This is a genomic window from Streptomyces sp. NPDC043952, assembly GCF_056435325.1.
Genome location: NZ_JBWKES010000037.1, coordinates 8,737 through 65,329, shown reverse-complemented (window position 1 = coordinate 65,329; position 56,593 = coordinate 8,737). Strand labels below are relative to the sequence as shown.

The 56,593-nt window shown below is 73.5% G+C and carries 35 protein-coding genes and 2 pseudogenes; 15 read left to right on the top strand and 22 right to left on the bottom strand.

What is annotated here, in order from left to right; all coding sequences use genetic code 11:
• Positions 1–221: 221 nt before the first annotated feature.
• Genes AC069R_RS28950 through AC069R_RS28940 form a run of 3 tightly spaced genes read left to right on the top strand, consistent with a single transcriptional unit; the run spans position 222 to position 3,355 of the window.
• Positions 222–1,202, top strand: coding sequence for an ABC transporter permease (locus AC069R_RS28950; RefSeq protein WP_478769721.1), 981 nt, complete (start codon positions 222–224; stop codon positions 1,200–1,202).
• 52 nt (positions 1,203–1,254) lie between these two features.
• Positions 1,255–2,286: an ABC transporter ATP-binding protein gene (locus tag AC069R_RS28945; protein ID WP_478769720.1), complete on the top strand. Its 1,032-nt coding sequence runs from the start codon at positions 1,255–1,257 to the stop codon at positions 2,284–2,286.
• Positions 2,287–2,311: 25 nt separating this feature from the next.
• Positions 2,312–3,355 carry an ABC transporter ATP-binding protein gene (locus tag AC069R_RS28940; protein WP_478769719.1) on the top strand — a complete coding sequence of 348 codons (1,044 nt, stop codon included), beginning with the start codon at positions 2,312–2,314 and terminating at the stop codon, positions 3,353–3,355.
• Between the two features lie 136 nt (positions 3,356–3,491).
• On the opposite strand, the gene AC069R_RS28935 is transcribed toward AC069R_RS28940, so the two are convergent.
• The 7 genes from AC069R_RS28935 to AC069R_RS28905 all read right to left on the bottom strand — a co-directional run bounded on the left by AC069R_RS28935 (position 3,492) and on the right by AC069R_RS28905 (position 14,477).
• Positions 3,492–4,649 (bottom strand): ABC transporter ATP-binding protein, encoded by a 1,158-nt coding sequence (locus tag AC069R_RS28935; protein WP_478769718.1) that lies wholly within the window; start codon positions 4,647–4,649, stop codon positions 3,492–3,494.
• A gap of 12 nt (positions 4,650–4,661) precedes the next feature.
• Complete coding sequence (locus AC069R_RS28930) at positions 4,662–5,684, bottom strand: ABC transporter ATP-binding protein (RefSeq protein ID WP_478769717.1); 1,023 nt, start codon at positions 5,682–5,684, stop codon at positions 4,662–4,664.
• Between the two features lie 13 nt (positions 5,685–5,697).
• Positions 5,698–6,678: an ABC transporter permease gene (locus tag AC069R_RS28925; protein ID WP_478769716.1), complete on the bottom strand. Its 981-nt coding sequence runs from the start codon at positions 6,676–6,678 to the stop codon at positions 5,698–5,700.
• A gap of 85 nt (positions 6,679–6,763) precedes the next feature.
• Positions 6,764–8,575, bottom strand: a complete 1,812-nt coding sequence (locus AC069R_RS28920; RefSeq protein WP_478769715.1) for an ABC transporter substrate-binding protein — start codon at positions 8,573–8,575, stop codon at positions 6,764–6,766.
• A gap of 151 nt (positions 8,576–8,726) precedes the next feature.
• Positions 8,727–9,758, bottom strand: coding sequence for an ABC transporter permease (locus AC069R_RS28915; RefSeq protein ID WP_478769714.1), 1,032 nt, complete (start codon positions 9,756–9,758; stop codon positions 8,727–8,729).
• A 546-nt stretch (positions 9,759–10,304) separates the two neighbouring features.
• Complete coding sequence (gene typA / locus AC069R_RS28910; protein WP_397984221.1) at positions 10,305–12,212, bottom strand: translational GTPase TypA; 1,908 nt, start codon at positions 12,210–12,212, stop codon at positions 10,305–10,307.
• A gap of 141 nt (positions 12,213–12,353) precedes the next feature.
• Positions 12,354–14,477, bottom strand: coding sequence for an ABC transporter family substrate-binding protein (locus tag AC069R_RS28905; RefSeq protein ID WP_478769713.1), 2,124 nt, complete (start codon positions 14,475–14,477; stop codon positions 12,354–12,356).
• A gap of 284 nt (positions 14,478–14,761) precedes the next feature.
• Here AC069R_RS28905 and AC069R_RS28900 point away from each other — a divergent pair, with 284 nt between their 5' ends.
• The 3 genes and pseudogenes from AC069R_RS28900 to AC069R_RS28890 form a co-directional block, all read left to right on the top strand.
• Positions 14,762–15,049 carry a hypothetical protein gene (locus AC069R_RS28900; protein WP_478769712.1) on the top strand — a complete coding sequence of 96 codons (288 nt, stop codon included), beginning with the start codon at positions 14,762–14,764 and terminating at the stop codon, positions 15,047–15,049.
• 36 nt (positions 15,050–15,085) lie between these two features.
• Entirely contained in the window at positions 15,086–15,916 is an 831-nt protein-coding gene (locus AC069R_RS28895; protein ID WP_478769711.1) for a hypothetical protein, read from the top strand.
• Positions 15,916–16,396: pseudogene (locus AC069R_RS28890) on the top strand (FAD-dependent oxidoreductase); the annotation flags it as partial. The gene AC069R_RS28895 and the pseudogene AC069R_RS28890, both read left to right, overlap by 1 nt.
• A gap of 355 nt (positions 16,397–16,751) precedes the next feature.
• On the opposite strand, the pseudogene AC069R_RS28885 reads toward AC069R_RS28890, so the two are convergent.
• Both AC069R_RS28885 and AC069R_RS28880 read right to left on the bottom strand, forming a co-directional pair.
• Positions 16,752–18,198, bottom strand: a pseudogene (locus tag AC069R_RS28885) (glycosyltransferase family 39 protein).
• On the bottom strand, positions 18,199–18,393 hold the full coding sequence (locus AC069R_RS28880; protein WP_478769710.1) for a hypothetical protein: 195 nt from the start codon (positions 18,391–18,393) through the stop codon (positions 18,199–18,201).
• A gap of 490 nt (positions 18,394–18,883) precedes the next feature.
• On the opposite strand from AC069R_RS28880, the gene AC069R_RS28875 reads away from it, so the two are divergent.
• The gene (locus AC069R_RS28875) at positions 18,884–20,701 is read left to right on the top strand and encodes a hypothetical protein (protein ID WP_478769709.1); all 1,818 of its coding nucleotides are present in this window, start codon (positions 18,884–18,886) and stop codon (positions 20,699–20,701) included.
• A gap of 57 nt (positions 20,702–20,758) precedes the next feature.
• Here AC069R_RS28875 and AC069R_RS28870 read toward each other — a convergent pair whose 3' ends face one another.
• From AC069R_RS28870 to AC069R_RS28850, 5 genes are all read right to left on the bottom strand, one after another.
• The gene (locus AC069R_RS28870; RefSeq protein ID WP_478769708.1) at positions 20,759–23,347 is read right to left on the bottom strand and encodes a SpoIIE family protein phosphatase; all 2,589 of its coding nucleotides are present in this window, start codon (positions 23,345–23,347) and stop codon (positions 20,759–20,761) included.
• A gap of 318 nt (positions 23,348–23,665) precedes the next feature.
• Positions 23,666–24,073: an ATP-binding protein gene (locus AC069R_RS28865; RefSeq protein WP_478769707.1), complete on the bottom strand. Its 408-nt coding sequence runs from the start codon at positions 24,071–24,073 to the stop codon at positions 23,666–23,668.
• Positions 24,074–24,394: 321 nt separating this feature from the next.
• Positions 24,395–24,805 (bottom strand): (deoxy)nucleoside triphosphate pyrophosphohydrolase, encoded by a 411-nt coding sequence (locus tag AC069R_RS28860; RefSeq protein WP_478769722.1) that lies wholly within the window; start codon positions 24,803–24,805, stop codon positions 24,395–24,397.
• 53 nt (positions 24,806–24,858) lie between these two features.
• On the bottom strand, positions 24,859–25,059 hold the full coding sequence (locus AC069R_RS28855) for an SPOR domain-containing protein (protein WP_478769706.1): 201 nt from the start codon (positions 25,057–25,059) through the stop codon (positions 24,859–24,861).
• A 405-nt stretch (positions 25,060–25,464) separates the two neighbouring features.
• Positions 25,465–26,217, bottom strand: a complete 753-nt coding sequence (locus AC069R_RS28850; protein ID WP_478769705.1) for a GntR family transcriptional regulator — start codon at positions 26,215–26,217, stop codon at positions 25,465–25,467.
• 259 nt (positions 26,218–26,476) lie between these two features.
• On the opposite strand from AC069R_RS28850, the gene AC069R_RS28845 reads away from it, so the two are divergent.
• From AC069R_RS28845 to AC069R_RS28830, 4 genes are all read left to right on the top strand, one after another.
• A complete protein-coding gene (locus AC069R_RS28845) occupies positions 26,477–27,709 on the top strand; it encodes a serpin family protein (protein WP_478769704.1) in 1,233 nt (410 codons plus the stop codon).
• Between the two features lie 140 nt (positions 27,710–27,849).
• Positions 27,850–28,104, top strand: a complete 255-nt coding sequence (locus AC069R_RS28840) for a hypothetical protein (protein ID WP_478769703.1) — start codon at positions 27,850–27,852, stop codon at positions 28,102–28,104.
• 10 nt (positions 28,105–28,114) lie between these two features.
• Entirely contained in the window at positions 28,115–28,600 is a 486-nt protein-coding gene (locus tag AC069R_RS28835; RefSeq protein WP_478769702.1) for a hypothetical protein, read from the top strand.
• Positions 28,601–28,725: 125 nt separating this feature from the next.
• On the top strand, positions 28,726–29,463 hold the full coding sequence (locus AC069R_RS28830) for a thioesterase II family protein (protein ID WP_478769701.1): 738 nt from the start codon (positions 28,726–28,728) through the stop codon (positions 29,461–29,463).
• Positions 29,464–29,537: 74 nt separating this feature from the next.
• On the opposite strand, the gene AC069R_RS28825 is transcribed toward AC069R_RS28830, so the two are convergent.
• The 7 genes from AC069R_RS28825 to AC069R_RS28795 are packed head-to-tail and all read right to left on the bottom strand — an operon-like array spanning position 29,538 to position 49,858.
• Positions 29,538–31,595, bottom strand: coding sequence for a beta-ketoacyl synthase N-terminal-like domain-containing protein (locus AC069R_RS28825; protein WP_478769700.1), 2,058 nt, complete (start codon positions 31,593–31,595; stop codon positions 29,538–29,540).
• Positions 31,592–34,843, bottom strand: a complete 3,252-nt coding sequence (locus AC069R_RS28820; protein ID WP_478769699.1) for a non-ribosomal peptide synthetase — start codon at positions 34,841–34,843, stop codon at positions 31,592–31,594. Before AC069R_RS28820 ends, AC069R_RS28825 begins: the two co-directional genes overlap by 4 nt.
• Positions 34,840–38,799 (bottom strand): non-ribosomal peptide synthetase, encoded by a 3,960-nt coding sequence (locus AC069R_RS28815; RefSeq protein WP_478769698.1) that lies wholly within the window; start codon positions 38,797–38,799, stop codon positions 34,840–34,842. Before AC069R_RS28815 ends, AC069R_RS28820 begins: the two co-directional genes overlap by 4 nt.
• Positions 38,796–43,859, bottom strand: coding sequence for an amino acid adenylation domain-containing protein (locus tag AC069R_RS28810; protein WP_478769697.1), 5,064 nt, complete (start codon positions 43,857–43,859; stop codon positions 38,796–38,798). The genes AC069R_RS28815 and AC069R_RS28810 overlap by 4 nt, the downstream gene beginning before the upstream one ends.
• Positions 43,856–44,911 (bottom strand): MupA/Atu3671 family FMN-dependent luciferase-like monooxygenase, encoded by a 1,056-nt coding sequence (locus tag AC069R_RS28805; protein WP_478769696.1) that lies wholly within the window; start codon positions 44,909–44,911, stop codon positions 43,856–43,858. The genes AC069R_RS28810 and AC069R_RS28805 overlap by 4 nt, the downstream gene beginning before the upstream one ends.
• Positions 44,896–48,486, bottom strand: coding sequence for an amino acid adenylation domain-containing protein (locus AC069R_RS28800; RefSeq protein WP_478769695.1), 3,591 nt, complete (start codon positions 48,484–48,486; stop codon positions 44,896–44,898). The genes AC069R_RS28805 and AC069R_RS28800 overlap by 16 nt, the downstream gene beginning before the upstream one ends.
• Positions 48,479–49,858 (bottom strand): MFS transporter, encoded by a 1,380-nt coding sequence (locus AC069R_RS28795; RefSeq protein ID WP_478769694.1) that lies wholly within the window; start codon positions 49,856–49,858, stop codon positions 48,479–48,481. The genes AC069R_RS28800 and AC069R_RS28795 overlap by 8 nt, the downstream gene beginning before the upstream one ends.
• Before the next feature lie 210 nt (positions 49,859–50,068).
• Between AC069R_RS28795 and AC069R_RS28790 the strand changes: the two genes are divergently transcribed.
• Both AC069R_RS28790 and AC069R_RS28785 read left to right on the top strand, forming a co-directional pair.
• A complete protein-coding gene (locus tag AC069R_RS28790) occupies positions 50,069–50,425 on the top strand; it encodes a hypothetical protein (RefSeq protein ID WP_478769693.1) in 357 nt (118 codons plus the stop codon).
• A 165-nt stretch (positions 50,426–50,590) separates the two neighbouring features.
• Positions 50,591–50,791: a hypothetical protein gene (locus AC069R_RS28785; RefSeq protein ID WP_478769692.1), complete on the top strand. Its 201-nt coding sequence runs from the start codon at positions 50,591–50,593 to the stop codon at positions 50,789–50,791.
• A 129-nt stretch (positions 50,792–50,920) separates the two neighbouring features.
• On the opposite strand, the gene AC069R_RS28780 is transcribed toward AC069R_RS28785, so the two are convergent.
• Complete coding sequence (locus tag AC069R_RS28780; RefSeq protein ID WP_478769691.1) at positions 50,921–53,878, bottom strand: AfsR/SARP family transcriptional regulator; 2,958 nt, start codon at positions 53,876–53,878, stop codon at positions 50,921–50,923.
• Positions 53,879–54,131: 253 nt separating this feature from the next.
• Between AC069R_RS28780 and AC069R_RS28775 the strand changes: the two genes are divergently transcribed.
• A complete protein-coding gene (locus AC069R_RS28775) occupies positions 54,132–55,475 on the top strand; it encodes a helix-turn-helix domain-containing protein (protein ID WP_478769690.1) in 1,344 nt (447 codons plus the stop codon).
• Positions 55,476–55,572: 97 nt separating this feature from the next.
• A complete protein-coding gene (locus AC069R_RS28770) occupies positions 55,573–56,499 on the top strand; it encodes an ornithine carbamoyltransferase (RefSeq protein WP_478769689.1) in 927 nt (308 codons plus the stop codon).
• Positions 56,500–56,593: the final 94 nt, after the last annotated feature.

Genomic DNA, 56,593 nt, shown 5'->3' with positions numbered 1-56,593 from the left:
TAGGTGAAGCGCTTGTACCTCCACGGCTCAGGCTTATGCAATTTGGGGGGGAACCTGACTTTTGACGGCTGCGTTCTCCCCCGGTGGTACTCAGATTCCGGCCCCCCCCGGGGGGGGGGGGGCGCCCCCCCCCCCCCCCACCCTCGGCTCGTCCACCGGGCCTCCGGTCACCCCGGCCCGGCCCGCTCCGTACGACGGCCCTCCCAGGAAAGCCAACCCCCATGCTTCGCTTCCTCGTCCGCCGAGTCCTCGGCGCCCTGGTCACCTTGCTGATCATCAGCGCGATCACGTTCATGCTCTTCTACGCGGTGCCGCGCGACCCGGCCCGGATCGCCTGCGGCAAGGTCTGCACGCCGGAGACGCTCACCGTCATCCGGCACAACATGGGGATCGACCAGCCGCTGCCGGTCCAGTACTGGCACTGGCTGACCGGCATCTTCGCGGGCCGCAACTACCCCGGCTTCGGCAACTGCGACGCCCCGTGCCTGGGCTACTCGTTCGTCAACCGCGAGCCCGTCTGGTCGACGATCTGGGACCGGTTCCCGACCACGGCCTCCCTGGCCCTCGGCTCCGCGGTCGTCTTCCTGATCTTCGGTATCGGCACGGGCATGCTGGCCGCGGTGAAGCAGGGCAAGTCCGTGGACAAGATCGCCAGCTCCTCCTCGCTGGTCGCCTCGTCGATGCAGATCTACTTCGTCGGCCCGCTGGCCCTGTACCTCCTCGTCTACCAGACGCACCTGCTCGACCAGCCCGCGTACACCCCCTTCACCAGCGACCCGGCCGGCTGGTTCACCGGACTCCTCGTGCCGTGGCTGGTACTGGCGCTCATCTGGACCGCCAACTACACCCGTATGACCCGCTCGCAGCTGGTCGAGACGCTGAGCGAGGACTACGTCCGCACCGCCCGCGCCAAGGGCCTGTCCGCGCGCAACGTCTTCTTCCGCTTCGCCTGGCGCGGCGCCATGGGACCGATCGTCACCATCTTCGGCATCGACCTGGGCGTTCTGCTCGGTGGCGCGATGATCACCGAGAAGACCTTCAGCCTCCAGGGCCTGGGCATGCTGGCGGTGAAGTCGGTGACCACCAACGACCTCCCCATGCTGCTCGGCGTCATGATCATCACCGCCGCGTTCGTGATCTTCGCGAACATCGTCGTGGACGCCGTCTACGCCATGATCGACCCGCGGATCCGGCTCGCCTGACCCCGCCTCGCCCCCACCTGCTACCCCGCATCACCCCTCCTGGAGCGTCCCCGTGACGAGCACCGATTCGCAGCCCTTTCTGTCCATCAAGGACTTGAAGGTGCACTTCTCGACCGAGGACGGCATCGTCAAGGCCGTCGATGGTCTCTCCTTCGACCTCGAACGCGGCAAGACGCTGGGCATCGTCGGTGAGTCCGGGTCGGGCAAGTCGGTCACCAACCTGACCATCCTGGGCCTGCACAACCCCGACAGCACCACGGTCGAGGGCTCCATCGAGCTCGACGGCGAGGAACTGAACGGGGCTTCCGAGAAGACCCTGGAACGACTCCGCGGCAACAAGATGGCGATGATCTTCCAGGACGCCCTGGCCTCGCTGTCGCCGTACCACACCATCGGCACGCAGATCGGCGAGGTGTACCGCAAGCACACCGGCGCCTCCAAGCAGGAGGCCCGCGCACGGGCGATCGAGATGCTGAAGCGCGTCGGCATCCCGCAGCCGGACCAGCGGGTGGACAACTACCCGCACGAGTTCTCCGGCGGTATGCGCCAGCGCGCGATGATCGCCATGGCCCTGGTGTGCGACCCGAAGCTGCTGATCGCCGACGAGCCGACCACCGCGCTCGACGTGACCGTGCAGGCCCAGATCATGGACCTGCTCAAGGACCTCCAGCAGGAGTTCGGCACCTCGATCATCTTCATCACCCACGATCTGGGGGTGATCGCGGACATCGCCGACGACGTGCTGGTGATGTACGGCGGCCGGTGCGTGGAGCGCGGCACGAAGCGCGAGGTACTGAGGTCTCCCCAGCACCCGTACACCTACGGCCTGCTGGGCTCCATGCCGAGCCTGGACGGCCCCGTGGACGTGCCGCTGAACCCGATTCCGGGCTCGCCGCCCTCGCTGCTGAACCCGCCCACCGGCTGCCGTTTCCACCCGCGCTGCGTCTTCGCCGACAAGGTGGAGGGCGGCAGGTGCGCCAAGGAGAGCCCGGTGCTGGAGATCGTGGACGGCCGCGGCAACGCCTGCCATCTGACGGACGAGCAGCGGCTCGAGTACCTCGCCGACCCGGCCAAGGCCCACTGACGTAAAGAGACGGGACTTCACCCCCATGAGCAACACGAACCCCCTTCTGGACGTCTCCGGGCTCACGAAGCACTTCCCCATCAAGGGCGGCTTCCCGATCCGGCGGACCGTCGGCGCGGTACAGGCCGTCGACGGGCTGGACTTCCAGGTCTCCGAGGGCGAGAGCCTCGGTCTGGTCGGCGAATCCGGCTGCGGCAAGTCGACCACCGGCCGGCTGATCACCCGCCTGCTGGAGCCGACCGCCGGCAAGATCTCCTACCGCGGGCAGGACATCACGCACGCGGGCCGCAGGGAACTGGCGCCGATCCGCTCCGAGATCCAGATGATCTTCCAGGACCCGTACGCCTCGCTGAACCCGCGGCACACGGTCGGCAAGATCATCGCCGGACCGATGGAGATCAACGACATCAACCCGGCGGGCGGTCGCGAGAAGCGGGTGCGCGAGCTGCTGGAGATCGTCGGCCTCAACCCCGAGCACTACAACCGCTTCCCGCACGAGTTCTCCGGCGGCCAGCGCCAGCGCATCGGCGTGGCACGGGCACTGGCCCTGGACCCGAAGCTGATCGTGGCCGACGAGCCGGTCTCCGCGCTGGACGTCTCCATCCAGGCGCAGGTCGTCAACCTGCTCCAGAAGGTCCAGCGGGAACTGGGCATCGCGTTCGTCTTCATCGCCCACGACCTCGCGATCGTCCGGCACTTCTCGCAGCGCGTCGCGGTGATGTACCTCGGCAAGATCGTGGAGATCGCCGACCGCGACGACCTGTACGGCAACCCGCGTCACCCCTACACCCGCGCGCTGCTGTCCGCGGTGCCCGAGGCGACGGTGGACGAGGTGCCGCGCGAGCGCATCCGCCTGGTCGGCGACGTGCCCTCGCCGATCAACCCGCCGTCCGGCTGCCGCTTCCGCACCCGCTGCTGGAAGGCGACCGAGAAGTGCGCCTCGGAGGCCCCGCCGCTGGTCCAGGTCGAGGGCAACAAGCCGGGCCACCTGACGGCGTGCCACTACCCCGAGACGGCGGAGACGGTCCCGGCCCCCCGTCTCTCCAAGGACCCCGAGGCAGCGGTCTGACACACCCCTTTCGTCGACCGTCCCGCCATGGAACGGACTGTGCGGCCCATTGACCCGAGCCCATGACCGTCCGCTCCCAGGGGAGCGAAGGCCCGTGCGCATCCGCACGGGCCTTCTGCGTGTCCGCGGCAGGGCGTTACGGCTGGCCTTCCCCCTCGGCCGTGTCCTCCCCCTCGCCCGGTCCCGTGTCCTCCAGTGCGGCCAGCGCCGGGTCCAGCACGATGTCCTCCTCGCGGCCCTCGATCGTCGGCTCCTCCGGGAAGTGGCAGGCCGTCAGGTGGCCCTCGTGGTTGCCGGAGATCCGGACCAGGGGCGGCTCCTCGGCGGCACACTTGTCCTGGGCCTTCCAGCAGCGCGTGCGGAAGCGGCAGCCCGACGGCGGGGAGATGGGCGAGGGCACGTCGCCGGCCAGGCGGATGCGCTCCCGGCCGCCCGTGTCCTCGTCCGTGAGGTTGACCTCGGGGACCGCGGACAGCAGGGCGTGCGTGTAGGGGTGACGGGGGCGGGTGTAGATGGAGTCCCGGTCGCCCACCTCGATGATCTTGCCGAGGTACATCACCGCGACCCGCTGCGAGAAGTGCCGTACCACCGCGAGGTCATGGGCGATGAAGAGGAACGCAATGCCCAGGTCGTTCTGCACCTGCTGGAGCAGGTTGACCACCTGGGCCTGGATGGAGACGTCCAGCGCGGAGACCGGCTCGTCGGCCACGATCAGCTTGGGCTCCAGGGCCAGTGCCCGTGCCACGCCGATGCGCTGGCGCTGGCCGCCGGAGAACTCGTGCGGGAAGCGGTTGTAGTGCTCGGGGTTGAGGCCGACGATCTCCAGCAGCTCGCGCACCCGTTTCTCCCGGCCGCCCGCCGGCTTGAGGCCGTTGATCTCCATCGGCCCGGAGATGATGGTGCCGACCGTCTGCCGCGGGTTCAGCGACGAGTACGGGTCCTGGAAGATCATCTGTATCTCGGAGCGGATCGGCGCCAGTTGCTTGCGCGAGGCGTGGCTGATGTCCCGGCCGCGGTAGGTGACGGTGCCGGCGGTCGGCTCCATGAGCCGGGTGATCAGCCGGCCCGTGGTGGACTTGCCGCAGCCCGACTCGCCGACGAGCCCGAAGCTCTCACCGGTGCGCACGCTCAGGTCGATGCCGTCCACGGCCTGCACCTGCCCGACGGTACGGCGGATCGGGAAGCCGCCCTTGACCGGGAAGTGCTTGGTCAGGCCCCTGACTTCGAGCAGCGGTTCCCCGTCCGGGGCGGGGCCCTGCGGGCGCTGGGCCGGGAGGACCAGGTCCTCTGTCATGACAGTGTCCTCCTAGCCCAGGCGGGGCTTGATCTCCTCGATGAAGATGGTGCGCTTCTGGTCTGCGGTCAGATGGCAGGCGGACGCCCGGTCGGTGGCGAGCGGCGGGCGTTCGGTCGTACAGCGGTCCGCTCCCGCCACCCGGCCCCGGAAGGCGCAGCGCGGGTGGAAACGGCAGCCGGACGGCGGGTTCAGCAGGGAGGGCGGGGCGCCCGGTATCGGGGACAGCCGCGCGCCGGTGTCGGAGTCCAGGCGCGGCATGGAGTTCAGCAGTCCCCAGGTGTACGGGTGCTGGGGCGAGCGCAGCACCCGTCCGGTGGTGCCCCGCTCGACCGCGCTGCCCGCGTACATCACCATGATGTCGTCGGCCATGTCGGCGATCACCCCCAAGTCGTGGGTGATGAAGATGATGCCCGATCCGAACTCCTGTTGCAGGTCCTTCAACAGGTCGAGAATCTGGGCCTGTACGGTCACGTCGAGCGCGGTGGTCGGTTCGTCCGCGATGAGCAGGTCGGGATCGCAGACCAGGGCCATGGCGATCATGGCGCGCTGGCGCATGCCGCCGGAGAACTGGTGCGGGTAGTCCTTGGCCCGCTGCCGGGGGTGGGGGATGCCGACCTTGCCGAGCATCTCGACGGCGCGTTCCCACGCCTGCTTCCTGGAGGCGCCGTTGTGCTTCATGTACGGCTCGGCGATCTGCCGGCCGACGGTGTAGTACGGGGAGAGCGCGGTGAGCGGGTCCTGGAAGATCATGGCGACTTTGTTGCCGCGCAGCTTCTCCAGCTCCGGCTCGCGGGCGGTGGTCAGCTCCTGCCCGTCCAGCAGGATCTCGCCCTCGACGGTGGTGAACATCGGGTTGTGCAGGCCGAGGATGGTCAGGTTCGTCACCGACTTGCCCGAGCCGGACTCGCCCACGATGCCGAGCGTCCGGCCGCGCTCCAGATCGAAGGAGAGCCGGTCCACGGCCCGTACGACGCCGTCCTCGGTCTTGAAGCTGACGTGCAGGTCCCGCACGGACAGGAGAGGGGTGCTCATGGATGTCTCTCCTCTAGGCCAGCCGCACGCGCGGGTCGATGAAGGCATAGGCGGCGTCGACGACGATGTTGAAGACCAGGATCATGGTGGCGGCGAACAGCATCACCCCGAGCAGCAGCGGCAGATCGCTGAAGAACACGGACTGCACGGCGAGTTGGCCGAGCCCCGGCAGCCCGAAGGTGTACTCGGTGATGATGGCGCCGCCGAGCAGGGAGCCGAGGTCGATGCCGAAGATGGTGACGATCGGGATCAGCGAGCCGCGCCAGGCGTAGCGGAAGAAGACGTATCTGCGGGACATGCCCTTGGCGCGGGCGGTGCGCACATGTTCCTCCTGGAGCTGCTCGATCATCGCGGAGCGCGCCATACGGGTGTACTGCGCGGCGAAGATCGTGGACAGCACCACCCAGGGGATGATCAGCCCGGTGAACCAGCTCAGCGGGTTGCCGGTGAAGTCGTTGTAGGCGGGTTTGTCGAACCAGTGGGTCTGGTAGACGAGGATCGCGAGGGCGAGCGGGCCGAGGAAGTAGATCTGGAGCGCGCTGATGACCATGGCGCCCGCGGTGGCCGTCTTGTCGATCAGGGTGCCGCGCCGCCAGGCGGCGAGCAGACCGGTGCCGAGGCCCACGACCAGGAAGCAGACGGCCGCCCCCAGGGTGAGCGAGACGGTGGTGGGCAGCCGGTCCATCAGGGTGGACCAGACCGGGTCGTTGGTGTGGTACGAGTATCCGAAACACGGTGCCGGGCAGGGCCCTTGGGCGAACTGGTCGCTGCCCATGACGAGGTTGTGCAGGAAGATCCAGTACTGCTCGGTGAGGGGCTTGTCGAGGCCGAGCACATGGTGGATGTTCGCGATGCTGTCCGGGTTGCAGGTCTTGCCGCACATCAGCAGCGCCGGGTCTCGGGGCACCCCGAAGAACAGCACGAACGTGACGATGCTCAGCAGAAACAGGATGACGACGGCACCGATGATCCGGCGGACGAGGAAGCGCAGCATGACAGGGCAGCTCTCAGACGTCGGCGGTCCGGGCGCTGCCCGGCGCGCCTGGCGGTGAGGCGCGCCGGGGAGCGGCGGGAGACGGTTACTTGATGAAGAGGCGACGCGGGTCGACGCCGCCGATCACGTCGTCGTAGACGAGGCCGCCGACCTTGGAGCCGGCGATCTGGGTCTGTTTGTAGTACGCGGTCGGAACCTCGTTGACCACCTTGGTGAGCAGGTACTTGTCGAGCTTCTCCCACTCGGCCGCGGACTTGACCGGGTCGGTGATGGTGTTGATGCGGTCGATCTCGCTGTTCACGTGTGGGTCGTCCACCTGCGAGTAGTTCGTGGCGCCGTCGGCGATCTGCCGGCCGTCGTACAGCGGCGGCAGGACCGTGGAGGCGGAGGGCCAGTCGGCGCCCCAGGCCGTGTGGAAGATGTCGTAGGGGTTGTTCAGCTTGGAGACCTGGTCGTAGAAGGTCTCGGCCGGGATCTCCTGCCGCTGGACGTTGAAGCCGGCCTTCTTCAGGCCGGCCGCCATGGCGGTGGAGTACTGCTGGCCCTCGGGGGTGTTGATGTAGCCGAAGGTCAGCTTCATGTTGAGCTTGCCGGCCGCCTTGAGCAGGGCGCGGGCCTTGTCGGGGTCCCCCGCCGGCTTCTTCTTCTTGCCGTAGGGGTCGAAGGAGGGGTCGTAGCCGCTGACGGTCGGGCTGATGAGGCCGCCCGCGATCTCCATGGCGTCGGTGCCGCCGTAGGCGCGGACGAACGGGGTGACCGGCAGGGCGTAGGCGATCGCCTGGCGGACCCGGATGTCCTTCATCTCGGGCTTGCTCATGTTGATGTTCATCTGGCCCACGTACGGCTGGTAGCCGGAGACCACCCGCGACTTGAGCTTCGGGTCCCGCAGCACCTCGGACAGGTTGCCCGCGTCGACCTGGTTGTTCCAGCTGATGCCCGTCCGGTCGGGGCCGCTGTCGGCGAGCAGCGCCTTGGTGGACGCCTCGAACTGCTGGTTGAAGGTGATGTTGAACCGGTCCACGTACTGGTGGCGGATCGGGTCCGTCTTCGGGTCCCAGTTCGGGTTCTTGACCAGCACCATCGACTTGCCGGACTGGAACGACTGGATCTTGTACGGGCCGCTGGTGACCGGGTTCTTGTCGTACTTCTCCTTGGTGTCGCCCTTGGCGGAGACGACGGAGTAACCGGCCATGGCCAGCGCGTACGGCAGGTCCGGGTGCGGCTTCTGGAAGTGGAAGACGATGGTTTTGGCGTCGGGCGTGGACAGCACGCTGTCGGGCAGGTGCTTGCCCTTGTAGGGGCCGTCGGGCAGCAGCTTGCGGTAGGTGGTGCCGCTGGTGTTCGCGAGCCACTGCTGGATGTAGGTCGGGCCCTGGTTGATGAACGGCGCGAAGAGTCGCTCGAAGGTCTGGCGGACGTCCGTGGAGGTGATCGGTGTGCCGTCGGCGAACTTGATGCCGTCCTTGAGCGTGTACTTCCAGGTCCTGCCGCCGTCGGTGGTGGTGCCGGAGTCGGTGGCGAGGTCGCCGACCACCTCGTGCTTCTTGCCGTCGTTGCTGGTCGCCTTGTAGCCGGTGAGGCCGCGGTGGATCAGCTGCGCGACCGTCATCTCGTCGTTGACGTAGATCTGCGCGGGGTCCAGGTGCGCGTAGCTGTCGCGCTGGAGGACCTCCATGCTGCCGCCGTTCCTGGCGCCGGGCACCGGGGCCGCGGGCCCGGTGGAGTCGGCCGTGCCGCCGAACTTGATGGAGGCCTGCTGGCGCTGGGCGTTCTGTTCGTCCTGCTTCTTGTTGTCGCCGGCGTCGCTGCCGCCCTTGCTGCAACCGGTGAGCACGAGAGCTCCGGCCGCGAGCACGGAGAGCGCGCCGTATGCGTGGCGTCCGCCCCTACTCGTCACGAGGATTCCCACCCATCTGTATGTCACCGGTGCGTTTCATCCGTCACCGGCATGAAAAGGACTCTGGTGTGGTGCGGGGAGTGCTGAAGTGCCGTGCTGTGCGAAGGAGCCGCCGGACGGGCCCGTCTCCCGCCGGCCGCCGCGGTGCGGGTCAGCGCGCGGTCTTGGGGTCGAACGCGTCGCGGACCGAGTCGCCGAGCAGGTTGAACGCGACCACGAAGATGATCATCGAAATGCCCGGGAAGAACATGTAGGTGATGTCGTTCTGCATCACCAGTTCCGTGGACGCCTTGGCGAACATCTGCCCCCAGTCCGGCGTGGGTTCGACGATGCCCACGCCCAGGTAGGACAGACCCGCCTCGGCGGTCACGAAGTTGGGCAGCAGATACGTCGACTGCACCAGCAGCGGGGTGACGATGTTCGGCAGGATCTCCTTGCGGATGATCCGCCACGGCGAGGCCCCGCTGACCTTGGCCGCCTCGATGAACTCCCGCTCGCGCAGGGCGAGTGCGGTGCCGCGCAGGATGCGGCCGAGGCCCATCCAGCCCAGGAACCACTGGACGATGATCAGCGCGACCACCCGGACGTAGGTCGGCGTCTCGTCGCGGGGGCTGACGAACAGGGAGACCACGACCGGCATGCTCGCGATGAAGAACAGCTGCGCGGGGAAGGCGAGCAGGAAGTCGATGACCCGGCCGAGGAGGTAGTCGGTCTTGCCGCCGACGTAGCCGGCCACCACCCCGAGCAGGATGCCGGTGACGACGACCGCGAGGGTGACGGCGACCGAGATCATCAGCGAGGTGCGGATGCCGTAGATGAGCTTGGTGAAGACGTCGTAGCCGTTGCCGGGTTCGAGCCCGAACCAGAACTGGCCGCTGATGCCGCCGTTGGGATGCACCGGCACACCGGCGCTGTCGAAGAGATCCGGGCGATCGTCCGCGTAGACCGTGTACGGGTTCTTGCCGTACACCTTGGAGATCAGCGGGGCGAGCAGGCCGATCAGGAAGAAGAAGCCCACCACGTAGGCCGAGATCACGCCGGTGCGGTCACGCTTGAAGCGCGTCCACATCAGTTGGCCGGGGGACCGGCCCATCGGCACGGCGGGCTCGCCCGTCGTCTTCGGCCCTGGATCGCCGGAGACGACCGCGGTTCCGCCGCCGCCCATGTCGATAGGACTTGTCACGGTTCATCCGTTTCACGGGTATGAGTGTGCAGGGTGTCCGGGTACTCCGAGGACGCGCGAACCGGCAGGCGGACGCGCGTAGTTCCAGGACCTGATCACACGACGGGAAGCGAAGAACCGATCCGCCTGTTGCTTATGACACCGCGCATGGGTGTTCCTCCTCACGACTGCACGCGTACACCTACAGGAGAGGGTTCCGGCCTTGCCCCCGACACCCCTGACGGAGGCTCAGGCACCCCTTGGTGCTCGTGAGTCGACGCGACTGTCCCCACAGCGCGTGACCCATTGACCCGAGCGCTACGCGGCTAACTATCTGCCATGGGCGGAAGCACCGACCACTGCCCGTAGATCTCGATTCAGTCACAGCTGTCGCCCAGACCTTTCAATATCTGGACAAAGCGTCTGGCCGAAGAAGGCGCGAAACGGACGTGTTATATGGGTATCGGGCATCGATCTCCGCATGTCGGACATACGCGACTGGAAAACGGGTTGCAAAAAACCCGGAGCCCCCCACGAAGGGGGGATCCGGGTTCAAGCCGCCCTGGATCAGCCGTGCTTGGCGCGGCTCGCGGCGCGGGCGCGCTCGCGCTGGTCGAGGTTCACCTTGCGGATGCGAACGGCCTCCGGGGTCACCTCGACGCACTCGTCGTCACGGCAGAACTCCAGCGACTGCTCCAGCGACAGCTTGCGCGGCGGCACGATGGACTCCGCCACGTCGGCCGTCGAGGACCGCATGTTGGTGAGCTTCTTCTCCTTGGTGATGTTGACGTCCATGTCGTCGGCGCGCGAGTTCTCGCCGACGATCATGCCCTCGTACACCTCGGTGCCCGGCTCCACGAACAGCACGCCGCGCTCCTGGAGGTTCGTCATCGCGAACGCGGTGACGGCACCGGCGCGGTCGGCGACCAGCGAGCCGTTGTTACGGGTCGTCAGGGTGCCGAACCAGGGCTCGTGGCCCTCGTGGATGGAGTGGCCGATGCCGGTGCCGCGGGTCTGGGTCAGGAACTCGGTACGGAAGCCGATCAGACCGCGCGAGGGCACCACGAACTCCATGCGCACCCAGCCGGAGCCGTGGTTCGACATGTTGTCCATGCGGCCCTTGCGGACGCCCATGAGCTGGGTGACGGCGCCCATGTGCTCCTCGGGCACGTCGATGGTCATGCGCTCGACCGGCTCGTAGACCTTGCCGTCGACCTCCTTGGTGACGACCTGGGGCTTGCCGACGGTCAGCTCGTAGCCCTCGCGGCGCATCTGCTCGACCAGGATGGCGAGCGCCAGCTCACCGCGGCCCTGCACCTCCCAGGCGTCGGGGCGCTCGGTGTCCAGGACGCGCAGCGAGACGTTGCCGATCAGCTCGCGGTCCAGGCGGTCCTTGACCTGGCGGGCGGTGACCTTGCGGTCCTTGACGGCCGCCTTCGCGTCGGCGCCCTTGCCGGTGCCGCCGCGGCCGACCAGCGGGGAGGTGTTGGTGCCGATGACCATGGAGATCGCCGGCTCGTCCACCGTGATCAGCGGCAGCGCGACCGGGTTCTCCGGGTCGGCCAGGGTCTCGCCGATCATGATGTCCGGGATGCCGGCGACGGCACAGATGTCACCGGGGCCGGCCACCTCGGCGGGCTTGCGGGTGAGCGCCTCGGTCATCATCAGCTCGGAGATGCGCACGTTGCTGATGGTGCCGTCGCGCTTGATCCAGGCCACGGTCTGGCCCTTGCGCAGCTCGCCCTGCTCGACGCGGAGCAGCGCGATACGGCCGAGGAAGTTGTCGGCGTCGAGGTTGGTGACGTGGGCCTGGAGCGGCGCGTCCTCCTCGTACGTCGGGGCCGGGATGTGCTCCAGGATCGTGGAGAAGAACGGCTCCAGGCTGTCGCTGTCGGCGGGGACGGTGCCGTCCTCCGGCTTGGTCAGCGAGGCGACGCCGTCACGGCCGCAGGCGTAGACGATCGGGAACTCGATCTGCTCCTCGTCCGCGTCCAGGTCGAGGAAGAGGTCGTACGTCTCGTTGACGACCTCGTCGATGCGGGCGTCCGGGCGGTCCGTCTTGTTGATGCACAGGATGACGGGCAGCCGCTGCTGGAGCGCCTTGCGCAGCACGAAGCGGGTCTGCGGGAGGGGGCCCTCGGAGGCGTCCACCAGCAGCACCACGCCGTCCACCATCGACAGACCGCGCTCGACCTCGCCGCCGAAGTCGGCGTGGCCGGGGGTGTCGATGATGTTGATGGTGATGACCTCCCCGCCGTCCTTGGGGTGGTACTTCACCGCCGTGTTCTTGGCGAGGATCGTGATGCCCTTCTCACGCTCCAGGTCGTTCGAGTCCATGACCCGGTCGTCGACCTGGTCGAGCTGGTGGGCGGCGAACGCGCCGGCCTGCTTCAGCATGCCGTCGACGATGGTGGTCTTGCCGTGGTCGACGTGGGCGACGATGGCGACGTTGCGGATGTCGTGGCGCGTGGCCATAGTGCGGCGTACTCCCGAAGTGGTGAGAAGGCCCTGCTGCGTACGTCCGTGACGCGGGCCTGCCGGGCTTGACACGCCACGGCCTCACCCCATGGTACGTGGCCCCGGCCGGGTCGGCCTCCGCAGGGGCTCCGGGACCCCTCAGCCGCGCGACGGGCTCGGTGAGATCCTGGCCCCCTTCTTGAGGAATCCCATGTCCTCGTACACCGGTGTCTGGAAGCCGAACGCCCCCGCGTTGACCAGGTCCTTGCGCGCCCCCACCAGCTGCGGGCGCTGGTAGAGCGGGATGGAGCCGGCGGTGGCCCAGATGCGGCTGTCGGCCTGCCTGATCAGGGACTTCGCCTCGTCCTCGTCCAGCGTCGTGGCCGCCTGTTCGAAGAGCTGGTCGACCTGGTCGGTGCCGACGCGGGTGTAGTTCTGCTCGACGTTCACCGAGCCGTCGGCGCCCGGCAGCGGCTTGGCGTAGATCGGCCGGGCGTCCGTCGCGGGGAAGGCGGAGGACGGCCAGGAATACAGCGCGAGATCGAAGTCGCCGGCGGCGATGTGGTCCTTGAAGTAGCTCTCGTCGGACACCTTGGTGATCGTGGTGACGATGCCGAGCCGGTCCAGCATCGCGGAGATCCGGTTGGCCACGGTGTTCAGCGTGTCCGAGCCGGGCCCGGAGGGCAGCACGAAGCGCAGCGTGAGCGCCTTGCCGTCCTTGGCCAGCGGCCCGGTCTTCGCCCCGGCGGCCGGCGCCGCCGTGCCCTTCGGGGCGTACGCGCCCGCCGCTCCCCCGTGCCGGCCCTCCTGAGCGAGGTGCTTGCCGCCGGCGTCGCCCTTGTTGTCCTCGCCGACGATGTACTCGCCGTCGTGGCCGCCGTCCGACTTCTCCTCCTGGCCGCTCTCGGGCCCGGCCGCCTTCTGCCCCTTCTTCTCCTCCTTGACCGGGCCGCCGGGCACCCAGCCGGCGTCCGCGAGCAGCGCCTGCGCCGCCTTGGTGTCCTGCGCGCCGAGCGCCCCGCTGTCGTCGGCGTAGGCGGGCTGCCCGGACAGCGCGAGATGGCTGCCGACGGGTACGGCGGGCAGCCCCAGCGGGGTCAGCACCAGGCGGGCGATCTCCTTGCGGTCCAGGGCGCGCGCGATGGCCCGGCGGACCCGCTCGTCGGTGAGCGGTCCGGAGGCGCCGTTGAGGGCGAGCTGGGTGTAGGCGGGCTCCAGGGACTTGCGCACGCCGTAGGCCCTGAGGGCCTGCTGCTGGTCGAGGTACTCGGAGATGGCGCGGGCCAGCCCGGTGCGGCCCGCCCTGACGTCGGCGGAGTCCAGCCCGTGGGCGCGCGCCCAGGAGCGCAGCGTCGCGAGCGATGTCTTCCCGCCGCCCCGGAGCGGGGAGGAGCCGCCCTTGCCGCTCGCGGCGAGCCCGATCCGCTGGGCGTCGGCCGGGTCGAGGTCGGCGAGGTCCGCGGTGCCGTCGGCGAGCGCGCCGACCCGCTTGTCGCGGGGCACGGTGTGCAACACGATCTGGTTCAGTTTGGCGGGCCGGCCCCACCAGTGGGGGTTGCGGGTCAGCACGATGTCCTGGGCGATGGTGTCGACCTTGTCCACCTTGAAGGGGCCCGCGCTGATGGCCAGCTTGCGGCGGGCGCCGTCGTTGAAGGCGTCCGGGGTGCCCATGACGTCCTTCGGGTACAGCGGCGAGAACAGCGACTTCCAGTCGGCGTAGGGGCGGGAGAAGGTGACCCGGACCTGGAGGTCGTTGGCGCCACGCTCGATCTTCTCGATGCGGTCGTACCCGGCGTTGCGCGCGGTCCAGTAGGCGCTGTCCTTCCCGGACAGGGCGCGCCACTGGGCGACGAAGTCGGCGGCGCCGATCTCCCGGCCGTCGCTCCACACGGCCTGCTGGTTCAGCTTGTACAGCACCACCTGGCGCGGCTCGGTCTCGATGACCTTGGCGGACTCCAGGTAGGCGGGATTGGCGACCGGCCGGCCGGTGGCGTCCATCCGGAACATGGCGGGCAGCGTGGCCTGGGCGACGCGGGTGGTGCCGGTGTCGGCGTCGGCCTGGTAGGTGTTCAGCGTCTCCGGGAGGTCGTCCACGGCCCAGCGCAGGGTGCCGCCGTCGGCCACCTGACTGCGGGCGACCAGATCGATGTCCTGCGCGGCGAGCGGCTTGGCCACGTCCTCGTCCGAGCCGCAGGCCGCGAGCAGCGGAACCGCGAGCGCGCCCGCGGTGAGGAAGGCGGCCGAGCGCAGGGCCGCGCGCAGGCCGACGCCGTGGTGGGACATCTCTGCTACCTCCGGGAAGCCGCGAGCGATATGATCACGTTTGGCGGTATTTGGAGCTGATCAGATCGATGCGGCTACTGAAGAGGAAACGCTCCGCCGACCACGAGCGACACGGCGGCGGCGGACGGCAAGCCCACCCGTGCGGCGCAAACACACCGGGACGAGCGCCGGGCGCCGGTCCGATCCGTGCAGACGCCTTCACAGCACCGGCTGTGACGCGCGACACTCTCAGGCGCATGAGCAAGGCCGCCTGTACCGCAGCACCGCGGAAGTGAGGGCCCATCATGTCCGTGCACGACGACCTGACCACGGCCCAGCGCAGCCTCGACGACCTGCGGCGGTCGCTGGACCGGCTGGAGCGGCAGCTCGGCGGGGGCCCGGAGATCCGCCGGGCCCGGCTGGACGCCGCTCATCTGCGCGAGAGCGTGGCGCTGCTGCGCGAGGCGGCCGCCGCCCAGGGGTCCGCCGCCCGGCCCGACCTCGTCACCATCTCCGACACGCCGTACGACATCAGCCTGTGGACGGACTCGGACGACGAGGGCCTGGGCGCCCGTGACCGGCACGCCCCCTGATCCGCCCCTGTTCCCCGAGCCGAGCGGAGTGCTGTCTTGGCCACTGGCACGGAACACCGACACGAGGACCGGCACCAGGGCGGGGTGCGCGCCCCCGGACGCGCCGCGATCGCCGCCGCCCACTTACGGACCGACCGCTGGTGGCTGGCGCCCGCCGGCACCGCGGCCGGTCTGCCGGCCTTCGTCGCCTACTCGACCTGGCGCGCCTTCGCCGACGCGGACTACTACGCGTCGCCGTACGTCTCGCCGTTCTACTCCCCCTGCCTGGCGCACGACTGCCGGTCCATGCCCGGCGGTCCGAACGCGGACCTCTTCGGCGGCTGGTGGGGCATCTCGCCGGCCGTCGTCATCCTGGTCTTCCCGCTGGGCTTCCGGCTGACCTGCTACTACTACCGCAAGGCCTACTACCGCGGCTTCTGGGCCGCCCCGCCCGCCTGCGCGGTGGCCGAGCCGCACCGGAGGTACACCGGCGAGACCCGCTTCCCGCTGGTCCTCCAGAACCTCCACCGCTACTTCTTCTACGCGGCCCTGCTCGTCGCCGGGGTGCTGACCTACGACACCGCCCTGGCCTTCCGCGACGCGCACCACCGGTGGGGCCACATGGGCCTCGGCACCCTGGTCTTCCTGGTCAACATCGCGCTGATCTGGTCGCACACCCTCTCCTGCCACTCCTGCCGGCACATCGTCGGCGGCCGGCTCAAGCACTTCTCCCGGCATCCGGTGCGCTACCGGGCCTGGGGGCTCGTGAGCCGGCTCAACGCCCGGCACATGCAGCTGGCGTGGGCCTCCCTGCTCAAGGTGGCGGTCGCCGACCTCTACGTGTACCTGCTCGCGTCCGGTGTCTTCGACGATCCGAGGTTCTTCTGATGCCCGTGGTGGACCGCCAGGAGTGGGACGTCGTCGTGGTCGGGGCCGGGGGCGCCGGGCTGCGGGCCGCAATCGAGGCGCGCGAGCGGGGCGCCCGTACGGCGGTGATCTGCAAGTCCCTGTTCGGCAAGGCGCACACGGTGATGGCCGAGGGCGGCATCGCGGCGGCGCTGGCCAACGCCAACGGGCACGACACCTGGCAGACGCACTTCCGCGACACCCTGCGCGGCGGCAAGTTCCTCAACCAGTGGCGGATGGCCGAGCTGCACGCGCGGGAGGCCCCGCAGCGGGTGTGGGAGATGGAGAGCTGGGGCGCGCTGTTCGACCGCACGGCGGACGGCCGGATCTCCCAGCGCAACTTCGGCGGCCACGAGTACCCGCGCCTCGCCCACGTCGGCGACCGCACCGGCCTGGAGCTGATCCGCACCCTCCAGCAGCGGATCGTCGCGCTGCAGCAGGAGGACCACGCGCGCACCGGCGGGCCGCCTGCCCGGAGTACGCCCGCGACCACCGCTCGGGATGGCCGGTGGGCGCGCCCCAGAAGGAGTGGAAGCGCGGGAAGGGGTCGGTCTGGTGGGGGTCACCGGAGTGCAGGGGTTCCAGGTCGAAGTGGGCGCCCTGGGAGCCGGCGGCGAGGGTCCGCCGCGTGGAGGCGAGGATCGCGGTCCGGGTCGCCGGGTGGTCCAGGCGCATGCCGTTGGGCTCCTCGGTCGCGAGCACGTCCCCGAGCCGGGCCCGCACTTGGACCGGGCCGGCGGGAGCGCCTTCTGCCCCGCAGTATCGGTATCGCAGGGTGTCAGCCGGTGCCTCGCTCCCCGCCCGGCCCGCTCCGGTGTCACGGGAGACGCTGGTACAGCGTGACCCGCCGGCCCCGGACCTGTATGTCCGCCACGACCGTGAAGCGGGCCGCCAGCACGGCGGCTTTGGTCCGGTCCCGCTCCGCGGAGACCGGCCGGGACACGCGGGACGCATCGGTGACGAGGAGTATGCGCCGGTGAGCCGGCATCGCGGCGCGTATCCGTCGCGGACCGGCCTCCTCGCCCTTGAGCGTCCCGGACTCCACGGGGCTCTCGGCGAGCGCGAGATCCCGCAGCCCGGCGAAGTCGCGGGGGGAGACCAGCGCGGTGTCGCGCCGGGCCGCCGGGACGAAGAGGACCCCATCGCCGGGTCTCTTCAACTGCCGTACCTCACCGGCCACCGACAGCACGTCGTCGACCCGGCTGCCGGGGGACCGCTTGGCCAGGGACTGCGGCATCAGCGCCGCCACCGCCACCACGAGCGCCAGCGGGACGAGCCACCGTGACCCACGGGGGAACCGGACCGCGGCCGCGCGCACGGCCCTGGCCGGCGCCGTGCCGATCAGCAGGGCCAGGCCCGGCATCGTGAAGAGCACGTAGCGGTCCACGAACATGGGTTTGCCGACGGAGATCGCGACGAGGGCGAGTTGGGGCACCGCCAGCAGCGGCAGCCCGACGGCCGTCACCGACAGCCGGCCCGCCTCCGGTCCGTCCAGCAGGGCGCAGAGTCCGCCGATCGCCAGCAGGACCGCCGGGCCGATCAGCGTGTGCCAGGTGAGCGGGGGGGATCCAGGAGACCTGGTCGGACTGGCTCCGGCTGAAGAGGATCAACGGCGAGGCGGCGGTGGCTGCCGCCGCCGCGGCCACCGCCCAGCGCCCGAGGGTCCTGCGTCCGGCCCCGGCCCACCCGAGGGTCGCCAGGTGCGCGGGCAGGATCAGCAGGGACAGCCAGTTCAGCAGCGCGCACAGCAGGACCGTGCCCGAGTACGCCAGCCAGCGGCCCGTTGCGCGGCGCTCGCCGGACGCGGTCACCAGCAGCAGCGTCGAGACGCCGGCTCCGGCCGCCACCAGCGCGCACGGACGGCCTTCCTGGAGGTAGAACTGCACGGCCGGCAGCAGCCCGAAGGCCAGCCCTCCCCCGAGGCCGGCCCACACCCCCGCCAGGCGTTGCCCGATGGCCGCCACGCACATGGCGGCCACCGCCATGGCCAGGACCGAGGGGAGCCGCAGGGTGGTGGTGCTTGCTCCGAAGCAGGTGAACAGCCCGTGCATCAGCAGGTAGTACAGCCCGTGCACGGCGTCGACCCGTCCCAGCATGTGCCAGATGTCGGGGACGGACCGCAGGGCCATCTGCCAGGTGGCGGCCTCGTCCCGCCAGACGCTGTGCTGCCGGGACAGGCCCCACAGCCCCAGTGCGACGGTCCACGGCAACGGGACCAGCCAGAGGGGTATGCGGAGGCGGGCGACGGTGACACGACTGTTCATCTAGGCGGCCAGGGCCTCGCCATGGAGGGGGAACACGGAGTCGGTGAACACGGAGTCGCACCGGTCGCGGACGCGGTCGTCGTGGTGCAGGCGCAGTACCCCGTAGGTCCGCGCGCTGAGCAGCACACTTGCGCCCGTCATCGTCACGGCGGCGAGCGCGACCACGCCGGAGGACCAGAAGAGGTCGCCGTCCATGAAGGCGGCGGTCAGACCGTGATGAGCGGGGAGACGGCAAGCAGCCTGCGCATAGAGGGGTCCTCCACGGTATCGATGGTCGTTCACCACAGAGGGCCCGACCGAACGGATCGAAGCGGACGCCGAGTGCGAGACCACCACCCCCTGAGCGCCATCCGTTCGCCGGTGGTCAGCCGACCGGATGGGCATGCCGAGAACCTACAACGAAAGGTCAATCATTGGCCAACAATTCTTCATGGAGTGATCGCCGTAACCACCGGCGTACGTAGGTGACGCTCACTCACAATCCGTTCTCCTGCTGGACGCCGATGGCGGTGCGCGCGTTCGACTGGACGTACGCGATCGGGGGCGGCGGCGCCGGGGACTCCTGGGGCGGCGCGGGCTGGCGCCGGGGCGGGCTCCGCGTCCATCCCGTCCCCCTGTCCGCCTGGTCCCCCACCCGTATCAGCCCCGCTCGCGGTGCGGTCCACTCCCCCATACGCTCCGAAATGTGACGTCCTCCCTGTTCCGGGGCCGCCCCCGGTGTGCCAAGGCGCACATACGGGTGCGGGTGACGCATGCCGTGCTGGGTACCCTGCTGGGGGCCGGGTGGCTGATGGTGCCGTTGCTGACGGTCGCCACGAGCCCGCCCGTTCCCGCCACCTCCGCCGGAACGCCGGCCGACGCGGCGGCATTGGCGCGGGGCGGCACGTCCACGGCGGACTACGTGCTCCCCCTCATCGCCGTGGCCGCGGCGGCGGTACTGGCGGCCTACGGCTACCTGCGCCGCGTCCGCCGCGCCCGGACCCGTACGACGCCGGGGACGCCGGCGACCCGCCCGGCACCGCCCACCCTCGCCGACGCCGAGCGCCAGGCCCGGATCGCGCTGGTGCTGGCCGACGACTGCGTACGGACCAGCCGGGAGGAACTCGGCTTCGTGCGGGAGAGATTCGGGGCGGGGAAGGGCGGCGGGACGGGAGTGCGGGAGGCGCCGGTGGGAGCCGGGGCGGAGGCCGGGCCCGCAGTGGAGGCCGTGGAAGAAGGCTGCGAGGTGACCCCGGAGGCGCGGGTGCCCGCCGTGGCGGATGGGCGGGCTCGGTTCGGGGCGGAGGTGGAGGCCGTGAGCGGGCGTTTCCGGCGAGTACGGGCGGAGGCGGCCGATGGTCTGGGGCGGGGGGTTTCCGGGGACGGAGCGGAGAGCGGGATCGCGGACTTCGCGCGTGCCCTGCGTGCGGCGGAGGCCGAGCTGGTGGCGGCGTTCGCGATGTGGCGGAGGTACGAGCAGGGGCTGCCCGCGGAGGCGGGGGCGCGGCGGCAGGCGTTGGCCGGGGTGGTCGGGCGGTGCGCGGAGGCCGGGCGGCGGCTGGACGCCGAGGCCGCGGCCCTGGATCAGTTGCGGGGGCTGGAGGGACCGGGGGCCGGCGCGGCGCTGGACGTGGCGGAGGGCAGGTTCCGGGGGCTGGCGGCGCGGGCGGTGGCCGCCCACGCCACCCTCGCAGCGCTGCGGAAGCGGTACGCGTCCTCGGCCACCGACCCGGTCGCCGGATCGGTCGAACAGGCCAAGGACCGCCTGCTGTTCGCCACCGCCCGCCTCAACGAGGCCCGCCGGTGCGTCGAAGCCGCCGACGGGGACCACGCGGCCCAAAACCTGCGCGCCGCCGAGGGTGCGGTGGCCCAGGCCGAGACCCTGGTGAGCGGCGTGGAGCGGATCGCCGCCCGGCTGCGGGAGGCCGCGGCGCTGGTACCGGCGGCGCTGACCGGCGCGGAGGCGGAGCTGGCGGCGGCCCGGCGGGGACGTTCCCGCACCGCCCTGGCGACCGGCGAGCTGAACGCCCGGCTGGCCCACGCGGACGGCGTACTGGCCGCCGTCCGGGAGAAGTTGACCGGCGCCCTCCCGTACGACCCGCTGGACGCGCTGCGCCGGATCACCCGCGCCGCCGACCGACTCGACGCGGGCCGCTCCGGCGTCCTGGACACGGCGGCGCTCCTCGTCGCGCACGCCTCGCTGGACACGGCCGACGACTTCGTCACGGTGCACCGCGGTGCCGTGGGCGCTCCGGCCCGCGCCCTCCTGTCGGAGGCGGCCCGCACCCTGGCCATGGGCACCAGCACCGCCTTCGCGGCCGACACCGCCGCCCGCGAGGCCCGCGACCTCGCCGAACGCGATGTCCGCGCGCATGGCACCCCCTACGCCGACTCCGGCACGACCGGCCTGCCCGGCGCCGTTCTCGGCGGCATCCTCCTCGCCGAGGACCCCGACGGGGGCCCGCCGGCCGCGTTCGGGGGCCCGGCGACACGGGGGCGGCGCCGGCTGCGGACGCGGGCGTAGCGCGATACGCCGGAAGCTGCCCGGTGCGCAGGCGCGGTACCCGAGCGGAAGGGGCCGTCAGAACAGGCTCAGCAGTGCCTCCGCCGGGTCCGTGAGGGGGGCGTCCGCGCCCGGCAGCGGCAGTTCGAACCACACCGTCTTCCCGCGGGGCGTGCGCCGGGAGCCCCATGCCGCGCTGAGCAACTGCACCAGTTGCAGCCCCCGCCCGCCCTCGTCGGTGTCGCGGGCCCGCCGGCGCCGGGGCTGGACGAGCCCGCCGTCCCACACCTCGCACACCAGCGTCCGGTCCAGCAGCAGCCGTAGCCTGATCTCCCCCTCGCCGTACCGCAGCGCGTTGGTGACCAGCTCGCTGACCAGCAGCTCCGTCGTGTCGACCAGCGGCTCCAGGCCCCAGCCGAGGAGTTGCGCGCGGGCGTGCTCCCGCGCCCGGCCGACACTGCGCGGCTCCCGCGGCAGCGTCCAGTCGCCGACGGACCCGGCCGGCAGCCCCTGTACGCGGGCCATCAGCAGCGCGATGTCGTCCTCGCCGTGGTGCGTGTCGAGGGTGTTGAGCACGTGGTCGCACACGTCCTCCAGCGGCCGCGCCGGGTCGGTGAGCGCGCCGACGAACGCGTGCAGCCCCTCGTCCAGCGGATGGTCACGGGACTCCACCAGACCGTCCGTGTACAGCGCGAGCAGCGCGCCCTCGGGGAGTTCGACCTCCACCTCCTCGAAGGGCTCGCCGCCCACCCCGAGCGGCATTCCGGGCGGCACGTCCAGCATCAGCGCGGGCTCGCCGGGTTCGACCAGCACCGGCGGCAGATGGCCGGCGTTGGCGAACGTACATCGCCGGGTCACCGAGTCGTAGACGGCGTACACGCAGGTCGCGAGGTACACCTCCGACAGATCGGCGTCCCTGGGCTGCCGCGCCGTACGCGTCGCCTGCTGCACGCCCCCCGGCGTGCCCAGCCCGCGCGCGATCTCGTCCAACGCGGAGAGCACCTCGGCCGGTTCGAGGTCGAGCAGCGCCAGCGTCCGTACGGCCGTGCGCAGTTCGCCCATCGCGACCGCCGCCCGCAGCCCGCGGCCCATCACGTCGCCCACCACCAACGCCGTACGGTGGCCGGGCAGTTCGATGACGTCGAACCAGTCGCCGCCGACCTCGGTCGCCGCGTTGCCGGGCAGATAGCGGCAGGCGATGTCCAGCCCGGACGCCTCGGGGTCGCCGGGCGGCAGCAGCGAGCGCTGGAGGATCAGCGCCCGCTCGTGCTCCCGGCGGTAGAGCCGCGCGTTGTCGATGCAGACCGCGGCGCGCGCCGCCAGTTCCACCGCGAGGTCCCGGTCCCGGTCGCCGAACGGCTCGCTGCCCTTGGTCCGCGAGAACCGCACGAGCCCCACCACCGTGTCGTGCGCGACCATCGGCACGGCGAGCGTGGACTGCACGAGGCTGCCCTCCTCCGCCGGCACCGCCCGCGGCCGCGCGGTGCGCAGGGCGTCCGCGCAGGGGGAGTTGAAGGGGAAGTGGTGTACGGCGCCGACCTTGACGGTCTCGCTGGCGCGTCCGGCGGGCGCGTCCGCGACCGCGCTGGCGATGGCGACCCGGCGCAGCTCCGCGCTGCCGTCGGCCATGCCGGGCGGGGTCTCGTCGCCGGTCAGCAGCCCCTGGTAGAGGTCGACGGTGGCCAGGTCGCAGAAGCCGGGGACGACGACGTCGAGGAGTTCGCGGGCCGTGGTCTCCAGGTCCAGGGAGTTGCCGATCCGCGCCCCCGCCTCGTTGAGCAGCGCCAGGTTGCGCCGGGCGGCGGCGGCCTCGCGGGCGGCGGCACGGCGGGAGGTGACGTCGGTGGCGAGCCAGGCGACACCGATGGGCCGGCCGCTGCCGCTGTGCACGCGATAGAGGTTGACGGACCAGTGCCGCCGCTCCTCCGAGCCCGGCACATGCCCGGTGACGTGCATGTCGGTGACCGGGTCGCCGCTCTCCAGGACCCGCCGCAGCGTCGCCGAGACCCGCTCGGCCTCGGCGCGCGGCAGATAGTCGAACACGCCCTTGCCCCGGTGGTCGTCCGGGGTGCCGCCGAAGACGTTGGCGAACCGCTGGTTGACGCGGCGCACCCGCAGCTCGAAGTCGAGCAGCAGGAAACCGAAGGGGGATTGTCCGAATATCGCCTGGGAGGCGGCGAGATCGGTCTCGATCCTGCGCAGCGTACGGACGTCGACGACGATGCAGACGGCCGCCTTCTCGCCCTCCGCGGTGCGGGTCGGCATCACATAGACCTCGGCCAGACCGTCCGCGCCGCGCCCGCCCTCCGGCGGGTCCGGCATCCGGAAGGGCACGACACCGGTCCACTCGCGCCCGTCGAGGATCTCCGCCATCTTGCGCTGGCCCTGCTCGCGCAGGTCGGGGTCGATGAACGCCTCGATGGGGTCCATGCCGACGGCGCGCGCGGCCGGAATGCCGAAAAGCTGCTCGGCCCGCAGGCTCCACTGGTCCACCAGTCCGTCGGGACCGATGGCGAAGGAGGCCACCTTTATGTAGTCGTACATGGAGCCGGGCGGACTGCTCTGCCACAGGGCGCCACCGGTCGCCGCCGCACCCGCGGCGGTCTGCTCCCTCGCGCCGTCCGACGGGTCCTCGGACTCCGTGGCCTTCGCTGGTATCTCGCTCACGCGAACCGTCCCCTCCAGCTCACCGCACCCGGCACCGGTCACCGGGGGCGGCTGCCCGCAGTATCCAGCACTACGGCGCCGCGCGACACGGTGTTCACGATCACAGCTCGGTCCAGACGTTTTTCGGACCGCTCCGTGACCACACTTCCACTCTTCTAACCAGGGAACACGGCCTCGAACCCCCCACTCCGGGGCCGTCCGCGAGCCGGGGTCACACGGTGGACCGGGCGGCGGTCGATGTACACCCCCTCCGCCCCCTCGGGCGCCCCTGCCTCACCCCGGACACCCCCGCGCCACCCCGGTGCGCCCCCGGTGGTGTCATTGCGGCACGGCGAGTTCGAACCAGACGGTCTTTCCGCTCGTGCCGGGCCGGGTGCCCCAGCGGCGCGAGGACCCGGCGAGCAGCTGGAGTCCGCGCCCGCTCTCGTCCTCGGGCCGGGCGACGCGCTCGCGCGGCGGGTCGGGGAGCGGGTCGGAGACCTCGACCAGCAGGGAGTCGTCGGCGCCGGCCGGCCGGACGAGCCGTACGCCGATCGGTCCGGTGGCGTGCCGCAGCGAGTTGGTGACCAGCTCGCTCACCAGCAGCGCGGCGAGGTCGGCGACGCAGTCGAGGTCCCAGCCGTGCAACTGGCCGCGGACCGCGGTCCGGGCGCTGCGCACGGCGCCCGGTTCCGCGGGAAAGGTCCACTCGGCGCAGTCGCCATCGGTGTCGATCACGCCGATCACTTCCCAGGCCGCGAGCTGTCCGGATTCGTGGGGTTAATGGGCACATACCCGATAAGCGATGGCCAGTACCGTCCGGACCGTCGAAGTGTGGTCGAACGGCGTACTCGGTCCGGACGGCTGCCGGAAAGCGCGGAGGGGGACGGCCGCGTGAACGTGCGAGGGGGGACGGGCGCCGGAAAGCGTGGGCGGGGGCCCGTCTCGGTGAGGCTCCGCCGGAAAGCGCGGGGCGGGGGCCCGTCTCGGTGAGGCTCCACCGGAAAGCGCGGGGCAGGGGCCCGCCTCAGTGAGGCTCCACCGGAAAGCGCGGGGCAGGGGCCCGCCTCAGTGCGTCTCCGCCGCCATCCGCCCCTCGACCTCACGCACCGCCGGTACGTCCTGTTCCAGCCACGGCACGTCCCACAGCCGGGCCGGGGTCAGCCAGCGCAGCTCGTCGTGGTCCTGGAGGGGCCGGGGCGCGGGGGAGCCGGGGCGCAGCCGGGCGGTCCACACCCACAGGACGTACGGCTCGCGCAAGGGCCATTCGCCGGGCACGCGCGCCACCGTCTCGGCGTCCACGCCGAGTTCCTCGCGCAGTTCGCGCACCAGGGCGTCCTCGGGCCGCTCCCCCCGCTCGACCTTGCCGCCGGGCAGCTCCCAGCGTCCGGCCAGGTCGGTGGGCGCGCTGCGGCGCGCGGCGAGCAGGCGGCCGCCGTCGAGCAGGGCGGCGCCGACCACCACGGTCCGTTCCGTCATGGGCGTCATGGAGGGGAGCCTACGTGAGGCTCCGCGGGGCACGGCGGCGCCGGTCAGTCGCGGCCGCCCGCCCCGTTCTCCCCGTTCTGCCCGAGCCGCTCGACCATGTAGAGCTGCTTGTGCCCGCGGTCCTGGAAACTGTCGGCGATCTTCTGTGCCTCGGCGCGGGTCGCGTACCGGCCGACGCGGTAGCGATTGCCGTTGTCGTCCTGCCGTATGACGATCCAGGGCAGGGAAGCCGTGCCCTCACTCATGGTCCGCTCCGCCCCCATCGCGCCCTTCACCCTTTCCGGCACCACGGGACCCCCATCCCGTCCCGGACCCTTTCCGGGCCCCGCCTAAGGAAACCGCACTACGCATATGCCCGAGCGTACGCCCAACCTTTACGCAGCGAATACGCCTTTTCACAAAGAGGTACGCAAGCCGCCAGACCGGCGGGGGCGCGCGAGCACGAATGCGCCCCTGGGGAGACCTCCGGCCGACTCCGCCGGGAAACGGCGTCCACCTGCGAGGACGACCGGACCACGGCGCCCGCCGCGGGGCAGGTGAGCCGCCGTCACCGGCGCGAACACCCGCCGGACGGGACGGGGGTGTGCGCTACCTCACTCCCCGGCGCGCGAAACGGCGCCCGACACGGCCTACGACGCGCGGTACGGCCGTCACCGCACCGGCAGGTGGTACGCGACCCGGTACCGGTCCGCCGGGATCACCACGTCCGCGGTCTCCACCGGGCGCCCGGAGGCGTAGTACGTGCGCTGGACGACCAGGACGACATGGCCGGGGACGCCGCCGAGGAGGTGCAGTTCCTCGGCGAGACCGGGGCGCGCGCCGACCTCCTCGGTGACGTTGTCCACGATCACGTCGATGGCCCGCATGCGCTCGACCACGCCCATCCCGCCGAGCGGTCCCTCCTCGGGCAGCATCACCGGGGTGCGGCCGGTGACCGCGAGGGGTTCCCAGGAGGTGGAGAGCATCATCGGCTCACCGGCCTCGCGGAACAGGTACTTGGTGCGCATGACCCGCTCGCCGGTCTCGATCCCGAGCCGCTCGGCGATCGCGGCGCCGGCCTCGGTCTGCCGGCTGCTGGACTCCCAGGTGCCGCGCACCGCGGCGTCGGCCTGCTCCTGCCGGAAGGGGGTGGCGCCGCCGGCCGGGCGGTAGCCGGAGCGGGAGACCCGGCGCGGCACGGGCCGTTCGCGCACATACGTCCCCGAGCCGGAGCGGCCCTCGACCAGTCCCTCGGCCATCAGGACCTTGCGGGCCTCCAGGGCGACGGTGTCCGAGACGCCGTACTCCTCGCGGATGCGGGCCTGGGAGGGGAGCCGGGTGTGGGGCGGCAGTGAACCGTCGACGATCTTCTTGCGGAGATCACCCGCGACACGCAGGTACGCCGGCTGCTCACCGAAAGTCACTGGCCGCTCCCATCAGATTGTACAGACAGCAACAGCGTGGCAACCGTCGGTTGAGCCGTGCAAGCAAAGGCCAGAGAATCACTCGAAGTGATGAACGCGGGCAGGCAGCCCCTCACCCAGCACCTTCTCCCCCGCTCGCGCCCCCTTTCACACCTGCCGAGCGCCCCGGACAACTCCGGCCGCCCGAACGGCAGTCCGGGATCACCGGTACCGTGCCTCGTACGACTTGTCGCAGGTAAGCGGGACACAGGGGGCGGAATTGAAGCTGGGGAACGGGGTCGACGGCACCGTCGTACGCACGGTGAACGGACTCACCGCGCGGTGGGGCGCCACCGCGCGGGGCGGCACGGCGTTCTCCGCCGCCGGGGTCTGGCCCCTGCTGGCCCTCCTCGCGGACGGCGCCGCGGGCCCCGCCCGGCAGGAGCTGGCCGGGGCGCTCGGCGTGCCCGCGGAGCAAGCGGGCGCCCTCGCACGGGAGTTGCTCGCGGCCCTGGGCTCGGTGTCGGGCCTGGACGCGGCGCTCGGCCTGTGGACGCAGGCGGACCTGCTGCTGCGCGAGGAGTGGCTGGCCGCGCTGCCGCCGGGCGCGCACGGCGTGTTCGGGGAGGACCTCGTCACCGCGCAGGAACGGCTGGACCGCTGGGCGGCCGAGCGCACCGGCGGCCTGGTCGAGCGGATGCCGGTGACGCTGAACCGGCAGACGCGGATGGTGCTGGCGGGCGCGCTCGCCCTGCACACCACCTGGCGCCAGCCCTTCACCGAGCAGCCGCTCACCCCGGCGGCGGGCCCCTGGCAGGGCCGTACCCTGCGCGGGCTGCACCGGCGCAGCGTGCGCCCGGACCGGGTCGGCGTGGCGGGCACCCGGGACGGCTTCGTCACCGCGCTGACGGTCCCCGGCGACAACGGCATCGACGTCCATCTGGTGCTCGGCGAGGAGCGCATGACGCCGGGCCAGGTCATCGCCGCGGGCGTGGCCGTGGTGGAGCGCGCCCTCGCGCTCACGCCGGGCGGCGCCCTGCCGTACGGCGAGGTCGGGCCCGGACTGCGGGTGGAGCGGGAGCAGGCCCACACGCCGGAGCCGACCTCGCTGGACGTGCGGACGGTGGCGTACGAGGTGCGCGCGGACCACGATCTGCTGGCCCAGCCGGAGCTGTTCGGGCTGCGCTCCGCGACCGACGCGCGCTTCGGCCACTTCCCCGGCGTGAGCGCCCACCCGCTGACCGTCTCGGAGGCCCGGCAGTCGGCCGTGACCCGCTTCGGCGCGCTCGGCTTCCGCGCGGCGGCGGTGACGTCCGTGGCCATGGCTCCCGGTGGCGCCCCGCCCCAGTACCGCTACGAGACCACCGTCGTACGCGTCGCCTTCGACCGCCCCTTCGCCTTCCTCGCCGTCGACCGCGACTCCCGCCTGGTCCTCCTGTCCGGCTGGGTCACCGACCCCGCCCCGTACCCGGCACCGGCTTACGCGGGCACCCCCGGCGTGCGGCACCCGTGAAGCGGGACGGCGCCGGGCCGCCGGGCGCCGTCGTCCCCGCGGTGACTCCCCGAAGCTGCCGCCCCGGCCGCCGGTCGCGCGGCGGCGGTGGTCCTACCGTCAAGTTCGTCAGCCAGTGGGCGACTTGGGAAGGGACACACATGAACAAGGGACTTCGTACGGCGGCCGTGGCCGCGGCGCTGGTCGGCGGGCTCGCGGCGGCGGGCAGCGTGCCCGCGGCGGCGGCCACCCGGCCCGAGCGGATCACCTCGCACGAGCAGTTGTCGGCGAGCATCGCCAAGGCCGTCGCGGCCGAGAAGGAGAACGGCGCCGTCACCGACGGGGTCGTCGGCGGCATGGTGATGCTCAGCACCAGGTCCGTCGCCGGCGCCGACATCGTCCGCCCGGACTGCTAGGCCGGCGGGGGTGAGCACCGTGGACGGTTCCGGGGCGCAGCGGCCCCTCGACTGGTGTCCCTCCGGCGACGCAAGCCGCCCGGAGAGCGTGGTCCTCGGCGTCCGCTCCGGAGACGGCGGCGAGGTCGTCTACCTCGCCGATCCGGTCCCGGCGGCGGAGGTCCTGGGCAGCATCCCGGAGGGCATCGCGCCCAACCGGGTGCTGCGGTTCGCCTCGCACTGCACAGCGGAGTGCGCGAACCGGGTGGGCACGGCGTGCGGGCTGATCGAGCGCATGCGGGCCGTACCGGCGCAGGCCGAGGCCGAACCGCGGGCCGTACCACGGTGTCACCTGCGTCCGCACTGCAAGTGGTGGAACCAGGTCGGCGTCGAGGGCTGCCACCGCTGCCCCGCCGTCGTCACCCTCAACCCGCACGACGATCGGCTGAACGTGCTCGTCGCCGATCCCGAGACGACCCTGGAGCAGTTGGAGAGCTGGATGGCCGCGGCGGAGTGAGCCGCGGACGGACGAGACAGGGCCCCGAGCCGGGAACCGGCGCGGGGCCCGGCCCGTTGCTGCCGAGCCCCTTCCGGTGCTCCGGAGCGGGTCGCTTTGCCACTGGGGAACAGAGAGGGACTTCGATGGACGACTGGATACGGCGTTTCCACCCCGCCCCCGACGCCGCCGCCCGCCTGCTGTGCTTCCCGCACGCGGGTGGTGCGGCCGCCGCCTACCACCCCCTGTCGGCCGCGGTCGCCGGCCCGCTGGAGCCGTCGGTGGTGCAGTATCCGGGCCGCCACGACCGCTTCACGGAGCCGTTCGCCGAGCGGATCGAGGATGTCGTGGCCGCCGTGCTGGAGGCGCTGCCCGCGGATCCGGCGGGGCGGCCGCTCGTGCTGTTCGGGCACAGCATGGGCGCGCTGGTGGCGTTCGAGACGGCCCGTGCGCTGCGGGCGCGGGGCCGGACGCCCGCAGCCCTGTTCGTGTCGGGGCGCGGCGGCCCCTCGCTGCCGTTCGTCGCCCGGTGGCAGGGGTCGCCGTCGGACGCGGACCTGCTGGCGGAGCTGCGGCTGCTGGCCGGCACGGACGACGGTCTGCTGGCCGACCCGATGCTGCTGGAGCTGGTGCTGCCGGCCCTGCGCGCGGACTACGCGATGCTGGCCGCCTACTCCTACCGCCCCGGCCCCCGGCTGCGCTGCCCGGTGGTCGCGCTGACGGGGGACGCCGATCCGCGGGTGCCGGTGGCGGAGGTGGCGGCCTGGGAGCGGGAGACCGAGGGGCCGTTCACCACGCATGTGCTGCCCGGCGGGCACTTCTTCCTGGACGACCATCTGGCGTATGTGGCCGGGGCGTTGGGCTCGGCCTGCGTCTCCGCGTGAGGGCGCGGGAAAGGGGCCGGTGATCGCCACCGGCCCCTTTGCCATGCCCTACGGCCTCATGCCCCTGCGACCCCTCACGCGCTCTCGAACTCGCTGAGCAGCGCGTCCAGCGCGTCGTCGGGCTCTCTCGCCGCCACGATCCGCCGGGCCAGCTCGTCCAGCGCCAGTTCCTCCAGGAACAGGGTGAGCGGCACGTCGATGCCGAAGTCGTCGCGCAGGCAGCCCACGAGGTGGACGGCGGCGAGGGAGTCACCGCCCGCGGCGAAGTACGTCATGCCCGGATCGGCGGTGTCGTCGAGACCGAGGGTTTCCAGGAGGAGGGCGCGGACGGCCTCTTCGCGGGACACCGGTTCCGGCGCGGGCGGTTCCGCGGCGGCCGGCCCGGCGGACGCCGGTTCCCCCGTGGTGCGTGCCGGGTCCAGGCCGAACGCCCCGTAGTGCTCCCCGCCGAACGGGTACGTCGGCAGCGAGACCCGGCGGCCCCGGCCGGGCCAGGGCAGCTCCTGTTCCCGCAGCCACGCCTCGCCGATCGCGCGCAGACCGTCCGGACCGTCCGGGACCGGCGCCGTGCCGCCCGCCGCCAGTGCGTCGAGGTGGTCCGCCGCCCGTGCGCGGTCGGCGGCCAGGACGTAGGCGCGGACGGCGAGCGGGGTGCGGCCGAAGCGGAGGGTGTGGGCGGTGTCGGCGAGGCTGGGGGCGTCCGGGGCGCGCAGCGCGCCGGCGAGCCGGCCGGCCAGGGCCCGCAGGGCGTCCTCGGTGTGGGCGGACAGCAGCAGCACCTCGGGGCCCGGCGCCGCCGTATCCCGGTCGGCGGGCGGTGCCTCCTCCAGCACGACGTGCACATTGGTGCCGCCGATGCCGACCGAGCTGACGCCGGCCCGGCGGGGGCCGTACTCCGGCTCGGGCCAGGGCTCGGCCTCGGTGACGAGGTGGAACGGCGAGCCGTCCAGGGCGAGTCCGGGGTGCGGCCTGCCCGCCCCGGCGGTCGGTGCGATGACGGCGTGCTCCAGCATCAGGACGGTCTTGATGAGCCCGGCCACGCCCGCGGCCGCGTCCAGGTGGCCGATGTTCGCCTTCACCGAGCCCAGGCCGATGGCGCCGGTGCCGAGGGCGCCCTTGAACGCGGCGGTCGCGGCGCTCGCCTCGATCCGGTCGCCGAGCGTGGTGGCCGTACCGTGTGCCTCCAGGTACTGGGCGTCGGCCGGGTCCAGGCCCGCCGTCGTCCACGCCTCCACGATGGCGGCGGTCTGCTGGTCGACGCCGGGCGCGGTGAAGCCGACGCGGCCGGCGCCGTCGTTGGTGACGGCGCTGCCCCGGATGACGGCGCGCACCGGGTCGCCGTCGGCGAGGGCGTCGGCGAGGCGGCGCAGGACGACCACGCCGACGCCGTTTCCGGGCACGGTGCCGCCGGACGCCTCGTCGAAGGGGCGGCAGCGGCCGTCGGCGGAGAAGATCCCGCCCTGGTAGTGGACGTAGCCGCGGGCGCGGACGGTGTCGACCGCGACGCCGCCCGCCAGCGCGGTGTCGCAGTCGCCGAGCAGCAGCGCCTGGCAGGCCAGGTGGACCGCGGTCAGGGAGGTGGAGCAGGCGGTCTGCACGGTGAGGCTCGGACCGTCCAGACCCAGACGGTAGGAGATCCAGGGCGCGAGGAACTCCCGGTCGGTGAGGATGCGCACCTGGAGCGCGCCGATCCGCGCGGCGAGGGCGGGGTCGGTCTGGGCGGCCAGCATGTGCTCGGTGACGCCGCCGCCCACGTAGACACCGGTGCGGGCCGGGGCGGCGAGCGGATCGTGGCCGGCGTCCTCCAGGGCGGCCCAGGCGGTCTGGAGCAGCAGCCGGTGCTGCGGGTCGAGGGCGGCGGCCTCGGTGCGGTGGAAGCCGAACAGGCCGGCCTCGAAGCGGTCGGCGTCGGCGAGGACGCCCTTGGCGGGCACGTAGTCGGGGCCCCGGACCTCGTCCGGGTCGGCGCCGTCGGCGAGGAGCTGCGCCTCGGTGAAGTCGGTGATGGAGGTGGTCCCGGCGAGGAGGTTGCGCCAGTACGCGCCGAGGTCGGGGGCGCCGGGGAAGCGGCCGCTCATGCCGATGACGGCGATGGCGGAGTCGAGGGTCTCGGGGGCTGCGGTGTCGGTCATCGGAGGGTGCCTTTCCGGGTGCGGAGTCCTCGTGCGGCGGTGCGCCGCTGGTGTCGGTCACGGCCGCGGGCGGCGGCGTCGGCAAGGTCGCCCTGCTCCGCCGCGCCGGCCTCGTCGAGGCGGGCGGCGAGGGCGGCGACGGTGGGGTGGCGGAACAGGTCGACCAGGGTGAGCCCGCCGTCCGCGCCGGCGTCGCGCAGGGCGGACAGGACGCGCAGCAGGCGGACCGAATTGCCGCCCAGCTCGAAGAAGTTGTCGTGGACGCCGACCCGGTCCATGGTCAGGACGCGGGCCCAGACGTCCGCGACCAGGCGTTCGGTCGCGGTCCCCGCGGCCGTCATCCGCGATGCCGGGCCGCGGCGGGTGACCGCCGGTTCGGGCAGCCGGGCGCGGTCGACCTTGCCGTTGCCGTTCAGCGGCAGTTCCGCGAGGCGGACGAACACCTCGGGGACCATGAAGGCCGGCAGCCGCTCGGCGAGGTGGGCGCGCAGGGCGCCGTCGCCGGGCGGGGCGGCCGCGTCGCGGCACACCAGGTAGGCGGCGAGCCGCTGGTCCTCGCCGGTGCCGCGCACGGTGGCCGCCGCGACGCGCACGTCCGGGTGGGCGGCCAGCAGCGACTCGATCTCGCCCAGTTCGATGCGTACCCCGCGCAGCTTGACCTGGAGATCGCCGCGGCCCAGGTAGGTCAGCACGCCGTGCGCGTCGAGGCGGCCGAGGTCGCCGCTGCGGTACATGCGGGTGCCGGGGGCGCCGTACGGGTCGGCGACGAAGCGCTCGGCGGTCAGTCCGGGCTGCCCGATGTAGCCGCGGGCGAGTCCGGCGCCGGTGATGTAGATCTCGCCGGTGACGCCGACCGGGACGGGGCGCAGCCGCTCGTCCAGGACGTAGGCGCGGCTGCCCGCGACCGAGCGGCCGAGTACGACGGGGTCGCCGGGGGTCAGCTCGGCGGTGTGCGAGTAGACGGATACCTCGCTCGGGCCGTAGGCGTTGACGATCCGCCGGCCCTCCTCGTGCAGCCGGGCCACGAGTTCGGCGGGGCAGGCCTCGCCGCCGACCGCGATGGTGCGCAGGTCGGGGAGCCGGCCCTCGATGGCGGGCAGCAGCATGGCGGCGGACGGGGGCAGGAACACGTAGGTGATGCGGGAGTCGCGCAGCCGGTGCAGCAGGGCCTCGCCGAGCCGTTCGTCCTCGGCGGGTACGTGCAGTTCGGCGCCCGCGACCCAGGGGAAGAACAGGTCGGAGACGGCGACGTCGAAGCCGAACGCCACGAACTGGAGCACCCGGTCGGCGGCCGTCACCGGGAAGGAGTGGCGCACGGCCGCGGTCAGGTTGACCAGGGAGCGGTGTTCGACGGCCACGCCCTTGGGGCGGCCGGTGGAGCCGGAGGTGAACAGGACGTAGGCGAGGTCGCGGGGGCCGGGTGCCGGGCCCTCGGCGACGGGCGGGGGTTCGGCCGGGTCGGTGCGGTCGACGCGCAGGGTGGGCACGCCGAACGCCGCGGCCCGGTCGGCGGTGGCCTCGGCGGTCAGCAGCAGGGCGGTGCCGGAGCAGTCGAGCATGTAGCGCAGCCGGTCGTCCGGGTGGGCCCCGTCGAGGGGTACGTAGGCGCCGCCCGCGCGCAGCACCGCGAGGGCGGCGATGCCCTGGTCGGCCGAGCGGGGCAGGAGCAGTCCGACCCGGCGGCCGGGGCGGACCCCGGCGGCGCGCAGCCGGGCCGCCAAACCGTCCGCTTTTCCGAGGAGTTGGCGGTAGGTGAGCCGGCGCGTGCCGTGCACGAGCGCCGTGGCGTCCGGGCGGGCGGCGGCGGCATCGGCGATCAGGTCGGGGACCAGGCGGTCGGCGGGGGCGGCCTCGGCCAGGCGGTCGTTCTGCGCGACGAGCAGGCGCCGTTCGTCCTCCCCGACCGCGGCGAGGCCGGACAGCGGGGCGTCGGGGTCGGCGAGGAGGCCGTCCAGGAGGCCGGTGAAGGTGCGGGTCCAGCGGCGTACGGTCGCCGCCTCGAAGAGGTCGCTGCGGTGGATGAACTGGGCGGCCAGCTCCTCCCCCCAGCGTTCCACGTGCAGATGGAAGTCGAACTTGGCGGTGTCCAGGACGAGTTCGAGCCGCCGGGTGTCGGCGCCGGCCAGGTCGAGGGTGAGGGCGGTGTCGTCGTCGTAGGAGAAGACGACCTGCACGACCGGGTCGTGGCCGCTCTCGCGGACCGGGGCGAGGGCGTCGACCACCGCCTCGAACGGGGCGTCCTGGTGCGGGGCGGCGGCGCGCAGGGCGGTGCGGATCCGTGTGGTCAGCTCGCGGAAGGAAGGGTCGCCGCTCGCATCGACGCGCAGGGCGAGGGTGTTGGCGAGCATGCCGACGGTGTGCTGGAGGTCGGGGTGCTCGCGGCCGGACACCGGGTAGCCGATGACGAGGTCCGCGCGGCCGCTCAGCCGGGCGAGGAAGGCGGCGTAGGCGGCGAACAGCGCCATGAAGGGCGTCGCCCCGCAGGCCGCGGCGGCCTCGGCGAGCCGGGTCCGGGTGGCGGCCGGCAGCAGGAAGCGGGCGGCGGCGCCGTCCGTGCCGCGCACCGCGGGCCGCGGCCGGTCGGCGGGCAGCTCCAGGGTGGCGGGGGCGCCGCGCAGAGTCTCCACCCAGTGCCGTACGGCGCTCTCGTGCTCCCCCGCCGCCTGGCGTGCGCGCCGCCAGACGGCGTAGTCCGGGAACTGGAGCGGCGGGCCCGGCGGGCTGTGCACTGCCCCGGCCGCCTCGTCCCGGTAGGCGGCGCCCAGCTCGTCCAGGACGATGCCGAGCGACCAGCCGTCGCAGATCAGGTGGTGGGCGACGAGCAGGATGCGGTGGGTGCCGTCGTCGAGGGCGTGCACCGTGCAGCGCAGCAGGGGTCCGGTGGCCGGGTCGAAGGGGCGGGCGGCTTCCTGCCGCAGCAGGGTGTCCGACCGGTCGGCCGGTACCCCGTGCGCGACGGTGAGCGCGGCGGTCCCGGCGGCCCGTACCAGCTGGGTCTGGGTGCCGTCCGGGGCGGTGCGGAAGACGGTGCGCAGCGACTCGTGCCGGGCGGTCAGCAGGTCGAGGGCGCGGCCGAACGCGGCGATGTCGAAGGGTCCGGTGACGGCGAAGGCCGCGGGCACGTTGTACTGCGCGGTGCCCGGATGCAGCTGGTCGAGGACGAGCAGCCGGCTCTGCGCGTCGGAGACGGGGAACTCGTACGCCTCGTCGGGGGCCGGCGGGACGAGGGCAGGGGTGTCGTGGGTCATCGTTCGCTCCCCCGGAGGGTGGATTCGAGGACCGCGGCGACGCGTGCCGCCGGGTCGGGCTGGAGTACCTGGCTGTGGGCGCAGGCGAGTTCGTGCACGTCGAGGGCGGCGGCCACGGGCCGCCAGGCCGCGGCCTTCTCCGCGGTGGTGACGTGGGCCCGGTGGGTCGCGGAGAACAGCGTGAGGGTGCCGTCGTAGCGGGACGGGCGCCAGGCTCGGGAGAGGTGGATGTGCTGGTTGCCCGCGTCGGTCATCGCGTGCAGCACCCGGTCGTCGAGGGCGGCGAGCGGGCTGTCCCCGGCGCGGACCACCGCGAACGCCTCGGCGCGGCCGAAGGGCGCGGGGGGCAGCGGGCGCCCCGGAGCGTGGGCGTTGAGCAGCACCCGCAGCGTCTCCCGCTCGGTGACGTCCGCCGGCAGCCGGGGCGTGCCGGGCGCCTGGGGCATCGTGTCCAGCACGCCCAGCAGCCGCACCTCCTGTCCGGCCGCGCGCAGGTGTACGGCGATCTCCTGGGCGACGAGGCCGCCGAAGGAGCGGCCCAGCAGGGCGTACGGCCCCTCGGGCACCAGGGCGCGGATCCGCTCGGTGTACATCTGCGCCAACTCGGTGAGAGTGAGCGGGAGTTCGTGCCCGGTGAGCGCGGGGCTCTGCAAGGCGTGCACCGGGCGGCCGGGGTGCAGGTGCGGGAGGAGGGCGGCGAAGGACCAGCCGAGGCCGAGGGCGGGGTGGACGCAGAAGAGAGGGGTGCCCGTGCCCGGCCGGAGGGTGAGCAGCGGGGCCAGGTCGGCGCCGGGTGCGGGGGCGGGGGCGGTGCGGGTGGCGAGCAGGGCCGGGGTCGGGGCGGCGAACAGGGCGGCGAGCGGCACCCCGGCCCTGGCGGCCAGGCGCAGCGCGGTCAGGGAGTGGCCGCCGGCCGCGAAGAAGTCGGTGTCCGGGTGGACTGCGGGGTCGCCGAGGACCTCCGCGAACAGCGCGCACAGGTGCCGTTCGCGCTCGTCGCGCGGGGCGCGGGTGGCACGGCCGCCGGACGCGGCGCCGGCCGGCTCGGGCAGTGCGGCGCGGTCCGTCTTGCCGTGCCGGGTGAGCGGTACGCCAGCGATCCGGGCCCATACGGAGGGGAGGTGGTGGGAGGGGAGCCGCTGAGCCGCGAACTCACGCACCCTGGCGAGGAGTTCGGGCCACCCCTCGCCGGTGTCCGGCTCCGGCACCAGCCAGGCGGCCAGCCGTTTGCCGCCGGTGGCGTCCGGGCGTGCGGCGACGACCGCCCGCCGTACCCCCGGACAGCCGGCGAGGACGGATTCCACCTCGGCCGGTTCGATGCGTACGCCGCGCACCTTGAGCTGGTCGTCGGCGCGGCCCCGGAAGGCGAGGGCGCCGTCGCCGCGCCATGCCGCCAGGTCGCCGGTGCGGTACATGCGGCTGCCCGGCGGCCCGTAGGGGTCGGCGACGAAGCGTCCCGCGGTCTCGTCCGGGCGGCCCAGATAGCCGTGGGCCAGGCCGGTCCCGGCCAGGTACAGCTCGCCGGTGCCGCCCTCGGGGACCGGGCGCAGCAGGCCGTCCAGGACGTAGGCGCGGGTGTTGTCCAGCGGGCGGCCGACGGGGATCGCGCCGGGGCCGCCGTCGGTGGTGTGGGCGGTGGCGAAGACGGTCGTCTCGGTGGGGCCGTACCCGTTGACGACGGTGACGCCCGGACAGTGCGCCCGCAGGCGGGCCACGGCGGCGGGGTCCAGCACATCGCCGCCCGCCCAGATCTCGCTGAGCCCGGCGGGCGCGTCCGGCGCGATCTCGGCGACGGTGCGCAGGAGTTCGGGCGTGAGGAACAGCGCGGTGATCCCCCGCCCGGCGATCACACGGCGCAGCAGGCCGGGGGTGACGGGGCCGGGCGGCGCGACGACGACCGTGCCGCCGTTCAGGAGCGGCACCCACACCTCGTACGTCGCCGAGTCGAAGGTGTAGGGGGCGTGCGCCAGCACCCGGCGGTGGGCCCCGCCCCGGTAGCGGGCGTCGGCGGCGAGCTCGGCGACGGCGCGGTGCGGGACGACGACACCCTTGGGTTCGCCGGTGGAGCCGGAGGTGTACAGGACGCAGGCGGGGGCGCCGGGGTGGGTCCGCGGCAGGGGCGGGGCGGCGAGCGGCCCGGTCCCCCGGACGTCCAGCACCCTTGTCTCGTACGGCGGTTGGTACGACATCCCGTCCTCCGCCGCTCCCTCCGGTGGCGCGGTCAGGGTCAGCCGGACGTGTGCCGCCCGCGCCAGCCGGGTCAGCCGGTCGGCGGGCTGGGCCGGGTCCAGCGGGAGCCAGCAGGCGCCCGCCTTGAGCACGGCGAGTTGGGCCACGACCACGGCCGGGGAGCGGGGTATGAGGAGGGCGACGGTGTCGCCGGGGGCCGTGCCCGCCGCGATCAGACGGGCGGCGAGGGCGTCGGAGGCCGCGTCCAGGGCGGCGTAGGTGAGGGTCCCCTCGTCCGACTCGACGGCCGGGGCGTCGGGGGTGCGGGCGGCCTGCGCGGCGAACCGGCCGGTGACGGTGGCAGGCCGGGCCTCGGGCCGCAGGGGGCCGGTGGCCAGGTCGAGCAGCCGGCGCCGCTCGTGCGGCGGCAGGACGTCGAGGCGGTCCACCGGCCGGTGCGGATCGCGGGCCAGTTGCTCCAGGGCGCGGACCATGCGGCCGGCCAGCGCGGACGCCGACAGGCCCCGGCGGCAGCCGAGCGACAGCCACAGCCGCTCACCGCCGGCGACGGTCAGCGTCACCGGGTAGTGGGTGGCGTCCGCGACCTGATGCAGGGCCACCTCGTCGGGGCCCGGCTCGTCCTCGCGGCGCTGCGGAAAGTTCTCGAAGGCGAGTACCGAGTCGAACAACTCGCCCGTCCCCGCGAGGCGTTGCACGTCGGCCAGCCGGGCGTGCTGGTAGTCGACCAGCCGGGACTGCTCCTCCTGGAGGCGGACCAGCAGCTCGGCCGCGCTCTCGCCGGTGCGCAGCCGGACCCGTACCGGGAGCGTGTTGACGAACAGGCCCACCATGCGCTCGACGCCGGGCAGGTCGTGCGGGCGCCCGGAGACGACCGCGCCGAAGACCAGGTCACGGGCCCCGGTGGTCCGGGCGAGGACGAGCGCCCAGGCCGCCTGGACGAGGACGTTGAGGGTGACGCCGGTCTCCGCGGCGCGCCGGACGAGGGCGGCGGTCACGTCGGCGGGCAGTTGGACGCGGGCACGGTCGGCGGGCAGTTGGACGCGGGCACGGTCGACGGAGGCGGCGGTGTCGGGGGATGTGCCGGCGGCGGTGTGGTCGGTGGGGGCGGCGGGGGATGTGTGGTCGGCGGTGGCGGGGGTTTCCGGGGGTGCGAGCGGCGCGGGGGGCTCGAAGCCCGCGAGGGCCTCGGCCCAGGCCGCCTCCGCTTTGTGCCGGTCCTGCCGCGCCAGCCAGGCCAGGTGGTCGCGGTAGGAGGCGGCGGGCGGCAGCGGGCGGCCCGCGACCAAGGCGGCCAGCTCGGCCTCCAGGATCGGCATGGACCAGCCGTCGAGCAGGATGTGGTGGAAGGTCAGCAGCAGTTCGGCGCCGGTGTCGTGGCGGGCGAGGGTGGCCCGCAGCAGGGGCGGCCGGGCGGGGTCGAAGCGCCGGGCCGCGTCCGCCGCCAGCAGCCCTCGCATGCGCCCGGCCGTCTCCTCGGGGCCGAGACCGGTGAGGTCGGCCTGCCGCCAGGGCAGCCGTACCGCACTCGGGATGATCTGCACGGGCCGGTCGAGGTGTTCGTGGCGGAAGCAGGCGCGCAGGTTGGGGTGGCGCCGCAGCAGCTCCGTCACCGCCGCGCGGACGCGTTCCGGCTCGATGCCCGCGCCGATCCGGAACCGGGCCTGCACCAGATAGGGATCGGGTCCCGTCGGCTCCCGCAGCGTGTGGAAGAGGAGTCCTTCCTGGGCCGGGGACAGCGGCAGGACGTCCTGGATCCGGGCGTTCACCGGCCCGCCTCCCCGTCCCGGAGGCCGTCGAAGCCGTCGTGGCTGTCGGAGCCGTCGAAGCCGTCGGATTCGTCGTCGAGACCGAAGTCGCCCCCGAAGTCCAACTCCTTTTCCATTCGCGCGAGTTGGTCGATCTCCAGGTCGACCAGCGGGAAGTCGGACGGCGTGTGTCCGGCGTCCGCGCCGTCGCCGGTGTCCGTCACGAGCGCGGCGAGTTCCCCGGCCCACAGCCGGACCAGCTCGCGCACGTCGTCCTCGGTGAGCACGCCCCGCGCGTACGAGAAGGTGGCCTCCAGGCGCGGTGCGTCCTCCGCGCCCCTGGCGAGGACGTCGATCTCCAGGGCGTGGCCGACCGGCACCGCGTCCGGTCCGGAGTCGAGGAGCCGGCCGCCGGCCGCGTCGTCCCCGGCGAACCGGCCCAGATAGGCGAAGCGGACGTCGGGCACGGGCAGCGCGGCCAGCGCGGGGCCCGCCTCGGGGTGCAGGTGGCGCAGCAGGCCCCAGCCGAGTCCCGCGGACGGCACCGCCCGCAGCTGCTCCTTGACCTGCTTGAGCGCCGCAGCTCCGGTGTCCGTGCCGAGGTCGAGGCGGACGGGGTACTGGGTGATGAACCAGCCGACGGTGCGCGAGACGTCGACGGGCGCCGACAGCGCCTCGCGGCCGTGCCCCTCCAGGTGGAGCAGGAGGGCGGTGCCGGTGCCGCGGCGGCGGACGGCGGCGCGGACCAGGGCGGTGAGCAGGACGGCGTCGGCGCCGCAGTGAAAGGACTCGGGGAGGGTGACCAGGACGGAACGGGTCAGCGCGGCATCCAGCTCGACGGTGACGGCATCACGGTGCGGCGCGACGACCGGACCGGTGGTCACCGACGACTCCGGTGCCGGACCGGTGGTCACCGACGACTCCGGTGCCGGGGCCGGACCGGTGGTCACCGACGACTCCGGTGCCGGGGCCGGACCGGTGGTCACCGACGACTCCGGTGCCGGGGCCGGACCGGTGATCGCCGACGGCGCCAGGGCCGGACCCGTGGCCGGGAGCGGTGCCAGGGACGGGCCGGCGTCCGGTGCGGGCAGCAGCCGGTCCTGGCCGGCGTCGGCCAACCGGCCGGTCCACCAGTCCAGTTCGGCCGTCGCCCGGTCCGCCTCGGCGGGCAGCAGACTCGCCCACCGGGCGAACGAGGCACCCGGCTCCACCGGCGGCTCGGCGCCCGCGAGCGCCTGCGCCAGTTCATGCCCCAGCACCCGCCAGGAGATCCCGTCGACGGCCAGATGGTGCACGAGGAGCAGCAGCAGGCCGTCCCTGCCGGGCCCGGCGTCGAACCAGAGCGCCCGCACCATCTCGCCCCGCTCCGGGTCGAGTACGGCCGTACGCGCCGACTCCCCGGCGAGGTCCGCCGGTTCGGCGCCGGCCGGGACGGCGATCCGCCGCACGGTGACGGCGGCGGGCCCGGTCTCCAGTTCCCAGTCGGTCCACTCCTCGTGCCGTATCAGCCGCATGCGCAGGGCGGCGTGCCGGTCGGCCAGCGCGGTGACGGCCGTACGGACCCGGTCCTCGTCGATGCCGTGCGGGGCGGGAAAGGCCATGGACTGGATGAACCGGCCCGGCGGCGCGTGCCGTTCGCGCCACCAGTGCATGACCGGGGTGAGCGGGAAGCGGCCCTTGGCCGGGCCGGGTCCTTCGGGCTGTTCGGGCGCCGCCGCACGGGCCGTCAGGGCCAGCCGGGCCGGGGTGCGGGCGGTGAAGACGTCCCTGGGGGCGAGCAGCAGACCGGCGGTCGCGGCGCGGGCGGCGAGCTGGATGGCCATGATGCTGTCGCCGCCGAGCCGGAAGAAGTCCGCGTCCGCGTCCGCCGGGGGCGGTTCGGTGCCGAGGACCTCGCGGTACAGGGTGCGCAGGGTCTGTTCGGCGGTGGAGGCGGCGCGCGGCGCGGCCGGGGACGCGGCCGCGGCGCGGGGGGCGGGTGCGGGCAGCGCGGCCTTGTCGATCTTTCCGCCGGGGGTCAGCGGGAACGTGTCGAGGACGACCACGTCGGCCGGGACCAGGGCGGCGGGCAGCCGCTCGGCCGCGTGGGCGAGCAGGGTGTCCGGGTCCGGGGTGCGGCCGGGGGCCGGGACGACGTAGCCGATCAGCTGCGGGCTGCCCGCCGGGCCCGTGCGGACGAGGACCAGCGAGCGGCCGACGGCGGGGTGTTCGCCGAGGGCGGCCGCGATCTCGGCGGGCTCCACCCGCAGGCCGCGCAGTTTCACCTGGTCGTCGGTGCGGCCCAGGTAGTGCAGGGTGCCGTCGTCGTCCTGCCGGGCGAGGTCGCCGGTGCGGTACATGCGGGCGCCGGGAGGGCCGTAGGGGTCGGCGACGAAGCGTTCCGCGGTCCCCGCGGGGCGGCGCAGATAGCCGTCGGCCAGGGGGCCGGCGAGGTACAGCTCGCCGGGAGTGCCCGGCGGGACCGGGCGCAGCCGGGCGTCGAGCAGCCGTACGAAGGTGCCGGCCAGCGGGCGGCCCAGGGGCGGGCCCGCCGTGCCGGGGCCGGGGACGAGCGGCTCGGACAGGGTGACGGCCACCGTCGCCTCGGTGGGGCCGTACGCGTTGTGCAGCCGGCGGCCCTCGGCCGTCCAGCGCCGCAGCAGCTCCGGCGGGCAGACCTCCGCGCCGACCGCGAGCACCTTCAGGTCCGGGTAGGCACCGGCCGGGACGGTGGCCAGCACGGAGGGCGTCGTCATGACCGCGGACACCCGCCGCCCGGTCAGCACCCCTCCCAGGTCCTCGCCCACCAGCGGCCCGGCCGGCGGCAGTACGAGGGTCGCGCCGGAGCCGAAGGCCATGCACAGGTCGGCGACCGAGATGTCGAAGACCGGCGGCCCGAGCTGGAGTACCCGGTCGGCGGCGCCCAGCCCGAGCCGGTCCGCGAGCGAGCGCGCGAGGGCGGCCAGGCCCCGGTGCGGGACGACGACGCCCTTGGGGGTGCCGGTGGAGCCCGAGGTGTGGATGACGTAGGCGGGGGCGGCGGGGTCGGGGGCGGGCGCGGTCAGCGGCTCGGCGTCGTACGCCTCCGGGCCGAGGACCAGCACCGGCGATCCGGCGGCCGCGGCCCGTGCGTCGGCCGCGACGACCAGTACGGGGCTCGTGTCGGCCAGCGTCCGGCGCAGGCGTTCGGCGGGCTGCTCGGGGTCGAGCGGAAGGTACGCGGCGCCGGTGCGCTGGACGGCCAGCGCGGCCACCGGCCAGTCCGTGCCCCGGCCGAGGAGGAGCGCCACGAGGCGTCCGGGCCCGGCCCCGTTGCGGGCCAGGGTGGCGGCCAGCCGGTCGATCCGGTCGGTGAGCCCGCGGTACGACAGGACGCACTCGCCGGTGTCCAGCGCGGGCGCGTCCGGGGTCAGCCGGGCCTGGCGGGCCACCAGCTCGGGCAGCGAGGCGGGCGGTACCGCGGTGGGTCCCGCGCACTGGGCGAGCAGGCGCGCGCGCAGCCGGGCGGGCACGATGTCGAGGTCGCCGACCTCGCGCGCGGGGTCGGCGGTGACCTGTTCGAGCAGTTCGACGTAGCACTCGGCCCAGCGCGCCACCGCCTCGGGCGAGAAGGTGTCCGTGCGCACCTCGAAGCTGCCGATCATCGCGTCGCCGCTGTCCTTGACCACCCCGACGAGGTCGTGCTCGCCGCCGGTGTGGATGCGTTCCGGCTCGGCGAACTCACGTACGGCGGAGACGCTCGGCTGCTGGGTGAGGTGCATGAAGACCCACTGGAACAGCGGGGAGCGGCCGAGGCTGCGTTCGGGCGCGGCGGCGGCGACGATCCGGCCGACCGGGAGGTCGGCGTTGGCGACGAGGTCGGGGAAGTCGGCCGCGAAAGCGGCGAGCAGTCCGCTGAAGGAGCTGTCGGGGCGGACCCGCCAGCGGGTGGGCACGGCATTCATGACGTAGCCGATGACGCGTTCCAGGCCCTTGGCGGCCCGGTTGGCGACGGGGGTGCCCAGGACCATGTCCTCGGCGCCGGTGACCCGGTGGGCGAGGACGGCGAACGCGGCCATCAGGACGCCGTAGACGGTGGTGCCCGAGCGGCGGGCCAGGGCGCGGACGGCGGCGGCGAGGCGGGCGTCGAGGTCGAAACCGATGTGCACGATGCCGTCGGGGTCGTCGCGGCCGGGGCCGGCGGTGCCGTGTCCGGGCGCGGTGCCGTGTCCGGGGGCGGTGAGCGGGCCGGGCGGGTCCGCCAGGTAGCGGCGCCAGAAGGCGAGGCGTTCGCCGAACACGCCGGACTCCTCCAACTCGCCCTGCCAGGCGGAGAAGTCGGCGTACTGGACGGCGGGGCGGGTGAGCGTGGGCTCGGTGCCGTCGCGGTAGGCCAGGTAGGCCTCGGCGAACTCGTTCTGGAGGACGTCGAAGGACCACCAGTCGGCGATGGCGTGGTGCACGCCGAGCATCAGGGTCGTACGGCTGTCGTCGACGCGGACGAAGCGGCCGCGGATCAGCCGGCCGCCCGCCAGGTCGAAGGGGCGCCGGCGGAAGGCGTCGAAGGCCCGGTGCACCGGGACGCCGGTGCCGCGCAGGTCGTCGTGTTCCAGGACGAAGGGCCCGGTGTCGGGGAAGTCCACGGCGAGTTCGCCGTCGGGGGCGGCGGTGACGCGGGTGCGCAGGATGTCGTGGTGCCGCTGGACGAGGGTGAGCGCGGCCTCCAGATGGGCGGGGTCCACGGGGCCCTCGAAGTGGTAGGCGCAGCACAGGTTGAGGGCGGGGGTGCCGGGATACAGCGACTCGTACGCCCACAGGTCCTGCTGGGCGGGACTGAGCCGGACCGGCCGGGCCGGGTCGCGCGGCGGGACGACGGCGGGCACGTCCCGCACGCGCCCGCTCTCCACCAGCCTGCGCAGCAGCCCGACGCGCTGTTCGGCGCCGAGCGCGCTGAACCGCTCGGCGAGGGAGGCGGAGGCGGCGGGCCGCGCGCTCCGAGGCCCTTCGGGCGCCGCGGGCTCCCGGTGCTCCCCGGCCCCGGCGTTCCGCGTTGCCGTTGCCGTTCCCGTTGCTGTTCCCGTTGCCGTTCTTGTTCCCGTTCCGGCGCGGACTGGGGCGGTCATGACAGGTTCTCCTTCAGTTCGGCCAGCCGGTGCAGGCTCGTGAGCACGTCGTCGGTGCCGAGGCCGAAGTCGACGAAGCAGGCGACCTCGTCCACGCCCAGCTCCGCCAGATCGGCGAGCATCTTGGCGCAGTGGCCGGGCGAGCCCAGCAGGCTGCCCCAGCTCAGGTAGCGCTCGAACGCGAACTCCGCGAGCAGCGCGGTCTTCTCCTCGGTGAGCGCCGCGGTGCCGGCGTCGGCGGTGCGGTTGGCGGAGGTCTGGCGGAGGTAGGAGGCGAGGTAGGCCTTCAGCGGGGCGGCGGCCAGGCGCCGTACCTCCGAGTCGTCGGCGCCGACGTAGGTGTGCGCCATGAGCGTCACCCGGCCGTGCGCGTCGGTGCCGCCCTGGTCGGGGGCGGCGGCGCAGGCGGTGCGGTAGCGGGCGATGCGGTCGGCGAGGTCGTCCCGGCTCTGCCCGACGGTCGCGCCGAGCACCCCGCAGCGCAGCCGCCCGGCCGCCTCCCAGGTCTCGGGGTTGCCGGACGTGGTGATCCACAGCGGCAGCGCGTCCTGCACGGGCCGCGGCTGGGGCAGCACGCTCACCGGATTGCCCGTGCCGTCCGGGAATTCGGCGCTCTGCCCGGCCCACAGCGAGCGCAGCAGGGGCACGGTGTCCAGGGTGCGGGCGCGGCGGTCGGCGTAGTTGCCGGGCGCGAGCGCGAAGTCGGCGGAGTGCCAGCCGGTGGCGACCGACAGGCCCACCCGGCCGTGCGAGAGGTTGTCCACGACCGCCCAGTCCTCGGCGACCTTGAGCGGGTGGTGCAGCGGCAGTACGACGCTGCCCGCGCGGATGCCGATGCGCTCGGTGGCCATGGCGAGGGCCGCGCCGAGCACCGGCGGGCTGGGGAAGACCTGCCCGACCTGCTGGAAGTGGCGTTCGGGCGTCCACAGGGCGTGGAAGCCGAGCCGGTCGGCGGTACGGGCGACGGTGAGGATGTCCTCGTAGGTGCGTTCGTGCCGCACCTGGCCGCCGGCGGTGCTGTCCGCACCGAAGAACATCACGCTGAGGTCCACTGCCGCTCCTCCTGCTTCGCGCCGCCGCGGTGGGGGGCGGTCGTCCGGGCTGTCGTGGGTGTCTGGGTGTTCTGCGCGTTCTGGGTGTTCTGGGTGTTCTGGGTGTTCTGGGGGCCGCGCGGGACGCGGGGTGCGCGGGGGATCGGAGCCATGGCGGGGCGCGGGCCGGCCGCGGGGGCCGCCAGCTCGGCCGCGAGGGCGGCGACGGTGGGCGCGGCGAACAACTGCGCCGCGGTCACCGGCCGTTCGGGAGTGCTGAGCCGGGCGGCGGCCCGCACGGCGCGCAGCGAGTTGCCGCCGAGCGCGAAGAAGTCGTCGTCACGGCCGATGACGGGCAGACCGAGGACGTCGCGCCAGACGGCGGCGACGCGCTCCTCGGCCGCGGACCCGGCGCCGACGGCGGGCGCGGTGGCGCGGGCCGGTGCCGGGAGGCGGTCGCTCGCGTCCGCCCGGCGGGGCGGCTCGGGCAGGGCGAGCGCGGACAGCCGTGTCGCAGGATCGGCCGCGGCGGCCTCCAGAGCCGCCGGGAGCGCCTCGGCCAGCCAGTCGACGAAGGACTCCGGCAGCGCCTCGGCCCGGTACTCGAAGGTGAGGGTGAGGCCGCCGGGTTCGCCGTCGGGGCCGGTCGTCTCGGACACGTCGACGAGCAGTTCGAACCGGGCCGACCCGGTGCGCACCAGCTCCACGCCGTCCCGCGCGCCGGGCAGGGCGACCTCGGCGCGGGCGTTGTTCTGGAGCGCCAGGACCACCTCGGTGAACGGCTGCCGGCCGGGCCTGCGGGCCGGGTTGAGTGCGCCGACGACCTGCTCGAACGGCACGTCCTGGTGGGCGAAGGCGCCGAGGTCGGCGTCCCGGACGCGGGCCAGCAGTCCGGCCGCGGTGGGGTCGCCCGAGGCGTCGGCGCGCAGCACGAGCAGGTTCACGAAGAAGCCGACGGCGTCCTCGACCTCGCCGTCTCCGGCGCGGGCCGCCACGGGCGCGGCGATCGCCGTGTCGGGATGGGCGCCGGACCGCAGCAGCGCGGTGAGAAGGGCGGCGTGCAGGGCCATGAAGAGGGTGGCGCCGTGGGCCTGCACGGACCGGGCGAGCCGGGCGTGGGCCGCGGGGCCGAGCCGTCGTACGACGACCGCGGCGGCCGGTCCCGGCACGGCGGGCGCGCCGGGGCGGCGCGGCAGCAGCGGCCCGTCGGCGTCGAGTCCGGCCAGCCGCTCTTTCCAGTAGGCGAGTTGCCGCGCGGCCAGGGAGCCCGCGTCGGCCGGGGAGCCGAGCCGGGCGAGGCGGCGGCGGGCGTGCTCGGCGTACGGCACCGGCAGCGGTGCCAAGCCGGCCGGGCGGCCCTGCGCGCGGGCGGCGTAGGCCGCCGAGAGATCGCGGAACAGCGGCCGCAGCGACCAGCCGTCCCCGGCGATGTGGTGCACCAGGACCAGCAGCGCGTGCTCGGCGGGCCGCTCGCGGACGGTGAACAGGACCGCTCGGCAGGGCAGTTCGGCGCCGAGGTCGAACCGGTGCCGTGCCGCCTGCGCGATGCGGGATGCCAACTCCCCTTCCCCCACGTGCTCGTGGGCGAAGGGCGGGGTCGCCTGCGGTCCGCTCGCCACCCGCCGCACCGGGACGCCGTCGTCCTCGCCGAAGAGGGTGCGCAGCACCTCGTGCCGGGCGGCCACGTCGGACAGCGCTCCGGCGAGCGCGTCCGGGTCGACGGGACCGCGCAGCCGTACCAGCATCGGCAGGTTGTAGGCGGCGCCCGCCCCGGTCCGGTCGAGGAACCACAGGCGCTGCTGGGCGTCGGAGACCGGCAGCGGACCCGAGGCCGCGGCGGGCGCGGGCGGCGGTACGGCGGCGGGGGCGCGGTCGGCCAGCGGGGCGAGCCGGGCCGGGGTGGGCGCCTCGAAGACCGTCCGGATGTCCACCTCGACGCCGAGCGCGGCGCGGATGCGGCCCGTCAGCCGGGCGGCGAGCAGGGAGTTGCCGCCGAGCGCGAAGAAGTCGTCGTCGGGGGCGACGGGGGTCGCGAGGACGCGGGCGAACAGCTCGCACAGGGTGCCCGTGGTGCCGTCCGACCCGGCACCGGGGTGTCCGGCCGCCCCGCCGGTCCGCTCGCGGGCGGGGCCGGTCGCCGTCAGCGCCGCCCGGTCCAGCTTGCCGCTCGGGGTGAGGGGCAGGGCGTCCAGGAGCACGAAGGCGGCCGGTACCAGGTGGTCGGGCAGGACCGTGCGGGCGTGTGCGCGCAGTTCTCCGGGCGAGGGCGCGGGTGCGCCGCGCGGGACGACGTACGCGGTCAACTGCCGGTCGCCGTCGGCCGGGTGGAAGTGGGCGAGGACGGCGGCCCGCTCGACGCGGGGGTGCCCGGCCAGGACCGTCTCGATCTCGCCGGGCTCCACCCTGAAGCCCCGGATCTTGAGCTGGCTGTCGGCGCGGCCGAGGTGTTCGAGGACGCCGTCGGGGCGGCGGCGGACCAGGTCGCCGGTGCGGTAGAGGCGCTCGCCCGAGGGGGCGGCGACGAACCGTTCGGCGGTGAGGGCGGGGCGTCCGGTGTACTCGCGGGCGAGGCCCGCGCCGGCCGCGTACAGCTCGCCGGTGCCGCCGTCGGGGACGGGCCGCAGCCGCTCGTCGAGGACGTGCAGGTGCTTGCCGGCGAGCGGGCGGCCGATCGGCAGGGGGCCGCCGGCCGCGAGGTCCTCCGGGGTGACCCGGTGGGTGGTGAGGAAGACCATGCACTCGACGGGTCCGTAGCCGTTGCTCAGTCGCAGGCCGGGGCGGCGGGCGAGGGCGCGGGCGACGTGCGGCGGCGACAACGCCTCGCCGCCGACGAGGAGTTCGCGCAGCCCGTCGAGGGCGTCCGGGTACTCGTCCACGACCACGTTGAACAGGGACGCCGACAGGTACATCGAGGTGACGCCGTGCTCGGCGATCAGTCGGGCCATCACCAGGGGTTCGGGGCGGCCGGGCGGGTGCAGCACGCAGGTGCCGCCGTTCACGAGCGGGCCCCACAGTTCGAGGGCGAACGCGTCCCAGGACAGCGGCGCGCACTGGAGCCAGACCGAGCCGGGGCCGAAGGACGCGAAGTCCTGGCCGGTGAGGGTGGCCGTGATCGCCTCGTGGGGGGCGGCGGCGCCCTTGGGGCGGCCGGTGGAGCCGGAGGTGAACATCACGCAGGCGAGGTCGCCGGGGCGGACCGGGACCGTGCCGCCCGGCCGCGCGGGCACCGGCCGGGCGTCCTCGGGGTGGACCACGGGGGCCGCGACGCCGGGGAGGCGGCGGCCGGCGGGGGCGACCACGGCGGTGACGGCGGCGTCCGCGGCCATCGCGGCGAGCCGGGCCGGCGGGAACTGCGGGTCGAGGATCGCATAGGCGGCACCGGCCTTGAGGACGCCGAGGACGGTCACGACCAGCTCGGCCGACCGCTCCAGGTGCACGCCGACCGTGTCGCCGTGCCGTACCCCGTGCCGGGCGAGCAGGGCGGCCGACCGGTCGGCGCGCGCGTCGAGTTCGGCGTACGTCAGGCGGTCGGCGCCGTCGATCAGCGCGATGGCACCCGGCGCCGTACGCGCCCGCTCGGCGACACGTTCATGCACGCACTTCATCGCGCACCCCCTGCCCGTCCCGGTCGCCCGGTGCCTCGTCCGCGTCCGGCATCACCAGGTCGATCTCCCGGATGTTGCGGCTGGCCAGCCCCCACAGGGAGACCCCGACACCGGCCAGGCCGGCGAGGAAGAACATGGCGGCCATGCCGCTGCCCGGCCGGTCGCCGAACAGCGGGCCGAGCAGGGCGAACAGGCCCGTGCCGTGCGCGGCCTGGGGTTCGAAGACGTGGTCGGCGAGCGGGCCGGACAGTGCGGTGGCCAGCGGGACGGAGATATAGCCGAGGAACATCACGGCGCCGAAGACGCGGCCCTGCCACTCCTGCGGGACCTTGGTCTGCACGATGGCGTTCATCTGGGCGTTGACGACCGTCATCAGCAGGGCGCCGATCAGCACGGCCACCGACCAGCCGACGACGCCGCCGGCGAACGCCATGCCCACCAGCGCGGACAGGCACATCCCGATGACGCCGAGCATCATGCCCCGGCCCCGGTCGCGCGGCCCGCCCCACACGGCCATCAGCACTCCGCCGGCGACCCCGCCGACGCCGATCGAGGTGTTGACCGCGGCCAGCGCCGCGCTGTCGGCCCGCAGCAGCACCATGGGCTGGATCAGGGCGAAGCCGAAGACCATCACCAGGTTGACGACACAGAAGTTGACGATCAGGTCCCGCAGGCCGCGGGTGCGCCACAGATAGCGCAGGCCCTCCCCGGCCTCCGCGGTGATCCGGCGGCGGGGGCCGGACGGCGGCGGTGCGGCCCGGTCCCCGGCCAGCCGCACCAGTTGCACACCGGCCAGCGCGAAGGCGTAACTGACCAGGTCCACCAGGAGGGTCGGGCCGATGCCGAAGAGGGTGAGCATGAGGCCGCCGAGGGCCGGGCCGCCGATGCTCGCCGCGCTCTTGGCGCCGCCGAGCAGCCCGTTGGCGCGGCCGAGCTGGTCCTTGCGGACGAGCAGCGGTACGGCCGAGGACAGGGCCGGGAACTGGAAGGCGGAGCAGGCGCCGAGCAGCGCGGTGGCCACGTAGATCTGCCAGGAGTGGAGCAGGCCGAGGTAGTGCAGCAGCGCCAGGCAGCCCACGACCAGGAGTCCGCCGGCGTCCGCCAGCCGGAGCGCGGCCCGCTTGCGCATGCGGTCGACGATTGCGCCCGCAATGGGGCTGAGCAGTGCCTGCGGGAGCAGCGCGCACAGGGAGAGCGCGGTGACGGCGCTCGCCCTCTGTCCGGTGGACCAGACGTCGACGACGAAGGCGAACCTGACCGCCGCGCTCCCGACGAGCGAGACGGACTGGGTCGACCAGACCAGCATGAGGGGCCCGAGGCCGGTGAAGCGGCCGGGGCCCGAGTCGGTTGGTGTTGCTGTCACTGCACTGCCCCCAGGACGGTCGCGTGCGGTCGGCGCGGCGGGCCGCGAGGGCCCGGTCCGCTGTGGAATGGCCGACATGATGCGGGGGCTGATTCCTGCCGCGTTCCCATCGCGAACGTCTGGACGGGGTCGTGACGGGAACGGAACAGGAGCGGTCCGGGTGACGGTCCCTCTGTCGTTTTCTGCACAACCCGCTGAAGGAGTACTGCCGTGGAAGAACCGCGGGACCGATCGCCCGACAGGACGGACCTGGCCCACGCGCTCCGGGACCTCTCCGGTGTGGAGCGCTGGGCGAAGCGGGTGGCCGCCCATGGCGAGGGGCCGCCGTACGTCGACCGGGGCGCCGTCGACGGCCCCCGGTTCAGCGTCGAGACGGAGACGGTCAACGGGATGCACAACGTGGCCCGGATCGCCCCGCCGCCCTCGGGCGAGGGCGAGCGGGCGGTCATGCGCTCGCTGGTGCGCTCCCTGCTCGACCTGGCCGGCCACGAGACGGGTCCGGCCCGCACCCAGGTCGTGCTGACCTCCGCGGGGCCTCGGGTGGTGGCATGCAGCCTGAGTGAGTAACCGCTGGCCGAAGCCGCCCCCCGGCAGGGCCGGGGGGGCTCGCTCGCGCGTTCCTGCGGCGCGGTAACGCGGCAGGAACCCAGCAGGAACGGCCCCCAGGAAAGTCGGTGGTGTCAGGAAGCGGAAAACACCGCGAACCGCTCAGACACCACCAAGGGGCAGACAATGGGACGCAAGGTTGCCGGGTTCATCGCTCTGATCGCCGCTCTGCTGATCCTCGGCCTCGGGGCTCGCACCGTCGGGGCCGGCGCGTTCCGGGCGGACAACCAGAACCCGACCGGCGTCACCACGGTCCAGGCCGACAACCAGAACCCGACCGTCGTCCCGGCCGGCAACCAGAACCCCACCGTCGTCGCGGCCCACTGAGCCGACGCCCCCTGGGCTCTGCGCCTCGCGACCGTGCCCCGTCCGGACCTCCGGGCGGGGCACCGCGCTGTCCGGGGGCTCTGCTTCCGGGCTCTCCGCTTCCGGGGCTTTGCGACGCGCGGGGGAAGCTCAGCGGCGCCGTCGGTCCGGCGCGACCCCCATGCGCGCGAACAGTTCCTCCGCCGCGGCCCGGTGCCGGGCGGCGGCCCCGGCGTCCTCCTCGGCGTCCGCGAGCCCCGCCAGCGCGTACGCCTCCTCGATGCGATAGCTCACCGCGGCAGCCAACTCGCGTGCACCGGCGTGCAGTTCGCGGGCGACTCGCCGTTCCCCCTGCCGCCCGCGCAGCCGGCCCACGATGTTCTCCACCTTGGCCCGGCGCAGCGGCGAGGCGCTGGACGCCACCAGTTCGAGGGCCTGCTCGGCCAGGTCGGGGGTGCGCACGGGCCGGCCCAGATGCTGGTCGACGTCGGCCGACAGGGCCAGGGTCAGGGCCACGTTCCCCGGATCAGCGCCGTCGACGACGAGGGCGCGGGCCCGGTCCAGGCTGCGGGCGGCCTCGGCGTAGTCCCCGAGGCCGGCCTGGGCGAAGGCCAGGTCGGTGAAGGCGCTGAACTGGTTCTCGAACCGGCCGAGCCCGGCCTGGAGTTCGATCGCGCGCAGCGCGGCGGCCTTGGCCTCCTCGTAGCGCCCCCACTGCTCGTACAGCGTGCTGAGCATGGTGAGGCTGTCGGCCTCGGCGCGGGGGCTGCCCAGTTCCCGCTCGTAGGCGGTGGCCCGCTCCAGGTGCGTGAGCGCCTCGGGGAAGTTGCCGAGCAGGCTGTTGAACTGGCCGAGGGTGCCCTCGCTGTGCGCCTCGGTGTGCCGGTCGCCGAGCTGTGCGGCCACGTCCCGGCCCTCCCGCGCGGCCTCCAGTCCCTCCTCGAACCGGCCGAGCCGCCAGCACGCGACCCCCAGGTTGGACAGGCTCATGCCCAGCAGGGCGAGATCGCCGAGGCGTTTCGCGGCCCCGACCGAGGCCCGGCCCAGTTCCCCGAACTCCTCCATCTGACCGCGCGCGTTGAGCTGGAAGACGAGGTTGCGGCTCAGGCAGACGACGTACCGGTCCAGGCTCCGCCGTTCGGCCAGGGCGACCGCGGCGAGCAGGGTGTCCTGTTCCCGGTCGAACCAGGTCCTGGCCCGCTCGGCGTCACCGAGCGGGGGCATCTCGGCCGTGGACTTCCCGATGCCGGTGGGGCGGTGGCGGCGGCCGGGGTAGAGCACGTCGCAGGCCAGCTCGGTCGCGGTGAGGTAGTAGCAGAGCAGGCGTTCCACGGCGTCGGCCGCCTCGTCGCCGCCCTGGTCGGCGGCCTCGAAGAGGCTCTGGGCGAAGCTGCGCACCAGATCGTGGAAGGAGTACAGCCCGATCTCCGGCTGCTGCACCAGATGCACGTCCAGCAGCCGTTCCAGCAGGTCCTCGGCGTCCCGGATGTCCCGGTCGAGCAGCGCGGCCGCGGCGTGCACGTTGATGTCGCCGCCCGGATGCAGGGAGAGGATCCGGAAGGCGACGCGGCTCTCCTTGTCCAGGGCCTGGTACGACAGCCGCAGGGTGGCCGAGACGCTGCGGGCGCCGGAGCTCAGCTCGTCGAGCCTGCGGGTCTCGTCCTGCAACCGCTCGACCAGGTAACGCAGGGTCCAGCGGGGCCGGTTGCGCAGCCGGGCGGTGGCGATGCGCAGGGCGAGCGGGAGGTGGCCGCAGAGCCGGGCCAGGTCGAGGGCGGCGTCGGGCTCGGCGGCGACGCGTTCGGCGCCGAGGGTCTCGGCGACCAGGGCGGCGCTCTCGCGCGGGGACATCACGCCGAGGGAGATCCACTGCGCGCCGTCGAGGTCCACGAGGCGGCCGCGGCTGGTGACCAGCAGCAGGCAGCCGGGGGCGGTGGGCAGCAGCGGTTCGATGTCGGAGGCCTCGGCCGCGTTGTCCAGCAGGATCAGCACCCGCTTGCCGCCGAGCGTGGACCGCCACAGGGCGGTGCGGCCCGCGGTGTCGTCGGGTATGCGGTCGCCGGGCACGCCGAGCGCCCGCAGCAGGCTGTCGAGCGCGGCGCCGGCGGTCACCGGCTGGTCGCCGGGGGTGTAGCCGCGCAGGTCGATGTGGAGCTGGCCGTCGGGGTAGTCGGCGGCGAGCTGGTAGGCGGCGCGCACCGCGAGGGAGGTCTTGCCGCTGCCGCCCATGCCGTCCAGGGCCACGATCCTCGGCCCCTGCTCGCTCCCCCGCTGGGCGCGGCGCAGCAGTTCGGCCAGCTCGGTCTCGCGGCCGGTGAAGTCGGAGAGGTCGTACGGCAGGGTGCAGGGAGCCTCGGCGGCGAGCGGTAAGGGGGCGGCGGGCGCGGCGCCGGCCAGCTCGGGGCTCTCGCGCAGGATCCCCTCGTACAGCTTGGTCAGGTGCGGGCCGGGGTCGACGCCGAGTTCCTCGACGAGCAGTTCGCGGACCTTGCCGTACTCCTCCAGGGCCTCGGCCTGCCGGCCGGAGCGGTACAGGGCGAGCATCAGATGGCCGCGCAGGGTCTCGCGCAGCGGGTGCTCGGCGACCAGTTCCCGCAGATCCGCGACGAGTTCACCGGCTTCGCCGAGGGCGAGCCGCAGGGCGATCTGCTCCTCCCACACGGCCAGCCGGCGTTCCTCTATGGTGGTGGCGGCCGCCTCCACGACGGGTCCGCCGACCCCGGACAGCACCGGGCCCCGCCACAGTGCCAGGGCGCTGCGCAGTACCTGGACCGCCTCGGCGAGCCGCTCCTCGGCCACGGCGGACTTCGCCGTGCGCACCAGGGTGCCGAACTCGGACAGGTCGCACTGGGTCGCGTCGATCACGGCCCGGTAGCCGGGCCCCACCGTGAGCAGCGTCTCGGCGCCGCCCGGTATCCGTCTTCGCAGGTCGGCGACTGCCTTGCGGACCTGGTGGGACGCCGTCGCCGGCGGCTCCTCGTCCCAGGCTGCCTCGACCAGCCGGGACACCGGGAGCACCTTCCCCGGTTCCAGCAGCATGGTGGCCAGAACACGTTCCTGGATGACGCCGCCGAGTTTCAGCCGGACGCCGTCGGCCCACGCTTCCATCGGGCCGAGGATATTGAACCGAAGCCGTTCCCCTGACGCCGCCGTCACCGACAGCCCCCCTAAATCGCCGCTCCCCTAAAGCTGTCCGCTTCGCGCCGCAGAGCAGCGTAACCCATACGGAACGCAGTGGGACCGTGGCGGGAACCGTACGGGAAGCGGGTCGATCAGTCTCTTCCTCGTTGGCAGGCACCTCGTCGGCTCGGGTCGCCTACCTGGCATTCGGCCACGTTTTCCGAGGATGAAGGAGACACCGATGAAATCCGAGTCCGCGCCCGGTCTCGATGTGCTGCTGCAGAACGCACGGCGGCGTGCCGGGCTCACCCAGGACCAGCTGGCCGGTCTCGCCACGGTGAGCGTGCGCGCCATCCGGGACCTGGAGCAGGGGCGGGTGCGCAACCCGCGCAGGGAGACCCTCAAGCTGCTCGCCGACGCGATGCGCATGAGCGACGTCCGGCGGGTGGAGCTGGAGCTGGCCGCCGACACGCATGCGGCGGGCCGGGTCCTGGAGTCCTTCTACAGTGCCGAACTGGCCGGTCCGCCCGCCCCGTTGCGCCCGCTGATCGGCCGGCGCGCCGAGCTGGAGGCGCTGACGGAGCGGCTGGACCACCGGCACGACCGGCTGCTGACCTTGGTGGGGCTGCCCGGAGTGGGCAAGTCCCGGCTGGCCCAGGAGGCCGCGCTGGTGCTGCACGCCCGTGACCGGATACCGGTGCTGTGGGTGCCCATGGACCGCGGCCCGGACGCGGGCCCGGCGCCGGGTTCGCGGACGCCGCTGGTGGAGTGGGTCCGCTCGCTGATCCGCGACGGTGCGCATTTCGAGGAGCTGACCTCGGTCATCGGGTCCAAGCCGACCCTGATCGTGCTCGACGGCCTCGACGACCCGGCGCCCGCGGTGCCGGTGCTGCTCAACCTGCTGCGGGCCTGCGAGCGGCTGAAGACCATCGTCACCTCGCGGCGGGTGACCCGGCCCCCGGCGGGACGGCTGCTGCCGCTGGCCCCGCTGCCGGCCTCGGCCCCGGACGCGGACGCGTCCCCGTTGCCGGGCGACTCGCTGATCGCGGGCCGGCCCGCCGTCGAGCTGATGCTCTCGCACGTCAGCCACATGCGTCCCGACCTGCTGCCCACCGACGCGGTGACGACCGCCGTCGCCCATATCTGCCACCGTGTGGACGGCATCCCGCGGGCCCTGGAGGCGGCCGCCTCCTGGCTGCTGCTGTACTCGCCGGACCAGCTGCTGGAGATCGCCCGCTCGACCCCGCTGCTGCTGGTCGACGACGTCACACCGGCGGCGGAGCCGGGCGGCGCGCTCAGCGAGCAGCTGGGCGACGCGCTGGCCGGCCTGGACGACCGGGCGGCCGGCCTGCTCACCACGCTGGCGGCCCTGCCGGAGCCGTGGACGGTGGACGCCGCCGCCCGCGCCGACGGCAGGCCGCTGGCCGAGACCGCCCGCGAGGTGCACGGGCTGCTGCTGCGGGGCCTGATCCGCCAGCACCCGGCCGAGCCGGGCGGCCCCATGGGCTTCACCGTGCTGAACCTGGTCCGCGAGCTGATGACGATGCGTCATCCCGCCGCCGACCTGGTCGGCGCCACCGACTGACCCCACCGCTCGCGCACCACCCGTCCCCTCCCCCGCCCGTCCCCGCTCCTCCCGTTCATCCGCGACCGATCACCCCTTCACGAGAGGCACTTCAGCCATGCGCAACCTCATCTCCCTCGCCGACCTGACCCCCGCCGAGCTGGACCGGATCGTGCGGCGTGCCGTGTCCTTCGGCCGCGAGGGCGTCGACCGCAGGTCGCTCGACGGCAAGCAGGTGGGCATCTACTTCCGCAAGTCCTCGACCCGTACCCGTACGTCGTTCTGGAGCGGCGCGACCCGGCTGGGCGCCGATGTCGTCACCTTCGGCCCCGACGAGCTCCAGCTGACCACCGGTGAGACCGTCGAGGACACCTCGCGGGTGCTCGGCCAGTACCTGGACGCGCTGGTGGTGCGCACCAACGGGGACGTCGAGGAGATCCGGCGACTCGGCAGCAGCGCGGACCTGGCCGTCGTCAACGCGCTGAGCCTGGACGAGCACCCCACCCAGGCGATCGCGGACCTGACCACGCTCACCGAGCGGTTCGGCTCGCTGGACGGGCTGCACCTGCTCGCCGTCGGCGAGGGCAACAGTTCCGGCGCCGCGCTCGCGCTGGCCACCGCCCTGACCCCCGGACTGCGGCTGACGCTGCTGTGCCCGAGCGGCTACGAGGTGCCCAAGGACAAGCTGGACCTCGCCGACGAGCTGGCCGGCGGCAAGGCGGCGGTCACCCAGGTCACCAGCCTGGACGAGGTGAAGGGGACGGCCGACGCGGTGTACACCAGCCGCTGGCAGACGATGGGCGTCGCCAAGGCGAACCCCGACTGGCTGAAGGACTTCGAGGGCTTCCGGATCGACGACGCCTTCCTCGACCGGTTCGGCGGCCCGGACACCGTGTTCCTGCACGACCTGCCCGCCGTGCGCGGCCAGGAGGTCACCGACGAGGTGCTGGACGGGCCGCGCAGCATCGCCTGGCGGCAGGCGCACCACAAGATGACGGCCGCCATGGCGGTCCTGGAGTGGTGCGTGAACTCCGCCGGGAACTGAGCGGACGCGGTAAAGGGCCGGGGGGGGGGGGGGGGGGGGGGGGGGCCGACACGGGGGACAACTGGTCCAGGGTGGGGGGGTGTAGTGGCGCTAT

What these genes read in the sequence shown, in the direction of transcription:
- AC069R_RS28840 (WP_478769703.1), top strand. Translation starts at nt 27,850, where the DNA reads ATGAACAAGGGACTTCGTACGGCGGCCGTGGCCGCGGCGCTGGTCGGC.
- AC069R_RS28775 (WP_478769690.1), top strand. Translation starts at nt 54,132, where the DNA reads ATGAAATCCGAGTCCGCGCCCGGTCTCGATGTGCTGCTGCAGAACGCA.
- AC069R_RS28900 (WP_478769712.1), top strand. Translation starts at nt 14,762, where the DNA reads ATGTCCGTGCACGACGACCTGACCACGGCCCAGCGCAGCCTCGACGAC.
- AC069R_RS28905 (WP_478769713.1), bottom strand. Translation starts at nt 14,477, where the DNA reads ATGTCCCACCACGGCGTCGGCCTGCGCGCGGCCCTGCGCTCGGCCGCC.
- AC069R_RS28950 (WP_478769721.1), top strand. Translation starts at nt 222, where the DNA reads ATGCTTCGCTTCCTCGTCCGCCGAGTCCTCGGCGCCCTGGTCACCTTG.
- AC069R_RS28770 (WP_478769689.1), top strand. Translation starts at nt 55,573, where the DNA reads ATGCGCAACCTCATCTCCCTCGCCGACCTGACCCCCGCCGAGCTGGAC.
- AC069R_RS28860 (WP_478769722.1), bottom strand. Translation starts at nt 24,805, where the DNA reads ATGACGGAACGGACCGTGGTGGTCGGCGCCGCCCTGCTCGACGGCGGC.
- typA (WP_397984221.1), bottom strand. Translation starts at nt 12,212, where the DNA reads ATGGCCACGCGCCACGACATCCGCAACGTCGCCATCGTCGCCCACGTC.
- AC069R_RS28855 (WP_478769706.1), bottom strand. Translation starts at nt 25,059, where the DNA reads ATGAGTGAGGGCACGGCTTCCCTGCCCTGGATCGTCATACGGCAGGAC.
- AC069R_RS28810 (WP_478769697.1), bottom strand. Translation starts at nt 43,859, where the DNA reads ATGACCGCCCCAGTCCGCGCCGGAACGGGAACAAGAACGGCAACGGGA.
- AC069R_RS28785 (WP_478769692.1), top strand. Translation starts at nt 50,591, where the DNA reads ATGGGACGCAAGGTTGCCGGGTTCATCGCTCTGATCGCCGCTCTGCTG.
- AC069R_RS28820 (WP_478769699.1), bottom strand. Translation starts at nt 34,843, where the DNA reads ATGACCCACGACACCCCTGCCCTCGTCCCGCCGGCCCCCGACGAGGCG.
- AC069R_RS28925 (WP_478769716.1), bottom strand. Translation starts at nt 6,678, where the DNA reads ATGCTGCGCTTCCTCGTCCGCCGGATCATCGGTGCCGTCGTCATCCTG.
- AC069R_RS28940 (WP_478769719.1), top strand. Translation starts at nt 2,312, where the DNA reads ATGAGCAACACGAACCCCCTTCTGGACGTCTCCGGGCTCACGAAGCAC.
- AC069R_RS28935 (WP_478769718.1), bottom strand. Translation starts at nt 4,649, where the DNA reads ATGACAGAGGACCTGGTCCTCCCGGCCCAGCGCCCGCAGGGCCCCGCC.
- AC069R_RS28780 (WP_478769691.1), bottom strand. Translation starts at nt 53,878, where the DNA reads ATGGAAGCGTGGGCCGACGGCGTCCGGCTGAAACTCGGCGGCGTCATC.
- AC069R_RS28880 (WP_478769710.1), bottom strand. Translation starts at nt 18,393, where the DNA reads ATGGACGGCGACCTCTTCTGGTCCTCCGGCGTGGTCGCGCTCGCCGCC.
- AC069R_RS28930 (WP_478769717.1), bottom strand. Translation starts at nt 5,684, where the DNA reads ATGAGCACCCCTCTCCTGTCCGTGCGGGACCTGCACGTCAGCTTCAAG.
- AC069R_RS28830 (WP_478769701.1), top strand. Translation starts at nt 28,726, where the DNA reads ATGGACGACTGGATACGGCGTTTCCACCCCGCCCCCGACGCCGCCGCC.
- AC069R_RS28825 (WP_478769700.1), bottom strand. Translation starts at nt 31,595, where the DNA reads ATGACCGACACCGCAGCCCCCGAGACCCTCGACTCCGCCATCGCCGTC.